Raw genomic sequence first — 57671 nt, forward strand, 5'->3', positions numbered from 1 at the left:
CTCGTCATGAAGCTCATCCTTGTACACGGATTAGGTCAAAGTGCAAAATCATGGGATGAAACAAAGGGATATTTAAAACAACCAATCGATGTACACTGCCCAGAGTTATATTTAACAGAATCTGATGATGATTTTTCGTACCAAAAATTATATGAGAGATTTGAAGAATACTGCGAGCAATTTAAAGAGCCAATAATTTTGTGCGGGCTATCGCTAGGAGGCGTATTATGTCTTAACTATGCGATAGAACACAGAAATAAAGTAGAAAAGTTAATTCTGATTAGCACACAATATAAAATGCCAAAACTTTTACTGTATGTGCAAAATCTTGTGTTTCGTTGTTTGCCTGCCAAAATATTCCATCATTCCAACCTTACCAAATCGAGAATCATTCAGTTATGTACAAGCATGATGCATTTAGATTTTAGTAATAGGTTGCAAGAGATAGCATGTGATACGTTACTACTCTGCGGGGAGAAAGACCTTGTCAATCTGGCTGCGTCTAATCGACTAAGTAGAAAGATAAAAAAATCCAATATGATAAAGATTGCCAATTCCGGACACGAGGTAAATAAGGATCAGGCCCAAAAGTTGGCGGAAATTTTGTTTTGCTTTTTGCAAAAGTAATTGGTTAAACATCAGTTAAAACTGTGACTGAAATGAACGTAAGAATATGCGTATCTTCTCTTGATTATAAATGTCTTTCCTGAGCGCAATCTTTATTCCGTATATATTTATACTAAAAGTTTAAATAAAGTTTAATATGTTGAAGAGGGAGGGGTTTTGTGAAAAAAATACATTATATATTTAGTTTTATGATTCTTTGCGCAATCTTCATTGTTATTGTTCTTCCCATGATTCCCTTTTTTAGGATGAGTCCTTTTGCTTTTTTGCTTATTGCTTTCAGATCTACAATCTTTTTGGTGTTAGCTTTCATATTCTTACTTATACAAATTATTTTTGCTATCTTCGCACATAAAACAAGAATCCATGCAGATAAGAAAGGTATTCTTTCAACAGTCATCATAATGTCGCTTTTATTGGGAGGAACTTGGTATTATTCTGCTGGGAATCAAGTTTATGATTTGCATCAGGTGCCTGCGAAAAAATCAGGACAAATACGGATATTATCATGGAATACAAATCATGCAATAGAAAAAGACGAGTTGTTAAGTGTGGTCAAAGAATTAAAACCAGACATCGTATTTTTCCCGGAAGAATGGCAAGGACAGAATACAAAGGTTTTTGACTGTGATTTAGATGTGCCAGAAGATCAAAAACCTACACATTGCTATTTAGATAGTTTGATAGATAGTTATGAGTATTTTAAAGAAGAGTCACCGTTGCAGACCCTGCTTGTACCTAAAAAGTATGGATTATATTCTGTAGAATCTGGAGAACCGTACTACGCTGGTTTTTTTGCTACACCTCCAGCAAATCATTCTGAAAGTCCGTATATATTACTTGCTCACATTCAAAGACCAGAATTTGGCATTGGTACTTCGTGGTGGCAAAAACATATGGAATGGGCAAAAGAGAAATCAATTTATGAGAACATGATTGCAGCTGGTGATTTTAATGCTACATTGGGAAATATAGGTGGTCATCAATTGGGTGAACTAGAAGACATGGCTTATGCATTAAACCAAAATCAAGCAGGCACATGGCCAACTTTTTTACCAGCATTTTTAGGTGCTCCGATTGATCATATATTTATTGGTAAAGCATATAAACCAATTTGGTTCGGGGTTTTGAATACAAGCAAAAAATCAGATCATAGAGCAATCTTTGGTATTGTTGAAAAAGTAAATCGTTAGAATTAATTTTGTGTTTTGTTCTGTAAAACTATGATGCATCTGGATTTCAGTAATTAGGTTGCAAGAGATAGAGTGTGATACGTTACTACTCTGCGGGGAGAAAGATTTTGCCAATTTGGCTGCGTCTAATCGACTAAGTAGAAAGATAAAAAAATCCAATATGATAAAGATTGCCAATTCTGGACACGAGGTAAATAAGGATCAGGCCCAAAAGTTGGCAGAGGCCATATTTAAGTTTTTACAAACGCAATTGAGCAATTAAAGCAAAGTATAATAATCACTCTTTGTTTTTGAATCTGTTTACTCTAAGTTTACTTTCATGAGATATACTGAAAATTAAGGAAAACGGGAAGTGGTGATAAATTGAATAACAGAAAAAACATTTTAATCGTTGACGATGAGGTGGGCATTGTTAAAATGCTTTGTACTATATTGAATAAAGAGGGATTTAATGATGTCGATTCGGCGTTTACTGGTACAGAAGCCATAGAAAAAGCAAAAAACAATAAATATGACCTAATTCTATTAGATGTTATGCTGCCTGACTTAGATGGATTTCAGGTATGCAGTTTTATAAGAGAGTATTCCTCTGCACCTATATTATTTTTGACAGCGAAAACAAGTGATATCGATAAACTTACTGGTTTAAGAATAGGTGGGGATGATTATATAACAAAACCATTTAATCCACTAGAAGTTGTGGCTAGAATACAAGTTCAGTTTCGTAGAATGGAGCAATTCGCAAAATCAAGATTTAATGAGACGCATGACTTTTTTCACTTTGGGGATGTTATGGTTGACAAAAAATCAGCACAACTATGGGTAAATGATAAAGAAGTTCCATGTCCGGCCAAGGAATTTGAATTGCTTGTTTATTTAATGGAGCATCCGAACCAAGTATTTACAGCAAGTCAATTATATGAAAAAATTTGGGGATTTGATAGCTATGGAGATGAAAAGACAGTATCTGTTCACATTGGGAGAATTAGAAGGAAGATTGAAAAGGATATAAAGAATCCTGAATATATTATTAATTTAAGGGGCATAGGGTATAAGTTTGTTGGCAAGTTGAGAGGTGACTGATATTGAAATTTTCATTATCTGAGGGGAAAATTGTTATTCGATTTACTCTGAATTTTATTATACATCAATTTTTAATGCTGTCTTTTTCTGGGGTTCCAGCTGCCATTTTTCTTACCATTTTTAATGGAAGTACCTCGGAACCAGCATATACAGGCGTTGTTGCAATGCTTAGCTTCCTTTTTTACATTGTTTACTGCGTGTTTTATGGTTACTATGTTGCTTTTCCCATGTTGGGCATTATTTTGCGTGTACGACAATTAGCTAAAGGTGATTATCTTATCTCGCAAAAAAGTAAAACCTTCAATCCGGCTAAACGACTTTATCGAGAGGTCTACGCAAATTTAGATATGCTAGCAAAAACTTTGAAAGAGAATCAAAATAAGAGGGAGGAATTTGAAAAACAACGCCAAGAATGGGCTGCTGGAGTTACACATGATTTAAAAACTCCACTCTCTTATATCGCAGGTTATACGGAAATGCTCTTATCAAAGGATCATAAATGGTCAGATGAAGAGAAGGAAGAATTTTTACAGATAATAAGAAATAAATCTAAGTACATGGAAGAATTAATTGGTGATTTAGGGGTTGTATTTAGAATGGATAACGATCAGTTCATGCTTCCATATATGGAAAGTATTGAACTGACAGAATTTCTTCGGCGTATTCTTGCAGAGATTGCAAGTTTACCTGATACAAAAGAGGATTCCTTTGAAATAATTGATGATAAAAAACCTATTATCATATATGGAGATAAAAAACTCCTTCATCGTGCATTTACTAATTTGTTAGTTAATGCGATTGCTCACAATCCAGCGAGAACAAAGATTACAGTTAAAATAAGGTCTTATCCGCAATTGATTATTGAAATTTCCGACAACGGAAAAGGACTGAGTGAGTTTGATAAGAAGAATTTGTTCAATCGCTATTTTCGTGGTTCTTCTACGGAAGAACATGAAGGTGGTACAGGCTTAGGAATGGCTATTGTAAAACAAATAATTACAGCACATAAAGGTACTATATCTGTGGAAAGCAAGTTGAAAAGTGGGACAACGTTTACTATATACCTACCTAGTAAAGCTGAAGGATAAACATGAAGTTGGACAAAATAGTCCAACTTTTTTACGTTTAACCAGAATTTGTGGTTTGTTTACTTTCTGTTTAATTTAAACATGTAATCTATAATTAGCTCGATTCAGATAGAGAAAGAAAGGAGTTTGTTATGGACCGACAAATAGTAGTGGAACTAAAGAATGTTACAAAGACAATCAACCATAAAAAAATAGTGGAGAATTTAAACTTTCAAATTCATTCAGGAGAAATATTCGGTTTTTTAGGACCTAATGGTGCTGGAAAAACTACTACAATACGAATGATGGTAGGATTAACTCGTATCAGTGAGGGAGATATTTTCATAAATGGCTTTAGTATTAAAAGCGATTTTAACAAAGCGATTTCAAATGTTGGTGCTATTGTAGAAAATCCAGATCTCTATAAATATATGACGGGTTATCAAAATTTAAAGCACTTTGCAAGAATGGTTCAAGGTGTTGGAAAAAAGGAAATAATTGAAACGGCAGAGCTTTTAGGAATTGGTAATTGGATCAAAAATCCAGTACGTACTTACTCTCTGGGTATGCGTCAAAGATTAGGTCTTGCACAAGCTTTATTGCATCATCCGTCATTAGTGATTTTGGATGAGCCTACGAATGGTTTAGATCCAGAAGGTATTCACGAATTGAGAAATACTCTAAAGTATCTGGCACATGAAAAAGGTGTAGCGATTCTTGTTTCTAGCCACTTGCTCTCAGAAATGCAGTTAATGTGCGATAAAGTAGGGGTAATTCAACATGGGAAACTGATTACAGTCCAAAACATTGAGGATTTTATGCGTGCTGGAAAATGTGTATCTAGTATTATGGTTGATCCATCTCAAATAGATATGGCATATCACATTATTCTGCAAATGGGTAAAAATATTATTTCCAAAGATATGAGTGGTAAATTACTTGCTGAGATCGAACAAAAGGATATTCCGGAGGTGAATCATAAGCTAATGGAATCAGGAATACGTGTATATGAGGTTCAAACACAACAAGAAACGTTAGAAGAAAGATTTTTAGAAGTTATGGAGGAAAATAAATGACAGGGCTAATTAAAAACGAAGTAATAAAAATATTTTGTCGCAGATTAACAATGTTTTTGCTGCTGTTTATTTGTGTTTTTTCAATAGGATCATCTTTTGTCTATAAAGCTTCGAATAAAAGCACAGAAGATTGGAAAACAAGGGCACAAGAGACTGTTCAATTAAATCGAAATCGGATTGATTTAGTAGAATTATCTCCACAGCTAAAATCTGATGCTGAAAACAAATTAGCAATTGCAACATATAGATTAGAAAATAATATTCCAGAGCCAGAGCCAAATGCATTATCGGCAATATTAAATACAAGTGGATTGATAGAAATTATTATCTTTATTGTTTTGATTGTTGCAGCTGAAATCGTCTCAAGAGAATACAATGATGGCACTATGAAATTGCTTTTAATTCGCCCACATAGTAGAACTAAAATACTTGTATCCAAGTATATATCTATTGTCTTTTTGGGAATAGTTGCATTATTTTTAATGCTTTTATGTGCAGGGATTACTAATATATTTCTCTACGGACTCCCAGATATTCATACAACGGATTTATTTATTAATCAACAAGGTAATATCGTGAATTTATCAGTCCTTTCTCAAATAATTAAGCTGTATGTAACAAGCATATTCCCTATTCTTAGCTATGCGACAATAGCATTTACAATCTCTACAATCTTGAAAAATAGTGCGTTTGCTGTTGGGGTATCATTAGTTTTGATGCTATGTGGGAATATGATGATTGAATCAACCTCTAAGATTGCATGGATGAAGTTTTTACCATTCGCAAATAGCGATATGTCACTTTATATTTATCACTTGCAACCAAGACCGGAAATGACAATAGTTTTCTCAATTAGTGTTTTAGTTGCTTACATGTTGTTCATGTTTTTGATCAGTGTGATCACATTTAAGAAAAGAGATGTATCTATATAATGGGTATTATTTTAGAGAAAGAGAGTTTAGTTTAACGATCTCTTTTGAATAAAACAATAGGGAATGGGACGGTGTTGCAGCCGTCCCTTTCTCTATATATGCTATTAATCTAGTATTACTGGGAAAATTGGACCGACTTTAGTCTCAGCTCATTTTTTGGGGAAAGTTGATAAATAAAAATGGTGACAATTAATGAAGTTAAAAATAGTTCACATTATCTATTGACGCACAGAAAATCAAGTGATATATTTCTAACATAAAAGTGAGAAATATGTAACATTTTGGAGGAATTATATGAATAAGAAAGTGTCGCTTAAGGAAATTGTAGGAACTAAGATTTTTTATGCTGTTATATTAGTATCCTATTATTGGATGTGGGCAAGATCAGACTGGAAAGAATGGTATTCAACATTGGAGTCTTTATTGGGTTTTTTCTTTTTTTGTTTTTATACCTTTCAAAGAATAAGAATTAGAAAATATAAAAGAGAAGGTGTAGACGAACTAGCAGAACAGAACTTGAAAAGATGTGATTCAATCTGTCTCAAGGTATTCATAGTCGCTATGGTCATTGCTGCATGGGCTGCTGCAGCCATTGGGCATGTCAATATATTCGGTGCACAGGTCATTGGTTGGTGGATTGTTTTGTCTATTTTGGCGATAACAATACTGAGAACAGTCCTGTTTTTAATCATGGATAATAAGGGGGTATGATATGGCTCTTGTTACAAAAATAAAAGCTTATCGTGAGCAAACTGGAATGAAACAAAGTGAATTGGCGGAACTTGTTGGTGCAAGACGTGAGACAATCGTTCATTTGGAAAATGGTAGATACAATCCCTCTCTTAAATTAGCTATGGATATTGCGAAAGTTTTCCATGTGACTGTTGAAGAGTTATTTGAATTTATAGAGGATGAGTAGCGAGGTGTTGATGGTGGAGCGAAAAAGAAAGGTTTTATTATGTTTTTTATCATTAATCTGTTTTGGGTTGATTACGGGATGTGGTAATACAAAACCAGCTACATCAGCAAATTTATCTTATACACAAACTAATATAAGAAATATTTCAGTATCCTCCAATGTACAGATTGTTGGATTGGGAGAAGCCAGTCATGGTGTAGCGCAGTATCAGCAAATGAAAGCTGATGTATTTAGAGCTTTGGTCAAGAATAATGGTTGTCACACTTTTATCATCGAGGGTGATTTTGGTGGTTCGCTCAAAGTTGACCAATATATTAACGGAGGAGCTGGAACGGCTGAAGAAGCGATTGCAGAAATAGGATTTGGTATTTACCATACAAAAGAAATGGCTAATTTGGTAAATTGGATGCGTTCTTACAATAAAACTGTTTCGGCGAAAGAAGCGTTACATTTTTATGGTATGGATGTACAACGATTTGATAATAATAAGGAGTATCTTTTTTCAGTCATAGGAGAAACTCATCCAAAATTAAGCTTAAAATATTCAAAGTTGCTTGCACGACTTACTGATAAAAATAGAAATTCATTAGATAAATCGACTTTGAAGCATGAGAAAAAAATTATTTCAGAATTAATAGAAAAATTAAATGATATTGAGCCGGCAATAGTAAATCGATCGGGTCAGTCTGCTTTTGATTTTGCAAAAGAATGTGCAAAAACGATCGAGTCATATTGTGAACTGCAGCTGAGCGATGACTATAATGCTAGTCGTGATAAGATGATGTATGAAAAGATAGAGTGGTTTTTACAGCATGGTGATCATACAGTTCTATTTATAAATGGGCATAATGGTCATATAGCTAAAGAATCCTTCGCTGGTTATACCGGCTTAGGAGAATTGCTTTCAAAACATCTTGATAAAGGGTATTATTCGATTGGTACTGATGCAGTAACGACGAAGTTTAATTCTCAAAAAGATAATGGAGCGTTTGAAGTTTTAAAAGTCAAAAATACAAATGATTTAAATAGCCAGTTTACTAATAAAATGGTCAAACCATATTTTATTGATTTTGAAAGTGCAGCTACAAATGAAAAGTGGCAACATATTTTGAATAGTAAGCAGTCGATAACCACACTAAATGTTGGTTTGTCTGGCATACAGAAGCTATTTAAATCAGGATATACAGTAAAAATTACTCCAAAAGAGGCATTTGACGCAATGATTATTTTTAAATCTGTTACACCATCAACAATACTTAGCAATTAAAGACAAAAATAGTGAGCAAACAAATTAGGATTGCTCACTATTTTTTTATGATGGAATATTTAAAAAAATAATAGTTATAAAAGTTATTTAATTATTTTTGATAAATCTATTGAAGGCATTTATTTAAACAAATCATTCCTAAATTGCGTTTGATTCTGTTACAATAGAATTGGATTGTATCAAATGAATGAGGTGTCTTTGTGAAAAAGAAAAAATTACTATTAGTAGATGGAAATAGTGTTGCATTCCGAGCGTTTTATGCGCTGTATAATGCAATGGATAATTTTAAAAATTCTGATGGCTTGTATACTAACGCAATTTATGCTTTTAAGAATATGTTTGAAAAAATCTTAGATCAAGAACAGCCAACGCATGCTTTGGTTGCTTTTGATGCTGGCAAGACCACCTTTAGAACGGAAATGTACCAAGAATATAAAGCAGGTAGAGCGAAAACACCTAGTGAATTTAGAGAACAATTACCTTATATTCGCTCATTAGTTCATGCTTTTGGGGTAAAGGAATATGAACTACCTAACTATGAAGCAGATGATATTATCGGGACCTTAGCAACCTTGGCTAGTCAAGAAGAGGACTATGAAATCGTGATTGTTTCAGGAGATAGAGATTTAACTCAGTTAGTTAGTGACCAAATTACGGTTTATATCACCATCAAAGGGGTTAGTGATCTTGAGGTTTGTACCCCTGAGTTTATCGCTGAAAAATATGATGGATTAACTCCTAGACAAATTATCGATTTGAAAGGGTTAGCTGGTGATAAGTCGGATAATTTACCAGGCGTGACTAAGGTTGGAGAAAAAACAGCGATTAAATTGTTAAAGGAATATCACAGTGTTGAAGGCATTTATGAACATATTGATGAACTAAAAGCCAGCAAGATGAAAGAGAATTTAATCAATGATCAAGAGCAAGCCTTTTTATCCAAACGGTTAGCAACGATTAACACGACCGCTCCGATAAAAATTGGCTTGGAAGAGATTAGTTATCAAGGACGTCATACAGATGAACTGATTGAATTATATCGAAAGCTAAACTTCCAATCGTTTTTAGATAAGATGGATACCTCGCAAGTCAAGGAAGATTTGGCAAGCATTAGTTATGAGTATATTACTGAGCTATCCGATGAAACGCTTAAAGGTGACGAGTGGACCTTATATGTTGAAATGCTAGGCGAAAATTATCATGTTGATGAAATTGTGGGTTGGGCTTTTGGTAATCAAGAAAAGATTTATGTATCAGATAATGTAGATTTACTATCCGATTCACGTTTCGTTGAGGCGCTATCCACCAAGCAATCGATTCAAACCTATGATTTAAAACGGCAGCTAGTAGCTTTAAATCGCTATGGTTGTAAGCAGGTAGTCTTTTCTTTTGATAGCCTGCTAGCAGCTTATTTACTGGATACAACGGATAATAGCAGTGATATTGCCAATGTTGCTTGGAATTATGGCTATAAAGAGATTCAATCGGATGAACAAGTTTATGGTAAGGGGGCTAAACGAGGCCTGCCTGAAGACAATCAAGTTTTTTATGCGCATCTTGCTCGCAAAATTAAGGCGATTCAGTGGTTAACTGAACCACTAACCAATGAGTTAAAGGAAAAAAATCAATGGCAATTATATGCAGAAATGGAGTTGCCATTAGCCTATGTTTTAGCAGACATGGAGATGACCGGAATTACGGTTGATCCAACTCGTTTGCAGCAGATGAAGCAGGATTTTGCTATTCGACTAAACGAAATCGAAAATAAAATCTATGCGCTTGCCGGGGAAGAATTCAACATCAATTCACCTAAACAATTAGGAGTCGTGTTATTTGAAAACTTGAGCTTACCAGTGATTAAAAAGACTAAAACTGGCTATTCTACTGCAGTCGATGTGTTAGAACAATTAAAAACGGCCCATCCAATTATTGAAGAGATCCTTAGCTATCGTCAATTAGCCAAACTGCAATCTACCTATATAGAAGGCTTGTTAAAGGTGATTCAACCAGATGGCAAGATTCATACGCGTTATGTTCAGACTTTGACACAGACAGGTCGCTTGAGCTCAGTTGATCCAAACCTACAAAATATTCCAATTCGTTTGGAAGAAGGGCGTAAGATTAGACAGGCCTTTGTGCCAAGTCAAGCAGATTGGGTGATTTATTCTTCCGATTATTCGCAAATTGAATTGCGTGTGCTAGCGCATATTTCAAATGATGCGCACTTAAAGGCGGCCTTTATCGAAGGGCAAGACATTCATACTTCAACGGCGATGCGAGTATTTGGTATTGCAAACCCTGAGGAGGTTACTGCTAATATGCGTCGTGATGCCAAGGCAGTTAACTTCGGTATTGTTTATGGCATTTCTGATTTTGGTTTATCTCAAAATCTAGGCATTACCAGAAAAGCCGCCAAACAATATATTGATACTTATTTCGAGCGTTATCCTGGGGTAAAAGATTATATGCAAAATATTGTGGTGAAAGCTAAAGAAGACGGTTTTGTTGAAACCTTATATCACCGCAGAAGATATTTACCGGATATTCATGCCAAAAACTTTAATGTCCGTTCTTTTGCTGAGCGAACAGCGATTAATTCGCCGATTCAAGGAACAGCGGCGGATATATTAAAGATGGCGATGATTGAGCTACACCGTCGATTAAAGGCTGAAAACTTTACCGCCAAAATGCTATTACAGGTTCATGATGAATTGGTCTTTGAAGTGCCAAAGGATGAACTATCTCGCTTGGATCAGCTAGTGAAAGAAGTGATGGAGCAAGTGGTTAGCTTACATGTGCCACTGATTACTGATAGTAACTGGGGCAATACATGGTATGACGCAAAGTAACAGAAAGGAAATTAGAAAGCTATGCCAGAATTACCAGAAGTCGAAACTGTGCGCAAGGGCTTAAATCAATTGATAAGTGCGAAAACGATTCGTCAGGTAGAGGTTTTTTGGCCGAGAATCATTGAAAGTCCAGCGGTTGAAGTGTTTTGTACTAAGCTACAAAATCAAGTGATCAAGCAGGTTTTAAGACGAGGCAAATTTTTAATTATTGAATTAAGTGAGGGCTGTCTTATTTCACACTTGCGAATGGAGGGGAAGTACCATTTCTATCAACAGGAAACGGCTCCTAATAAGCACGAGCATGTGGTGTTTCGTTTTACAGATGGTACGGAGCTACACTATCAAGATGTACGTAAGTTTGGTCGAATGACTTATCTCCCTAAATCACAAGTCTCTGTTTATTTTGAGACTAAAAAGCTTGGCCCTGAACCAACCGTAGCTGATTTTGACCTAGAGGTTTTTGCTACGAAAGTAAAAGCTTCGCATAAAAAAATTAAGCCCTTATTGTTAAATCAACAATTAGTGGTTGGTCTAGGCAACATCTATGTGGATGAGGCTTTGTGGCAAGCGAAGATTCATCCGGAGACTCTAGCGAAAGCTTTAACAGATTCAGAAATCAAAGTCTTACATCAGGCGATTATTGAAGTGCTACACCGCGCAGTTGAAGCTGGTGGAACGACGATTAGAAGCTATGTCAATGCATTAGGCGATGCGGGGAATTTTCAAGTGCAATTAAATGCTTATGGTCAAACTGGCCAACCTTGTGTGAGGTGTCAAACCCCAATTATTAAAATAAAAGTCGAACAAAGAGGAACACATCTTTGTCCGACTTGCCAGATTAAAAAAGGTGAGCAACAATGAGCTTTATATTAGGAATTACTGGTGGAATTGCCACTGGAAAAAGTAGTGTAGTGAATTATATCAAAGGGTTGGAAATCCCAATTGTTGATGCTGATTTAATCGCAAGAGAAATCGTATTGCCTAATCGACCGGCCTTAAAAGTCTTAGTGGATTGCTTTGGAAAGCAAATTATTGATGAAAAAGGTCACTTAGATCGCAAAAAATTAGGGGATATTGTGTTTAATGACGCTACTAAACGTCAGCAGCTAGATGAATTGTTAGCACCTTATCTACAAGCTGAGATTAAACGACAAATCGAGCAATATCAGGCCGAACACTCGCTTGTAGTTGTGGATATCCCATTAATGTATGAAAAGGGTTATGATGAGTGGATGGATCAGGTGGCAGTAGTTTATTGTACGCCAGATCAACAAGTCAATCGCTTGATGACCCGAAATCATTTAACAAGTGAACAAGCAATTAGGCGCATTCACTCACAATTACCCATTGATATCAAAAAACAAATGGCAGAAATAGTTTTTGATAATAGTCAGACGCTTGAACAAACGATCAAACAAGTGGAACAATGGTTAACAGACCGTAAATTTATTAGAAAATCTAGGTGAGGAGTGAAATTGATGCATACTATTGAGCAAATGAAGCACCATGTTTCAGTAAGAAACTATCAAAAAAAAGCAATTCCTGTTGAAATTAAACAAGAATTATTGCTGGCTGCCCAAAGTGGTTCAACCTCAAATTTTGTCCAAGCTTATTCAATTATTGAAATCGGGGATCAAGCGAAAAAAAGGCAATTAGCTGAGATTACAAAATTTTCGGGACATTTGAATCAAGCGCCGTTAGTTTATGTTTTTGTGGCTGATTTATATCGTCATGCTGCGCAGCTTGAAAAACACCATCGGGATTTGGCACCGTTGACGAATACCGAATCGTTTGTCGTTTCGATTGTTGATGCAACGATTGCGGCCCAAAATATGTGTGTAGCAGCTGAAAGTTTAGGTTTAGGGATTTGTTATATCGGTGGGATTCGTAATGATTTATTTAAAGTAAAAGAGTTGCTAAATCTGCCTAAGCTGACTGTTCCGTTATTTGCTTTATCCATTGGCTATCCAAATGAGAAAAATGATCCTAAGCCTAGACTCCCTTTAAATAATCTAGTTTCGATGGATAGTTATAAGATAGATGAGATAACCAATTTAGCTAATTATGATGAACAAACCAGTCAATATTATCAAAACCGTAATAGTCATCAAGCCAATATTACTTGGACTGAAAAAGATCTCGATTTCTTTAGTGAAGTTCGCCGCCCAGAATTTGCAAGGTTCTTAAAAGAACAAGGATTTGATTTATAAATATTTTTATACGAATGCTGTTTATTTGAACGATAAACGGTGTTCGTATTTTTTTGAAGTCAGTCGATTAGCTCTAAAAAATGAAGGGTGACTTGTTAGCTAAAAATGAAAACTGTTAAGATTTTTTTCAAACGCTGAGGTGAATTTTCCAACTAGCTAGTTAATTAGGGAAAAATCTGGTTTAATTTGTTGATAGATTCATATTTATTTGTGGAATTTAATTGCGAAAATCGTGTTTTACCTTTAATCTTTTTTAGTAACCGTGTTATAATATAGGAAAAAGAAGTTGGGGTGATAATATGCAATGTCCAAAGTGTCATCATCAAAATTCTCGTGTAATTGATAGTCGTCAGGCTGATGATGGTCGAGCAATTAGAAGAAGACGAGAGTGTGAAAGTTGTGGTCAACGTTTTACGACGTTTGAAAGAATCGAAGAAGCCCCTTTATTAGTGATTAAGAAAAATGGCGTTCGAGAAGAATTTAATCGTGAAAAAATATTACGTGGTTTGATTCGTTCGGCCGAAAAACGTCCAGTTGCGATGGAGCAAATGGAAAAGATTGTTGATAATGTGGAACGTCGTGTGCGTGAAAAAGGCTTAAATGAAATATCCACTGAAATTATTGGCGAATATGTGATGGAGGATTTAGCGAAGGTTGATGAAATCTCTTATATTCGTTTTGCTAGTGTTTATCGCCAATTCAAAGATATGTCAGTGTTTTTAGAAGAATTGCAGCAAATTGTAGATAAAGCGAAACAACCTAAGTAAAGTGAAGGAGGGTTTTTGTGGCTTTATTACCTAATCAAATTTATTCAGTGTTTAAGGCCAGTCCAATTTCTTCTTTTGGCTTAGCGAGCTTAACCTATTTATATCAACCGATTATTGGCAGTCAAGCGATTCATCTATATCAACTGTTGTTGGCTGAAAGTGAGGAGGCGATTCGCCAAGAGAAGTTACATGTGGATCTGTGTGAAATGCTAGATGAAGGCATCCAACAGGTTGAAGCGCATCGCCTGCAGCTTGAGGGAATCGGCTTATTAAATGTGTATCTTAAAGATGAGGAGTTAGAAGGACAAAAATATTTTTACCAATTACAAGAGCCTCTAGCACCAAGTGATTTTTTTAAAGATGAAATTCTAAGCTTTATGTTACTGAGTCGAGTAGGGGAGCGTATCTTTGCGCAGTTAAGCAAGCGTTTTGCCAATCGACAGGTTTCTTTAGCTGGCTATACTGAGGTGACCCATAGCTTTTTAGATGTTTTTCGGGTGGAAAATGAGCGGTTTATCCAAGCTCTGCCGAAATTAGAGAAAACAAAAGAACAACATCAAGCTAACGAACTATCCACATCGGGTAAGAGTGTACAGTTAGATATTGAAAAGGCTTTGGATTGGCCATTTTTATTCCAATTAGCTCAAAAGCAATATATTGATAAAAAAGTATTTACGCCTGATTTTTGTGAAAAGCTCGCTTTATATCATGTGATGTATGGTTTAGATGAGTTAACTTTAGTTGAATATATGCGTCAGGTTGTACAGCTTGTGGATGGAACAATTGATGAAAAAGCCTTGGAACAGTTGATTTTAAGTAATCAACGGCAACAGTCGGCTAAACCAAGTCAGTCGAACTTATCGGCTGAAGTGGATACCGATCGACAGCAGGCACTACGTAAAGAGCGTTTACTTAAGCAAGGTTTTAGTTTACAAGATTGGGAGATTATTGAGTCAAGCGAATTATATCCGCCGATGACTTTTTTAGAATCCATCAAACAGGCGAAAAATAGCTATGTGACCAAAGATGAAACGTGGATTATTCGCGATTTATTAGCGCAAAGTCCATTAGCACCTGCCGTGATTAATGTGTTGATCCATTATGCGTTGGTGATACAAAATCATTCGGTTTTACAGTCTAAGTTTGTTCATCGGATTGCTACAGATTGGTCTCAACAAAAGATTGCTACACCTGAACAGGCCATTCTCCATGTCCGCCAATTAGTCAAGGAGGCCAAGGATAAGCGCCAAAAGAGTGAACAAACGAAGAAAACGGCAAATTATTCAAAAAATATCCGGCAAGAGGTGATTCCTGACTGGATGAAAAATCCCAAGGTAGCAGCGGTAGATGCTGAAAAATCAGCAGCAACACAAAAGGCCTTGGAAGCATTACGTAAAAGAGAGGAGGATTAGTCATGCAAGATATTGGCAAGAATATGGCTCATTTGTTACATCAAAAAAACTATTACCAAGAATATGAACAAATGGTCAAAAAAATTAATGAAAATCCTGAAATTCAGGCCTTCCTTGAACAAAATGCCTCTCGTTTAACTGAAAATGATATTCAAAGAAGTTATGCGCAATTATATGAATATGTTCAACAAAAAGAAAAATTCTTACATAATGATCCGACGATGATTGCCCCTGGTTATGAGCCAAAGCTGCAATTGCATCATCATACTATAGAAGTGACTTATGTACCAACTGATGAACTATTAGCTAAGAAAAATCAAGAGAAAATTAATGAACGCATTCAAACAGTTTTTGTGCCAAAGATGATTAAAGAAGCAAGCTTTGCTGCTTTTGAAAATACACCTGGTCGTGCCGATGCTTTAATTGCTGTAGCTGATTTTGTGAAGCATTATCAGCCAAATGCTAAGGTATATCATCCAGGTTTGTATTTAGTTGGTGGTTTTGGTGTAGGGAAAACCTATTTACTAGGTGCAACCGCCAAACGATTGGCTGAAGATGGTTACCAAACGATGATTGTACATTTTCCAACCTTTGCTGTAGAAATGAAGCAAGCGATTGGTAAGGATACTTTAGCGCAACAGTTAAATCAGGTAAAAAATGCGCCAATTTTGATGATTGATGATATTGGTGCCGATGCGATGAGTAGTTGGATTCGAGACGATATTTTGGGGGTTATTTTGCAGCATCGTATGCAAGAAATGCTGCCAACTTTCTTTAGTTCTAATTTCTCGATGGCTGAGCTAGAGCGGCATCTAACGGTTTCGCAAAAAGGCGATCAAGAACCGATTAAAGCGATGCGAATTATGGAGAGGATACGTTATTTGAGCCGAGAAATTTTGATGTCAGGTGAAAATCGACGAAATCCTAAATAAATAATGATCGAAAAACCATCTATTTTGTATAAAGGTAGGGGTTTTTCTTATTGACTGGCCTTAAAAATGGTTTTGTTTCCTAATGCTTAGGCCGGTTGTGTTATAATATAAGATAAATTTATTCTTTAGAAGGGAAAGTGCGTATGAACGAACAAGCTTTGTCTTTACGTCTAGAACAAGTGGGCAATTTTGTCCCTGATCATGCTCGTTTAGCTGATATTGGCTCTGATCATGCCTATTTACCAGTAGCTTTGATGCTGCAGAAAAAAATTCAATATGCCGTAGCGGGTGAAGTGGTACAGGGACCTTATGAATCGGCCTGTAAGCAAGTGAAAAAAAATAAGCTTACAGATAAGATTACGGTTCGACTTGCCAATGGTTTAAAAGCAATTGAAGAGTCAGATCAAATTGATACGGTAACGATTTGTGGGATGGGTGGAACCTTAATTCGTCAAATTTTAGAAGAAGGCCAAAATCATCTGACCGGTCGTGAACGATTGATTTTACAACCAAATGTTGGGGAAGCAACCCTAAGAGATTGGTTAATCCAGCATGATTACACGATTATTGCTGAAGAAATTTTAGAAGAAAATCAGAAAATATATGAGATTATCGTAGCAGAAAAGCTTGCGCAAGTGGTGAAATTGACAGCAAAAGAGCTGATGTTTGGTCCTTATTTAATGCGTGAGATAAATCCAATTTTTCTGAAAAAATGGCATAGGGAATTAAACCAACGTCTAAAGGTCAAAGAGCAGCTAGCCCAATCGAAAAATGCGCATTCTGAAAAAATCGCTGAATTAAATCAGCAGATTGCTTGGATTAAAGAGGTGGTGGAATCATGAAGTTAAAAGAGCTTTTAGCTGTTTTTGAAAGCTATTGTCCACCTTCTATGTCGATGAAGGGTGATTTTTGTGGGCTACAAATCGGTCGAATGGATCGGGATATTCAAAAAGTGCTATTTACCCTAGATGTCCGGCCTGAGGTAGTCCAGGAAGCAATTGATTTAGGGGTAGATTTAATTTTTGCAAAACATCAACCAATTTTTAAACCAATTCAGGCGCTTACCGATCAAACAGCGCAAAGTGCGATGTATTTAGATCTAATCCAACATGATATTGCCGTTTATGTCGCACATACGAATATCGATATCGTGCCTGATGGTCTGAATGATTGGTTCTGTGAGCGATTAGCTTTACAGGTTACTGACTTTTTATCTTTGACGCATGCATTTAATGAGCAAAAATTAGTGGTCTATGTACCCCAATCGCATGCTGAGCAGCTGCGCATAGCTTTAGGAGCTGTCGGAGCAGGACTTCAAGGAAATTATCAAGCAACGAGCTTTACTTCAAGTGGAATTGGGCGTTTTACACCAAATGAATGGGCGAATCCGACAATTGGTGCAAATAATCAAGCTGAGGCTGTTGAAGAGGAACGCATTGAATTTTTAGTTAAAAATACTTTGATGCCGACTGTGTTAGCTACTCTAAAACAAGTCCATCCCTATGAAGAGCCCGCCTATGATATTTTTGATTTAGCCCCTTTTTCGGCTAGTAGTCAAAATTACGGCATTGGTCGGATAGGAAAACTAGCCCAACCAGAAACGCTTGCGGATTTTTGTCAACGAGTCAAAACAGTCTTTGGCTTAGAACATCTGCGCGTAATCTTGCCACCAAAGCAAGCCGATTGGCAACAAGCTGTTCAGACGGTCGCAATTTGTGGAGGAAGTGGCGAAAAATTTTATCGTGAAGCCTTACAAAAAGGTGCAGATGTTTTTATCACCGGTGATGTATACTATCATACTGCGCACGATTTACAGGCAAATCAATTGATAACCCTTGACCCTGGACATCATATTGAAGTATTATTTGTAGAAAAATTACTAGAAAAATTTATTGATTGGCAAAAACAATACCATTGGGAAGTAGATTTTTTGGCTTCTAAGGTGGATACCAATCCGTTTATGACTATCTAAAAAATAGGAGTGTTGATTATGTATCAAAATTTATTACCACGTTTTTTAAAATATGTTCAAACAGAAACACGTTCTGATCATACTAGTACTACCACCCCTTCAACGCAAACACAAGTCGCTTTTGCTCATGAATTGGCTAAGGAATTAAAAGAATTAGGGATGCAAGAGGTACATTATAACGAGGAAAACGGCTTTGTAACAGCAACCTTGCCAAGTAATACGGATAAAGCAGTCCGTTCCATTGGTTTTATTGCTCATATGGATACAGCTGATTTTAATGCTACCAATGTTAACCCGCAGATTGTCGAAAATTATGATGGTCAGTCAACAATTCAATTAGATAAAGATGGAAAATATACACTAAATGTGGCAGATTTTCCCAATCTAAAAAATTATGTCAACCAAACCCTTATTACTACTGACGGCACAACTTTACTTGGTGCGGATGATAAATCAGGGATTGCTGAAATTATGACAGCAATGGAAATTTTAATTCAACATCCGGAAATCAAACACGGAAAAATTCGAGTTGCCTTTGGTCCAGATGAAGAAATCGGTGTGGGTGCAGATAAATTTGATGCAAAAGGCTTTGATGTTGATTTTGCTTATACCATGGATGGGGGCCCTGTTGGTGAATTACAGTTTGAAACCTTCAATGCTGCGCAAGCTGATGTAACCTTCCATGGAAAAAATGTGCATCCTGGTACAGCTAAAAATACGATGATTAATGCCATTCAAATGGCGATTGATTTTCAAAATGAATTTCCCAAAACAGAGGTGCCTGAGCATACAGAAGGCTATGAAGGCTTTTATCACTTACATGGTTTTGCTGGTACACCGGAAGAAGCGCAAGTGTCTTATATCATTCGTGATCATGATCGTGCAAAATTTGAAGCACGCAAGCAATTTATTGTTGATTTAGTGGCTAAATTCAATGCTAAATATGATCAAGAACGTGTATCTCTTCATTTGTTTGATCAATATTATAATATGCGAGAAGTCATTGAAAAGGATATGAGTATTGTTGAATTAGCGAAAAAAGCAATGGAAGAGCTTGGAATTGAGCCAATTATCGAACCGGTTCGTGGGGGAACGGATGGCTCAAAAATTTCTTATTTAGGTATTCCAACACCAAATATTTTTGCTGGTGGGGAAAATATGCATGGACGTTTTGAGTTTGTTTCCTTACAAGCGATGCAAAAAGCAACCGATGTAATTGTTAAAATTGCTGAATTAAACGCTAAATAAAAGATTGATAGCGAGTGTAGCGAAACGTCAGATTGAAGCACACTCGCTATTTTTATGATACTTTATTTATTTGATAAGGGGAAAAGCATGAAAAAAATATTGATGATTACAACCGGTGGAACGATTGCTTCTAAAAAGATGCAGCACGGATTAGCGCCAGGTATTAGTGCAGAGGAGTTATTAAGCTTTATTCCGCAAGTAAAAACCATTTGTAAGGTAGAGACTCTGGCATTATTTAATATAGATAGTACCAATATGCAGCCAGCTAATTGGGAGAAATTGGCTCAAACAATAAAAACACACTATGACTTTTATGATGGCTTTGTCATTTGTCATGGTACAGATACCTTAGCTTATACAGCAGCTGCGCTTTCTTATTTAATCCAACATTCAAGCAAGCCGATTGTCCTAACTGGTTCACAAAAGCCGATTGATATGGATAGTACAGATGCTAAGGTGAACCTGCTGGATAGTTTTGTTTATGCAAGCGATGATCGATCGAATGATGTAGTCATTGTTTTTGATGGTAAGGTGATTGCTGGTACACGTGCAAAAAAAGTGCGCGCAAAAAGCTATAATGCCTTTACTAGTATTAATTTTCCATATTTAGCCGTTATTTTAGACCAACAAATTATCCGTTATATTCCAAATCAATCATTTCCACAAGCAGTCACTTTTTATAATGGACTAAAGCAAGATTTACTTACCTTAAAGCTAACGCCAGGTCTAGATGAAAAGATATTAACCTTTGCCTTTGAACATTTTCGTTGCATTATTTTGGAAAGTTTTGGCGTAGGTGGTATTCCTGAAAATTTATTGTCAACCTTTTATCAGTTGATGCATAAATATCAAAATGAACGTTTAGTCGTGGTGGTCTCTCAGGTAGCCAATGAGGGTAGTGATATGACAATCTATGAAGTAGGTAAAAAGGTCAAACAAGATTTTCAATTGCTAGAAGCTTATGATATGACCTTTGAAAGTGTGGTCACTAAGTTAATGTGGTTGATGGCACGGTTTGAGACCATTGAACAAATGCGCCAAAGCTTTTATGATGTGGTAAATTATGATATTTTGATGACTCCCAATCGTTAGTTAGGTTATCTTTTGTGATAAAAGTACACAAGTGATATAATTGTTTATGTAATAGTTAAGAAAAATTAAAGTTAGCACTCTAAAGAATAGAGTGCTAACTTTTTGTTTGACCAATGCTGACCATAGGTATATACTATGCATGTATTCAATAAAAAGCAAGGAGGAATTGCTATGAATATTGAAAAAATGACCACAACTTTGCAAGAGGCAATTGCCCAAGCGCAGCAAATTGCAATGACAAGAAAGCATCAGGAAATCGATGTTGCCCACTTATGGAAGAGTTTATTACAACCCAATCATTTTGGAAGAAATTTCTATACTGATTTAGGTGTTAATGTAGATGCCTTTGAAAGTGAAATTGATCATCAACTAGATACTTTACCGGTTGTATCTGGTGGCAATGTTCGCTATGGACAAAATTTTAGCCAAGTTTTATATCAATTATTAGTTGAAGCTGATCAATTAAGAGAATCATTTAAAGATGAGTTTTTATCAACGGAAATAGTCTTACTGGCTTTGATGAAATTAAAACATCAAGCTTTATGCCAATATTTAAATAAACAAGGAATTACTGAAAAAGAGGTCCGTTCTGCCATTGAACAAATGCGAGGAGGTGATCGTGTGACCTCACAAAATCAAGAAGAACAATACAAAGCCTTAGAAAAATATGGGGTTGACTTAGTGCAAAAAGTAAAAGCTGGTACGATGGATCCGGTTATCGGGCGTGATGAAGAAATTCGTGATGTCATCCGTATCTTATCTAGGAAAACAAAGAACAACCCAGTTTTAATTGGTGAGCCTGGGGTAGGGAAGACCGCGATTGTAGAAGGATTAGCACAACGAATTGTCAAAAAAGATGTACCAGATAATTTAAAAGATAAGACCGTCTATTCGCTAGATATGGGCTTATTAATCGCAGGTGCTAAGTATCGAGGAGAATTTGAAGAGCGATTAAAAGCTGTGTTAGATGAAGTAAAAAAATCAGATGGACGAATTATTTTGTTTATCGATGAAATTCATAATATTGTTGGCGCGGGTAAAACAGAAGGCAGTATGGATGCAGGAAACTTATTAAAGCCGATGCTTGCACGTGGAGAATTACACACAATTGGTGCGACGACACTAGATGAGTACCGTCAATATATGGAAAAAGACAAGGCGTTAGAAAGACGTTTCCAAAAAGTTTTGGTTAAAGAGCCAACTGTAGAGGATACAATTTCTATTTTGCGTGGCTTAAAGGAACGCTTTGAGATTCACCATGGAGTAAATATTCATGATAATGCATTGGTCGCAGCCGCAACCTTATCTGATCGCTATATTACCGATCGCTTTTTACCAGATAAGGCAATTGATTTGGTCGATGAAGCCTGTGCCAATATTCGAGTAGAAATGAATTCGATGCCGACTGAGCTTGACCAAGTAATGCGTCGCTTGATGCAATTAGAAATCGAAGAAGCAGCTTTGAGAAAAGAATCAGATGATGCTTCGAAAAAACGTCTGACTAATCTACAAGAAGAATTGGCTAATTTACGTGAAGAAGCCAATGCGATGAAATTACAATGGGAAACTGAAAAAGAAGAAGTAAATGCTGTTTCTAATAAACGTGCGGAGCTTGAAAAAGCACGTCATGAATTAGAGGATGCTGAAAACAATTATGAATTGGAACGAGCTGCTGTGTTAAGACATGGAACCATTCCGCAATTAGAAAAAGAATTAGCTGACTTAGAAGCTAAAAATCAACCGGATACTTTACGGATGGTGCAAGAATCAGTGACTGAAAACGAAATTGCGATTGTTGTGGGGCGTTTGACCGGGATTCCAGTTACAAAATTGGTTGAAGGCGAACGTGAAAAACTCTTAAAACTAAATGAAACCCTTCACCTACGAGTTATCGGGCAAAATGAAGCGGTTGATGCAGTTAGTGATGCGGTCTTACGTTCAAGAGCTGGCTTGCAAGATCCAAATCGTCCTTTAGGTTCCTTCCTATTTTTAGGACCAACCGGGGTAGGTAAAACAGAATTAGCCAAAGCCTTAGCCGAAAACTTATTTGATTCTGAAGATCATATGGTTCGGATTGATATGAGTGAATATATGGAAAAACATGCCGTCTCCCGTTTAGTTGGTGCCCCTCCAGGCTATGTTGGTCATGAAGAAGGCGGACAATTAACAGAAGCGGTTCGTCGGAATCCATATACCATCATTTTGCTTGATGAAATTGAAAAGGCGCATCCAGATGTGTTTAATATTTTGTTACAAGTATTAGACGATGGTCGCTTAACGGATTCAAAAGGTCGGGTCGTTGATTTCAAGAATACGGTCTTGATTATGACTTCTAATATTGGTTCGCAATTGCTATTGGAAGGTGTTAGTGAAGAAGGCAATATTAGCGAAGAAGTTAGTGATCAAGTAATGCAATTGCTTAAGGCACATTTTAAACCAGAGTTCCTTAATCGAATTGATGATACAATTTTATTTACTCCTTTAAGCTTAGCAAACATTAAAGGCATTGTAGATAAGATTATCCAACAATTATCACAACGTTTGGAAAAACAAGGGATTGTCTTAAAAATCAGTGATGAAGCAAAAACGTATATTGCCGAACAAGCCTATGAGCCAGCCTATGGTGCAAGACCTTTGAGAAGGTATATTACAAGAGAGATTGAAACGCCTTTAGCTAAAGAGATTATTGCGGGTAAAATCTTACCACAAACCATCGTCACGGTCGAAGTGCAAAATCAACAATTAAGCTTTCTTACTGAACCAATTAGCTAATAATTGAATATTTAATCATAAAACAAGTGATATCTGTAGGGTGTCGCTTGTTTTTTTATGTTTAAAAAGCATTTTTATTTAAAATATTAGGTATTTTTAGATAAAAGTGAAAAAATATTCATTAAACCTCTTGAAAACAATGTATAAAAGTTGTATATTTATACACATAATAACGAAGGGGTGTTCATTATGACCTTTTTATTTCCGAATTATCAAAGAAAACCAATCGAGTTAGTTTCCGGAAAAGGCTGCATGGTTACAGATCAATCTGGTAAACAATATTTAGATTTAACTAGTGGCATTGGTGTATCAAGCTTGGGACATCAACATCCACTATTAACGAAAGCTTTAAAGCAGCAAGTAGATAAAATCTGGCATACTTCTAATTTATATACAAACAGCTTGCAAGAGGCTGTTGCTGAAAAATTAGCGAATCATAAAGATTATGTTGCTTTTTTCTGTAATAGCGGGACAGAAGCCAATGAAGCTGCTTTAAAATTAGCCAAAAAAGCGACAGGTCGTAATAAAATTCTTAGCTTTCACCAATCCTTTCACGGTAGAACTTATGGAGCAATGAGCTTAACTGGTCAAAGTAGTATTCAACAAGGGTTTGGTGAAATGCTAGGTGAGGTTGCTTATTTTCCATTTAACGATATTGAAGAGATTGCTGACAACTTAAATCAAGAAGTAGCAGCTGTTATCGTGGAACTAATTCAAGGTGAAAGCGGGATTCATGTTGCTTACAAAGGGTGGATTAAGGAACTTTATAAATTGTGTAAAAAACAAGGCATTTTATTTATCGTTGATGAAGTACAAACAGGCATTGGTCGAACGGGTAGCTTGTTTGCCTATGAGCAGTATGATATTGAACCAGATATTATTACCAGTGCAAAAGCCTTAGCTAATGGCTTACCACTTGGCGCGATGCTAGGTAAACAATCTTTAGCACAAACCTTTTCTCCAGGAAGTCATGGAAGTACCTTTGGCGGCAATCCATTGGCGTTAAGTGTGGCTTGTCAAGTATTGGATTTAGTACAGACACCTGAGATTCAAGAAAATATTCAACAACGTAGTCTTCAATTTTTTAACGGCTTGCAGCAAATTTCATCAAAGAAAATCATCGACATTCGTGGGAAAGGCCTGATGATTGGCATTGAATTAACTGATAGCCTTGTATTAACGCAAGTAATGAATCAATTAGAAAAGCATGGTGTACTAACATTAAGAGCAGGTAAAAATGTTTTAAGATTATTACCACCATTAACCATTAGCCAAGCTGAGGTAGCAAAAGCCTTAGAAATTATCGAAGAAGTTTTGGCAGGATAGAAAGTAGTGAGGAATAAATGAAAGCAGCAATTGTCGGAGTCACGGGGTATACCGGTATTGAGCTGATTCGCTTAATACAACAACATCCCTATCTAACCTTGGGGAGTATTCATCGTAGCGAAAATGAAACAGTCGAGTTAAGTGATATTTATCCACATTTATCTGGATTAAATGCGCTAATTGAAACTTTTGATGCAAAAAAAATTATGGAAAAGAATGATTTAGTCTTTTTTGCCACTCCAGCCGGCATTACCAAAGACTTGGTTGCTCCGTTTGTAGAAAAAAATTTCCTAGTTATTGATTTGTCTGGCGATTTACGTTTACGAAAACAAGAACTTTATGAAACTTGGTATCAACGACCAGCTGCCGAAGAGCAAATTTTAGATCAAGCAATTTATGCATTACCGGAATTTGTTGATAAAAAAGGGAATTTACTATCAAATCCAGGTTGTTATGCGACTGCAACGAATCTTTTATTGGCTCCGCTAGTCAAAAATCAAGTGATTGATTTAGAATCAATTATTATTGATGCCAAATCGGGATTATCTGGTGCTGGTAAAAAGCTCACACAAAGCAGTCATTACGTAAATGTTGCTGAAAATATGTCAATGTATAAGTTAAATAAGCATCAACATATTCCAGAAATCGTCCAATTTTTGCAGCAATGGGCACCAAATTTACAGCATCTACATTTTACGACCTCATTAATTCCAGTGAAACGAGGCATTTTTATCTCAGCCTATTTACGTTTAGCTGCTAACCAAAGCATGGAGGAAGTCAAGCAGGCTTATCAGCAAGCCTATCAAGACCAACCATTTGTACGGATGCAACCAGTAAACCAGTTGCCACAGCTACAACAGGTCATTGGTTCCAATTATTGTGATATCGGTTTTGCTTATAATGAAACAACGAAAATTCTGACCGTCGTGGCAGTGATTGATAATTTAATCAAAGGTGCCAGTGGTCAAGCTATTCAAAATTTTAATTTATGGGCAGGATTGCCCCAAACAACGGGGCTAATGCAGCTGCCAATTTTTCCATAAGTCGTGAAGTTAAGTTAGGTAAAAGGGGTTTTGTTCGATGAAAAAAATAGATGGTACAATTGCAAGTCCTAAAGGTTTTGTAGCAGATGGCCTGCATTGTGGTTTAAAAAGAAAGAAAAAAGATATTGGCTGGTTGTATTCTGAAAAACAAGCAAGCGTGGCCGGTGTTTTTACAACGAATCAGGTAAAGGCCGCACCGGTGATTGTGACCAAAGAAAAAATACAGCAGCAAAAGCTACAAGCAATTATTATTAATTCAGGTAATGCCAATGCTTGTACAGGGCAACAAGGCTTTGCGGATGCTAAAGAGATGTGTCAATTAGCTGCCAAGGCCTTAGCTATTTCCGCTGATGATGTTGCGGTAGCTTCAACTGGGATTATCGGGCAGGCCTTACCCATGGTTCAAGTAAAAGCCGGCATTGAGTTACTACAAGCTAAGCAAGACAAAGAACCTCAAGCCTTTCAAGAAGCCATTCTAACAACGGATACTTGTCAAAAAGTAAGTGTCTATCGAGAAACGTTTAATCAGTTTGAGGTTATCATGGCAGGTTGTGCGAAGGGCTCAGGAATGATTCATCCGAATATGGCCACTATGTTAGGCTTTGTTACCACTGATGCCAATATTTCTAGTTCATTATTGCAGGAATTACTCAGTGAGTTAACCGAAATTACGTTTAATCAAATTACTATTGATGGGGATACTTCAACGAATGATATGGTTTTAGTGCTGGCTAATGGATTATCGGGAATGCCAGAAATTCAAAAAGACACGCTCGAATATGTTAAATTTAAACAGCTACTTGCGCAGGTTTTAACAGACCTAGCTAAATCAATCGCTAAAGATGGGGAAGGAGCAACCAAATTAATTGAAACAATAGTTACTGGTGCCAAAAATTCTCAGGATGCTCGTATGCTAGCTAAATCAGTTGTCGGCTCGAGTTTAGTAAAAAGTGCCATTTTTGGGCAAGATCCCAATTGGGGCAGAATATTATGTGCGTTAGGCTATAGTGGTGTAGCATTTGATCCAGAAAAGGTACAAATTTATCTAGCTGAGACCTTAGTCTTTAAAAATGGCCAACCTACGTTATTTGATGCAGCTAAATTAAGTGAGGCTTTAGCAACAGATGAAGTGAAAATTCAAGTGATTTTAGCGCAAGGTGAGGCAGTAGGGCAGGCTTGGGGTTGCGATCTTACTTATGATTATGTAAAAATTAATGCTTTATATCATACATAAAAGGTTATTTGTGAATAGGAGTCGGTTATATGAAAAAAATCGTGATTAAAATGGGAGGGATCGCTTCTAAAAATTTAGATGCGGCCTTTTTCCAAACAATTCGAAAATGGCAGCAAGAAGGGACACAAGTGTATATCGTACACGGGGGAGGACATTATATTACCGAAATGATGGAGCATTTTGGCCTTGTAAAGCAAATGAAAGAGGGACTACGTGTCACTGATTTAAAAACCTTAGAGATTACACGGATGGTTTTACTCGGGCAAGTTCAACCATTGTTAGCTAGCCTTTTTCAAAAAGAAGGTTTTCATCCGATTAGCTTGCATGCGGGTTTTGATTGTTTAATCGAAGGTGAAATGATTGATGCACAAAAATTTGGTTATGTAGGCCAGGTCACACATATTAATCATCATTTATTGACTAAAACGGTTGAAAAAGAGCAAATTCCAATTATTGCACCTTTAGGCGTGACGAAAGGTGGGCAGTGGTTAAATATCAATGCTGATGAAGCCGCTTGTCAAATTGCTGCTAGCCTTAAAGCTGATCAATTGTTTTTATTAACCGATGTTCCTGGAATTAAAAAGAATGAAAACTGGCTTAAAGAAGTGTCAATTCACCAGATAGATCAATTAAAGCAAGAGCAGGTGATTTCTGGTGGCATGATTCCTAAATTAAATAGTGCCAAAAAAGCGATTTTATCTGGCGTTCAGCAGGTAAATATAAATAATCAAATTCAATCACAGGGGACAAAAATCACCGCCTAAAAAGCGATAAATGAGCGATCCTTTCCTTGATGCTAAGCTTTGTAAGCTCAGTTCTGGTATGAAAGAAGCCCATTTATCGTTTATTTTTTTTGTTGTAAAATTTCTTCTTGAAGTTTTTTCCCGGTTGGACTAACAGCTAGCCCACCTTCTGCTGTTTCTTTAAAGATTGATGGCATTTGTCTACCTACCCGGTACATTGTGGTAACTACTTCATCAGGTGGAATCACACTTTGGATACCAGCTAAGGCCATATCAGCAGAAATCATCGCTTGTGAAGCGCCCAATGCATTGCGTTTCACGCAAGGAACTTCCACTAATCCAGCAACTGGATCACAAATTAACCCAAGCATATTTTTTAAAGTAATCGCAACTGCATGGGCAGCTTGTAAGGCGGATCCTCCTTTAGCACAGACCAAAGCTGCACTAGCCATTGCGCTAGCTGAGCCTACTTCAGCTTGACAACCACCTTCTGCACCGGCAATAGAAGCGTTATTTGCAATAACTAATCCAAAAGCACCAGCCGTAAATAAAAAGTCAAGTTGCGCACGCTCATCTAACTGCAAACGATCGATGACTGCCATCAATACCCCGGGGACAATCCCCGCACTACCTGCAGTGGGCGTTGCGCAAATCAAGCCCATTTTTGCATTGACCTCATTGACTGCAATTGCATTACGCACAGCCTGTAAAATCGTTTTACCTGAGTAGAAATCGCCTTTTTCGATATAGTCATTTAATTTTGTTGCATCATAGCCGGTTAAACCAGTTACGGATTGCACGCCATCTACCCCTTGTTCAATGGATTGTTTCATTACGGTTAGATTTTTTTGCATCAAGGCAAGAATCTGCTCTTTATCGCGCCCGGTTAATTCAATCTCTGTCTGAATCATTAATTCAGCTACAGAGGAATAATTGGCACTTTGTTCAATAATATCTTGAATGGTATAAAACATAAAATATTTCTCCTAGTCAAAGTATGTTACAGAATCAATATGGGCGAGCTGTTTTAGCTGTTGACAAATTTCTGGCTGTCGTTCGTCAATTTCAATAATCATGATGGCTTTTTCACCTTTAGATTCTCTAGTTACTGTCATGGTACCGATATTGACATTAAGGTTGGAAAGCGTGGTACTAACCTGCGCAATAATGCCTGGTACATCTTGGTGAACCGTAATAATAGTTGGGGTACCCATCGTTAGTGAAATTTTAAAGCCGTTTAATTCAGAAATTTGAATGTTGCCCCCACCGATAGAAATACCGGTGACGCTCATTGTACGATTCCCTTTTTTTAGAATCATTTTGACCAAGTTGGGATGTTCAGCCTTTTCCTTCTTTGGTACAAAGAGGACCTCCATGTTGCTTTCATAAGCGATTTTTAATGAATCAGCCAAGTGTTCATCATCTGGCTCCATCCCTAATAAACCACCTACTAGAGCAATATCTGTTCCGTGTCCTCGATAGGTTTTAGCGAAGGATTCAAAAAGCAAGATATCTACACTATCTGGCTGTTCGCCAAAGATGGTGCGAACAATTTTACCAATTCTAGCAGCTCCAGCTGTATGGGAACTACTTGGTCCAACCATTACTGGACCGATGATGTCAAAGACACTACGATATTTTAAATGTTCCATATTTTGCGCCCCTTGTTACTTTATTCAAGAAATGATTATAACACTAATTGTTCCATTGCTAAATAGTTGAAGGATGGACTGAAAAATAAATTAATCTTTATTTAATCGAAATCTTAAAATGAAAGAAAAATTTTGGGTTATTTTTGCTCTTGAAAAAAGCATAAAGCAAGGTAAGCATTGCACCTAATGTGTTAGCAAATAAGTCACCCATGGTATCTATGAGTGCTTGTCGCCCAATCAATGGTATGCCTTTACTTAGCGCAAAACGTTGCAAATTCATTCCTAACAGCTGATCACAACCAAATTCCCAAAACTCCCAAAAAACACCGCACATTTCAGCAAAGGCCATCCCAAAAATTAAGAATAACCAGGGTGAAAGGGGCTGCTTATTTTTTGGAAGAAATGAAGCGAGGAGCCCATAGCCAATCAAGGTGAATAATATCGGACTTGTTACATGTAGTAATTTATCGTAATGGGGAATTTTTGAGATAAAATGTAAACATGTACCTAAAAATACCGATATGAAAATAAAAAGGAAATAAATAGATTTGAGCGTTGAGGGAAAAGAGATTTTTAAAAGCTTCATTAGTAGATTGGGAAGAAATAGACATAAAATGCCTAATAAACCTTCGAAGATTATAGTGGTACCGTTTTTAATCGATAGCTTTTGATTGAAAATACAAATGAGATTATAAATAATTGTTATCAGACCGAATATTACTAGATAGCGTTGTATTTTCAGCACATTTATCACGCTCCTTTGAAAGGATTATATCAAGATAAAATGGATTAAGCGAAGAATAACCTGGTTCTATAAAAAATTATTATATGTTATATAAAATAATTATATATTTACTATATTCATTTCTTGTTTATCTTAATAATTCTAGGTATAATCATCTAAGTGAGAATATTTTTAGTTTGATTGTGATTAATGTAGTATTTAAAAATAAATTTATTAACGGGGGGAGAAATAATGGTTACAATTAATCAGATTGCCAAAGAAGCCAAAGTTTCTAAAAGTACGGTTTCAAGATATCTAAATCAAGGGTATGTGAGTCAAGAAACGGCCAAAAAAATTGAAGCAATCATTCAGAAATATAATTATACCCCCAATGAGTTTGCGCGCAATTTGAAATCACAAAAAAGTAGTTTTACAGGCGTAATTATTCCACGTTTGGACTCTCCTTCAGTAGTGCGGATGCTTTCTGGCTTAGAAAAAAGCGAACGTGAATATGGCCGGCAAATCATGATGGTGAATTCTGAGCTAACGGTTGAACGCGAGATTGAAAGCTTATACAATTTACAACAAAATAAAATTGCGGCAATCGTGCTGATGGCAGTGGCGATTACTGAAGAACATCTTAAAGCGATTAATCAGCTTAAGACACCCGTTTTAGTGTTGGGTCAAAAGGATCGACGTTTGATGACCTTAACACAAGATAATTATTTTGCCGGCAGACAAATGGCTCTAGGTTTACAACGTTATGGCCATAAAAAAATTGCTTATGTGGGTGTTACTGAGAATGATATTGAAGTAGGGGTTCATCGTAAACGTGGCGTAATTGATGGATTTAATGAAATTGGTATCAATGAGATAAAAGTGTACGAATCAACGTTTATGGTTGAAGATGCCTATCAGTTAGGTTTAAGTATTTTGCCTGCTACTTGCGAGACACTCTACATTGGAGCAACCGATAATATCGCTATCGGTCTAATGAAGGCCGCTCATCATTTAGGACTAAAAATCGGTCAAGACGTTTCATTTGCTGGTTTTGGGGGACATCCAACTGGGGAATATGTTTATCCAACGCTAACAACTATTGACCTTCACCATGAAAAATTGGGGATAATGGCTTCTAAATATGTTGAATTAATGCTGAAGAAACAACCCATCCCAGAAACGACCACGATTGCTACTGAAATGATTCATCGTGAGAGCGTAGGCTATATTAAATAAAAAGCAGACCTAATGAGGCTGCTTTTTTATTTAAGCTAAAGATAAACGATAGGGCTAACAACTTCAAAAAATTTAAAAAATTTTTTGAAAAAAATATTGACAACGATTTCAATAAAATGCTATACTCAAATCGTAATAAGGGAACGGTTCCACACAAACGAAGAAAGCTCTTATTTTTATTTTTTTGATCGATGTGGGAACGGTACCGGATAGAAAGGAAGAATTATATGGAAAATCGTGAAATTGCAAAAGCAGTTATCGAAGCTGTGGGAGGAAAGGAGAATATCAATAGTGTCGCCCATTGTGCAACGCGTCTACGTTTGATGGTTAATGATCAAGCTAAAATTGATACTAAAACAGTTGAGAGTATTGAAAAAGTAAAAGGGGCATTCTTTAACTCTGGTCAATATCAAATCATCTTTGGTACTGGTACAGTCAACAAGATTTACGAAGAAGTTGTTGCTTTAGGTGTGAGTGAATCTTCTAAAAGCGAAATGAAAGCGCAAGCAGCTAAATCTGGAAATGTCTTCCAACGAATGATTCGTACCTTTGGGGATGTCTTTGTCCCAATTATTCCTGTATTAGTAGCAACTGGGTTATTTATGGGCTTGCGTGGGTTATTAACGCAACCACAAATTTTAAGTGTTTTTGGTATGACACCTAAGTCAATTGATCCAAATTTCTTATTATATACGCAAGTGTTAACGGATACAGCTTTTGCTTTTCTACCAGCTTTAGTTGCGTGGTCAACCTTTAGAGTATTTGGTGGTAGTCCAGTTATCGGTATTGTATTAGGTTTGATGTTAGTTAACCCTTCATTACCAAATGCTTATGCTGTAGCAGCAGGAACCGCTAAACCAATTATGTTAATGGGCTTTATTCCGATTGTTGGTTATCAAGGAACTGTTTTACCAGCTTTCTTCGCTTCATTACTAGGAGCAAAATTAGAGCAACGTTTACGTAAAGTAATTCCGGATACTTTTGATTTATTATTAACACCATTCTTAACTTTATTAGTAATGAGTTTACTTGGGTTATTAGCGATTGGACCAGTATTCCACTCACTTGAAACCGTTGTTTTGAATGCTACTGAATTTGTGTTAGATTTACCATTTGGTTTAGCCGGAATTATTATCGGTTTCTTAAACCAATTAATCGTGGTAACTGGTGTGCATCACATCTTTAATTTCTTAGAAGTACAATTATTAGCCAATACGGGTAAAAATGCCTTTAACGCAATTATCACATGTGCGATTGCTGCGCAAGGTGCGGCTTGTTTAGCTGTTGGGGTAAAAACTAAATCTGCTAAATTAAAAGCACTATGCTTCCCATCAGCTTTATCAGCATTCTTAGGAATTACTGAACCAGCTATTTTTGGGGTAAACTTACGTTATGTTAAACCATTTGTAATGGGCTTAATCGGTGGTGCCGCTGGTGGTTTTGTTGCTAATATTTTAGGATTAGCAGGTACAGGTATGTCAATCACAGTTATTCCTGGTACGTTATTATATCTAAATGGTCAATTATTCCAATATTTATTAGCTAATTTGGTAGCAATTGGGGTAGCTTTTGCATTGACTTATACAATTGGCTATAGCGATAAAATGCAAGAAAACGCGTAAAAAACAAAATTAGAAAGGGAATATCAGATGTTAGATGGAAAAGTAAAGGATTCAAAATATCCCGTTGGTTTTCATATTACACCTTTGGCAGGCTTGCTAAATGATCCAAATGGTTTAGTAAAATATGAAGGAATCTATCATGTATTTTATCAATTAAATCCAGCTGATACGATTCATAAAAATAAACACTGGGGGCACATCTACTCTGAAGACCTTATAACTTGGCATCGGGCGCCAATTGCTTTGGCTCCTGATGCTTGGTATGATAAAGATGGGGTTTATTCAGGCAGTGCAATCATTATAGAGAATCAACTACATCTCTATTATACCGGTAATGTAATTGATGAAGCCGGAGAAAAACATAGCTATCAATGCTTGGCTGTTTCAAATGATGGCTTTACCTTTGAAAAGAAAGGGCCAATTTTTGAGCATCCAAAAGGCTTTACTCGCCATGTTCGTGATCCCAAAGTATGGTATGACGAAAAAGAGGCTTGCTATTATCTGGTTCTAGGCGCTCAGCGTGAAAATTTGACGGGAACGACCTTGCTTTATCGTTCTAAAGATGCAATTGTATGGGAAAGTATGGGCGATTTAATCACAGATACAAGCAAGCTTTCGCAAATTGGCTATATGTGGGAATGTCCAGATTTGATTGTTCAAAAGGATCAAGCATTGTTTATTTATTCGCCACAGGGTATAGAAGCCACTGGTGATAATTACCAAAATATTTATCAGACTGTTTATTTAACTGGTGATTTTCAAGAAAATCATTTCACGCCCAATATGGATATGCGTGAGGTGGATTGGGGCTTTGAATATTATGCGCCTCAAAGCTTTTATGATGAAAATCGAGTTATATCTTATGGTTGGATGGGGATTACTCAACCTGAGTTTGAATCATCAATGCCAACAGTTACTGAAGGTTGGCTGCATTGTTTAACCATTCCGCGCACCCTTCATCTAAAAGACAATCAGTTGTTTCAAAAGCCGGTAGAGGAATTGACTGCTTTACGTAAGCAAAAACAGGTGTTTACTGTTGATCAAGCTTTAAATACAGTCATTCATTCTTCTCAGCTGGAAATCCTCATTAGTCAGCCAACAGGATTAGCTAGTTTTGATTTGACTATTGACGAAAATCTTACTTTATCTTATGATGCTACCGATTTTTCTTTAAAATTGACTCGACTTAATTGGTATACGAATCAGCTAGAAGAACGTAAAACGCAACTAACTTCGGCATTAAAGAATCTCCAATGGTTTATTGATGGCTCAGTTAGTGAATTGTTCTTAAATGATGGTCAATCAGTAGCTTCAGCTAGATTTTTTAGCTCATTTGTAGAACAAAAACAGCTAGAAGTGACTTTTGCTGCTCAATCCACTCAAGAAATGGTTGTTTATGAGTTAAAGCCATTGACTATTGAGGCTTAATATAGTAAATAGAAGTGAAGGAACTATTTGTAATCAGTTCTTTTGCTTCTTTTTTATTTAAGCATATCTCGAAAGGATGATTGATTTGCAATTACGCTTGGCACGAATGAATGATTTACAGGAAATTATGGCAATTTTTAATGCGGCGATTGCCTATATCGGAAAACAAGGCTCACCTCAGTGGCAAAATGGCTATGGACCGCAAGTAGAGCAAATCAAGCAAGACATCAACAAGCAACAGCTCTACGTATTTGTCGATGAGCTTGAAAAAATTTTGGCTGTGGCAGCGCTAGTTGAAGGAATTGATCCAGTTTATACAGCAATCGATGGTACTTGGCAAGGAAATGAAGCGTATATTTCGATTCACCGGGTTGCTGTTAGTGCGGAAACTATGGGAAAAGGCATCGCCAAGCTGTTCTTGAAGCACCTAGTTGAACAATGTCAACAGCTCGATTACCAAGATATTCGTATTGATACTCACGAATTGAATATCGGTATGCAAAAAGTTATTTTAGCTAATGGTTTTCAATACCGTGGACAAGTAGTTTTTCCCATTCCATTTGGGGAACGCTTGGCTTATCAATTATATCTTGGATAAGCTAAAAAACAATTGAGATATTGAGATAGAATTGTTAATATAGTGTTGAAGGACGGTGTCACATGAAGAAAAGAATGAAAAAGAAAAAAGCCTATAAAAAATATATTCAAGATATTTTTAAAGGCTATGAACAAATGCTAGAAAATCCAGAAATTGATCAATTAACTTTTAGTTATCTAAAAGAAGAAACCTTGCTACATCGTGATCAAGAGCGACGCATTCGTTTTACAACAAAAGAAAAATAAAAATATTATGTAAACTAAAATGCAGAATGAAGAGTTAGGAATTAAACCTAACTCTTTTTATTTGCGCTCATGCAATCAAATAATTTTACAGGTATGAATATCTATGGAAAAATGATAAAATAAAAGAATACTAGAAGAGGGGGAGCTGCTATGTTCAATGAAAATGAGTATAAGCAAGATGAACTGAGTTTTGTTGAAGCGAAGGAAACTGCTTCAAAAAATATCGGTCAGTTACTTGAAGATTTGAAGGCTTTTGAGGTAGCCATTCAAACTGAAAATGTGGCTGAAATCTATCGAATTTATCAAGGAAAACTGCACAAAGAACTAAAAGAGACATCCAATCAAAACCATGAAATTGATGATTTACTAGCTAAAAAATTGCATCACGGTTTTCTTGCTCGTTTTCCATACATGCAATTGATACAGAAAGTTTCACCAACTATTTATTATTATAAGATTGATCAGTACTATCATCAGCGGCCAACCATTGTAATGGATGTTAGTGTACCAAAAATTTATATTCAATCAACTGTTTTGAATGAATGGAGAAATTTTGATGCCAATGATCAATCGGAATTACTTAAAATAGAGAACAAAATGAATCAAATTGATGTTCAAAACCTGACTTGGCAATCTGAGGTAGCTGAATTGGAGACAACCTTACAGCAATTAGAAAAGCAAATTGAGCAGACCGCACAACAAAAAACGATTTTTAATCGAGTGAAAAATGAAGAAGAGTATCAACAATTGTTGAATTCTAAAGAAAAATTACTTGAACGTATCAAGCAAATCAAAAATAAAATCACTGATAAAACGCAACAAGCTGAAATGAAAGAACAGATGCAAGCAGAATATTTTGCCTTGCAGTTACACCGTGCTTTGATAAAAAAAGAATTGCGACTATTACAAAAGCATGCCCAATCAATTGATCATTTAGAAGCGGAATTAATGCAGTTTATTGCTGACTATTTACAGCCAAAAGAGGAGGGAAACGAATATGCCTGAGCAAACGCCAAATGTCGAGGTAACTACCAAGGAAGTGGTGCATTTTAGTGCTGAGCATAAGGCTGAGGCTTTTGACAAGCCAGCTATTCCTTCACTAGAAGTTTCCTTTGAGACGCATTATGATGAAACGAAGGTACGTGATCATCAAAAAATCTTGACGCTTATTGAAGCAGCTGAATTAGAATTACGTGATTTAAAATTACGTAAAGAAATAATGGAAGCTGATTTTTCAACATTGACTCAGCTATTTCATGCTTATCTAGTTGAAGAGCAAGCGATTTCTACATTGGCTAAACAAACTTTAGTGGAATATTTAAGCTATGAATTCCTTCGCCCATTAGCGCATCAAGGTTTAAATAAAGGAAATAACTTTAATTTGTGGAGTGCTAAGCATTTTCAAGTGTTACATCATCTTGATGAAAAAAATCGGATTATCTTTGAAATTCAGATGAATGGGTTAGATCAGCGAGTTGTTCCAGAATTTATTCCGTTAATTGCCTTTGATCTTGAACATACAACAGTAGAAATTTTTGATCATCAAATAGCTGTTTTTATCCGTTTATGGTATGAAGAAGGCGTTTATTCGCGTAATCAACTGGCTTTGTTTAACCATGACTTAAACCAACTGCTCAATTATGCACGACAATTAGGGTTTGAAGTAGAACGTAGCTTATTAGATAATACCTATCAATTAGATACCCATTTCACCAGTCAAAATCCTGTGAATACTAAAATTATTGATCAGCTATTCATTGATACGATGGAAGAGGATAGTTATGATTTTAATCTTTTAGCTGACCGACAGTATCAAGTGTTACTTGATCATCAGCAGGAAGTACAAATTCAGCTTGATGAGCATGATATTGCACAATTAGCAATCAAAACAGCAACGCAAAGACGCTCTATTTTAGATTTCTTGACTAGTTATCCATTTTTAGTGCCTTTATTAATCGGGGCCAAATAAGTAGTGAATAACCTGATAGCTAAATATGGCTATCAGGTTATTTAGCAACTTTTTTATGATAAATAGCACTTGGTTTAAAAACAAAAATAAATCAAAATCATAGAAGTGAAATCGCTTAGCTATCACGAATCAAATAATAATTGATTGAGAATACATAGGAATAAATGATAATTATAAGTCCTGTTGAAAGTAAATTTCGATTTTTTAACGAAAATATCCCTAATTTTATTTATAATAATTATAAAATAGTTGACCGATGGCGTAATTTTGGTTATAGTGGTAACGAGATAACGAAATCTCAAGTAAGATAAATAATTATTTGGAGGAATAGCAATATGTCATTAATCGGAAAAGAAATTATCGAATTTAAAGCAAATGCCTTTCATAATGGTGAATTTATTGAAGTTTCATCAGAAGATTTTAAAGGTCAATGGAGTATCGTATGCTTCTATCCAGCTGACTTCACCTTTGTATGTCCAACTGAGTTAGAAGATTTACAAGAACAATATGCTACCTTAAAACAATTAGGAGTAGAAGTATATTCTGTGTCTACAGATACTCATTTCACGCATAAAGCATGGCATGATCATTCAGAGGCTATTTCAAAATTAGAATATATTATGATTGGAGATCCATCACATGTCATTTCAGCTGGTTTTGAAGTGTTAGGTGAAGATGGATTAGCGCAACGTGGAACATTTATTATTGATCCAGATGGTATTGTTCAAGCAGTTGAAATTAACGCAGATGGTATTGGTCGTGATGCAAGTACGTTGATTGATAAAATTAAAGCAGCCCAATATGTTCGTACTCATCCAGGAGAAGTCTGCCCAGCAAAATGGAAAGAAGGCGCAGAAACCTTAAAACCAAGCTTGGATTTAGTTGGTAAAATCTAATTAGGTAGGAGTTTTGATAAATGGCTTTAGATGTTGAAATAAAATCACAATTAGCTCAGTATCTTGAGCTATTAGAATCAGATGTAGAATTTGTGGCCAGCCTTGGTAACGATGAAGATAGTCAAAAGGTGAAGGAATTTTTGCTTGAAATTGCTGAAATGTCACCCAAGCTTTCACTCGTTGAAAAAGCCTTAGATCGTACCCCTTCTTTTCAAGTAAATCGTAAAAATCAAGAGCCTAGTGGGGTGGCTTTTGCTGGCTTACCTTTGGGACATGAGTTTACTTCTTTCATTTTGGCTCTTTTACAGGTTGCTGGACGCAAGCCCAAAATTGAAGATGAATTGATTACACGCATTCAATCGATTCAAAGTAATTTACATTTTGAAACTTATGTTAGTCTAACTTGTCATAATTGTCCTGATGTTGTTCAGGCCTTGAATATTCTTTCAGTTTTAAATCCACGAATTTCACATACCATGATTGAAGGCGGCATGTTTAAAGCAGAGATTGACGAACGGAAGGTTATGGCTGTGCCGACAGTCTTTTTAAATGGCGCTGAGTTTAGCAGTGGTCGGATGAGTATTGAGCAGCTAGTAGAAAAAATTAGTGGGCCACAAGATGCTAGTACCTTCAATAACAAAGATATTTTCGATGTTTTAGTGGTTGGTGGTGGCCCAGCCGGTGCAAGTGCAGCTATTTATGCAGCACGTAAGGGAATTAAAACTGGAATGTTAGTTGAAACTTTTGGTGGTCAGGTGATGGAAACTGTCGGAATTGAGAATATGATCGGCACACCATATACTGAAGGACCACAATTGATGGCACAAGTTGAACAGCATGTAAAAGCCTATCCAGTTGATATCATGAAAGGCCAACGCGCCAAAGATATTCGTAAAAATGATCTTCTCGAGGTTGAATTAGAAAATGGGGCTGTTTTACAAGCCAAATCTATCGTTTTAGCTTTAGGAGCAAAATGGCGTAATATCAATGTGCCAGGTGAAGATGCCTTTAGAAACAAAGGGGTAACCTATTGCCCTCACTGTGATGGTCCATTGTTTACAAATAAAAAAGTGGCTGTAATCGGTGGTGGAAATTCAGGGATTGAAGCAGCGATTGATTTAGCTGGCTTAGCCGAACATGTGTATGTTTTAGAATTTTTACCTGAATTAAAGGCTGATCAAGTTTTACAAGATCGTTTAGCACAATTAAAAAATGTCACAGTACTTAAAAATGTGGCAACAAAAGAAATTGTTGGTAATGATGAAGTAGAAGGAATTATTTATACTGATCGTGCAGACAATAGCGAACATCGGATTGATTTAGCTGGCGTATTTGTTCAAATTGGTTTAGTTCCAAATACCAATTGGTTACCTGAAACGATTCAAACAACAGACCGTGGAGAAATTATTGTTGATAAGCATGGACAAACAAGTTTAGCAGGGGTATTTGCTGCGGGTGATTGTACAGACAGTGCTTATAAGCAAATTATTATTTCAATGGGCTCTGGTGCAACAGCCGCTTTAGGTGCTTTTGATTATTTGATTCGTAATTAATCAAAGGCGTTAACTCATAAATATTAAAAGATAAGCGAAGATTCATCCCGCAAGTAGGGAGTGAATCTTCGCTTTTTTGTAGACTATGTATAGTTTGAATGTAGTAAATGTGTATTTACAGTGTTTATTATAAATTAGACGATCTAATATCGGCATTAATGTTTATAAAGTAAATGATCTTCCTCGCTAGGATACAAGGAGTAATAATGTGTTTGGCGTAAAGCTGCTCGTTGGCGGCGTATTTTTCTTTTTAGACGTTTATTTCGACGATCATCCCAAGCCATAATCCATAAAATTAATAATGGTGTATAGAAAAGGAAGTTATTATAGTCACTTGAAGTCCCTAAAAACAAACCAACAAAGAAAATAATCATTAATAAAGCTAATCTTCTCATATATTTCATCGTAATCCCTCTTTATGCGAATATTTGTTCGTATTTATATTATACGAATATTTGTTCGCATTGTAAATAGCAAAATAAAAAAATCTCCTCAAATTGAGAAGATTAATAGTTACGATATAAACCGACCACCAGACCGAGAATGGTTACCTTTTTTAATCGAATAGGCTCCATGTAATCATTTTCTGGCTGTAGTCTGAAATGATCCGCTTCTTTGTAGAAGGTTTTGCAGGTGGCTTCGTCTTCATCGGTCATTGCGATGACAATATCCCCATTTTTAGCAGTATTTTGTTTACGAACGATGACTTGATCACCATCTAAAATCCCTGCATTAATCATACTTTCCCCGCGAATAGTGAGCATGAACAATGGCTCGCTTTCGTTTTTTAATTCAGGTGGAATAGGGAAATAATCGGTTGTTTCTTCAACGGCCAAAATTGGATTACCCGCAGTGACTGTTCCAACCATCGGAATTTGTGTGATGGTCGCGCCGATTTTAGTTAAGCCAATTTTCGTTAATTCAATGGCTCTAGGTTTACTTGGATCACGATGGATATATCCCTTTTTTTCAAGTCGAGATAAATGACCGTGAACAGTTGACGAAGAGGCCAGGTTAACGGCTTGAGCGATTTCGCGTACAGTTGGGGGATAGTTTTTTTCTGTTAAAAATGAATGGATATATTTTAAGATATTAATCTGTCTATCTTCATTATGTCTGGGCATGTCAAACACCGTCCTTTACAGCCATTTTATCATATCTATCTTAATATATCAAACGAATGTTCGCTTAAAATATCTATGGGCTTCGAACAAGTGATTAAGTATTATTTGGTTTTTTTGGTAATTTGTATTAATATGGATAAAGAAAGAAGCTATGAAGAAAGGACGTTATACAATGCTTTCTAAAGAAAAAATCGCCCGTATTAATGAATTGGCGAAAAAGAAAAAAACACAAGGATTAACTCCCGAGGAAACGGCTGAACAACATGAACTACGTCAGGAATATTTGGCAGCCTTTCGTGGGGGGATGCGTCATCATATCGAAGGAATGAAGGTAGTAGATTTAAAGGGAAATGATGTAACACCAGAAAAATTGAAAAAAATCCAAAAAGAAAAAGGATTACATAATCGCTAGTAGTTTAAAATTGAGTTTGAAAATAAGGCTATTACGTTGACTTGAGACTGATTCTCTTTAAGTGGGTATTGCTATTTTAGTCATAGTTCGCTATAATGAAAGCGTAATTAAAGTAAAAATAACTATAATTGTTTAGGAGGCATATCGATGTTTGACACAATTGATCAATTGGGCGTAAATACCTTACGTACCTTAAGTATGGATGCAATTCAAAAGGCTAATTCAGGTCACCCTGGTTTACCAATGGGGGCTGCACCGATGGCTTATGCTTTATGGACCAAGCATTTAAAAATTAACCCAACAACTTCACGTAACTGGGTTGACCGCGACCGCTTTATCCTATCGGCAGGTCATGGTTCTGCATTATTATATAGTTTATTACACTGTGCCGGATATCAAGTAACGATTGATGATTTAAAAAATTTCCGTCAATGGGAAAGTAAAACTCCTGGACATCCTGAAGTTCATCATACCGATGGGGTTGAAGCTACTACTGGACCATTAGGACAAGGTGTTGCCATGGCTGTAGGGATGGCGATGGCTGAAGCCCATTTAGCCGCTAAATATAATCGTGAAGGCTTCGATATCATGAATCACTATACCTATGCTTTATGTGGTGATGGTGATTTAATGGAAGGTGTATCTCAAGAAGCTTGTTCAATGGCTGGACACATGAAATTAGGTAAATTAATCGTACTATATGATTCAAATGATATTTCATTAGATGGCCCAACTAGCAAAGCCTTTACTGAAAATGTTGGTCAACGCTTTGAAGCGTATGGCTGGCAACATATTTTAGTCGAAGATGGCAATGATTTAGCCGCTATTTCACAAGCTATTGAAGACGCAAAAGCTAATTTAGCGCAACCAACTCTGATTGAAGTGAAAACGATTATTGGTTTCGGCGCACCAAAACAAGGCACTTCTGCAGTTCATGGTGCACCATTAGGCCAAGAAGGCATTCAAGCAGCCAAACAAGCTTATGGCTGGGAATATCCTGAATTTACCGTACCTAGTGAAGTACAAGCTCGTTTCCATGAAGCGATTGTGGAAAAAGGTCAACAAGCAGAAGGTAAATGGAATGAATTATTTGCCCAATACGAAGCAGCCTATCCAGAATTAGCCAAAGAATTCAAGCAAGCCTTTGCCGGTGAGTTGCCTGAAGATTGGGATCAAGCACTACCACACTATGAAGTGGGCAGTGCGCAAGCTAGTCGTGTATCAAGTAAAGAAATGATCCAAGCTTTATCTAAAGCAATCCCAAGCTTATGGGGAGGCTCGGCAGATTTATCTGCTTCTAACAACACCATGGTAGCAGCAGAAAAAGATTTTGAACCAGGTCAATACGAAGGACGCAATATCTGGTTTGGTGTACGTGAATTTGCGATGGCCGCTGCGATGAATGGGATTCAATTACATGGAGGAACGAAGATTTATGGAGGCACCTTCTTTGTATTCGTGGATTACTTACGCCCAGCCATTCGTTTAGCCGCCATCCAAAAAGCACCGGTTATCTATGTATTAACACATGATTCAGTGGCAGTAGGGGAAGACGGCCCAACCCATGAACCAATTGAACAATTATCTAGCCTACGTAGCATGCCAAACCTACAAGTGATTCGTCCGGCTGATGGGAATGAAACCCGTGCAGCTTGGAAACTAGCTGTAACCTCTAAAGAAACGCCAACTGTTTTAGTGTTAAGTCGTCAAAACTTACCAGTTATTGAAGGAACAAAAGAATTTGCGGACGAAAATGTAGACAAAGGTGCGTATGTTATTTCTGCTCAAAAAGGGGAAAAACCTGAAGGCATCTTAATCGCAACTGGTTCAGAGGTTTACCTAGCTGTGCAAGCCCAAAAAGCTTTAGCTGAAGAAGGCATCGATGTTTCGGTTGTTTCTATGCCAAGTATGGAACGATTTGAACAACAAAGCGCAGAATATAAAGATAGCGTCTTACCACGTGGCGTGAAAAAACGTGTCGCCATCGAAGCCGGTTCATCCTTTGGTTGGCAAAAATATGTAAAATGTAAAGGAAAAACGATTACGATTGATAGCTTTGGTGCGTCTGCTCCTGGCGATAAGGTCTTAGCTTCATTTGGCTTTACAGTTGAAAACGTGGTAAATGTGTATAAATCAATCTAATTAAAAGTTGATACATTTCTTTTATAGCAAAACCTATTAAAGGAAATACTAAGAGTGGTCAGTCTTTAAAATATCAAGGCTGGTCACTCTTTTTTATTTTTATTACTTAAAAATCGTGATAAACATTAGTTATCGCAATAGCTTGGATACAAAAATATCATTTGTCTTTTTTAAAGTAATTATTGTAAAATATAAACAAATCAGACAAAGGGGTAATGAAAGATGGCAAAAATTTATCAATCAGTTACTGAATTAGTAGGTCATACACCAATTGTAAAATTAAGTAAATTTTCACCAGCTGAAGGGGCAACAATCTATGCAAAAGTGGAATCGTTTAATCCTGGTAGCAGTGTAAAAGACCGTATCGCTTTAAGCATGATTGAGGCTGCAGAAAAAGCAGGTACTTTAAAACCCGGCGATACAATTATCGAACCGACTTCAGGAAATACAGGGATTGGTTTGTCAATGATTGGAGCAGCCAAAGGTTATCAAGTGATTATTGTAATGCCTGATACGATGAGTGTGGAACGTCGCAAATTAATGCAAGCTTATGGCGCAAAATTGATTTTGACACCTGGTAGTGAAGGAATCAAGGGTTCTATTAATAAAGCGACTGAATTAGCCAAAGAAAATGGTTACTTCATGCCATTACAATTTGAAAATCCTGAAAATCCAAAAATTCATGAATTAACTACAGGAAAAGAAATTGTTGAAGCATTTGGCCCAGAAGGCATCGATGCATTTGTTGCTGGAGTTGGAACAGGTGGAACCATCAGTGGTGTAGGTAAAGCTTTAAAAGCAGCTTACAGCCAAGTTAAGGTCTATGCGGTTGAACCAAAAGAATCAGCTGTATTAAGTGGTGAAAATCCTGGAGCGCATAAGATTCAAGGGATTGGTACTGGCTTTGTACCAAAAACATTAGATACTGAAATTTATGATCAAGTAATCCCTGTTGCTAGTGACGATGCAATTTTGACTGCTCGTAACTTTGGTAAACAAGAAGGAATTTTAGTAGGTATCTCTTCTGGAGCAGCCTTAAAAGCGGCTTATGATGTAGCTAAAGGCTTATCTAAGGATAAAAAAGTATTAGTTTTATTACCAGATAACGGAGAACGTTACTTATCCACTGCATTATATCAATTTGAAGATTAATCCAAGCTTTGAATATAATAACGTAAAACCACACGTTTTTTCTGTAAAAATGTGTGGTTTTTGTTTTTGTAAGGACTGGGATTTGTGAAATTAGTTAGTTTTTTCTTGTATTCTAGTTATATTTGTTATTTAAATGAAATGGAATATTAAATTTGAAAAAGGGATTGGTTAAATGTTTCATCCACTAAGCATAATATGCTAGCTTTATTGTTAAATTAATAGTAGAATAAAGTCATCAAGAAAATTGGGGGTATTCAATTGAGTGTAACGCTAAATGAAGCTATCTCAAAATTGGAAGCAGAAAATATTCGCCTAACTTCACAGCGAATAGCTATTTTAGAATATTTATCTGCGCATCATATCCATCCTACAGCTGAAGAAATTTATCACGGAATCAAGGAAAATTTTCCAGGAATTAGCGTGGCAACAGTATACAATAATCTTCGCTTATTTACTGATTTAGGATTTTTAAAAGAAATGAAGTACGGTGATGCATCTAGTCGTTTTGATTTTAGTACGAAACCGCATTATCATGTTATTTGTGAACGTTGTGGGAAAATCACGGACTTTTATTATCCTGGATTAGAAGATGTTGAGATGGCTGCAGGAAAGATAACGAATCATGAAATACACAGTCATCGCTTAGAAGTATATGGTATTTGTGAACAATGTCAAAAAGAGCAAAAAGAGGGGGTACAATAATCGTGATTATTCATACAGAAAATGCACCGCAAGCGATTGGTCCTTATGTTCAAGCGAGAGTTGCAAATGGTTTTTTATTTGCATCTGGTCAAATTGCCTTAGATCCTAAAACGGGTGAAATTGTTGGGACAACGATTCAAGAACAAACAGAGCAGGTATTGAAGAATATCCGAGCAATTTTAACTGAAGCAGGTTTAACTGCAGATGCAATTGTTAAGACGACCTGTTTTTTGAAAAATATGGATGATTTTACTGCATTTAATGAAGTTTATGGCACGCTGTTTAATGAGCAATTGCCTGCTCGTTCAGCAGTTGAAGTCGCACGTTTACCTAAAGATGTGCTAGTTGAAATCGAAATTATTGCAGTAATGGCAAAATAAATCAAGAAAGATGGCAAATGTTTAGTTGACTAGACATTCCATCTTTTTTTATCGAAAGAGTGAAGTAGATGTTAAAAGAATACTTTTCTATGGGACATACCACCGTTAGTAATTTAGTGATTGATTATTATCATGAACTAGGGATGACCAATGAAGAATTTTTACTTTGGTTACAATTGTCACGTTTTGAACAAAAAGGGGAGCGATTCCCAAATTTAGAATTATTGGCACAAAGGTTGAACTGGACGAGTAGTCAATTATACCATCAATTGAATCAATTGATTGAAAAACAGCTCGTTCAAATTGTCCAACATACCGATGAGCAAGGCAAGAAAACCGACATGTATGATTTTTCGCCGATGTATGCCAAAATTGAACAATGGTTACTACAAAAAGAACAAAAGCAAGTAAGTCAAAATAATCAACAAAAAACCCAGGCTTTGTTTCGCCATTTTGAAGAAGAGTTTGGCAGGCCTTTATCATCCATTGAATTTCAACGGATTAATCAATGGATTGATGAAGACCACTATGGTACAGAGTTGATTTATTTAGCCTTGCAAGAAGCGGTCATTAATCAGGTTTATAGTCTAAATTATATTGATCGTATTTTGTTAAGCTGGGAGAGAAAGAATATTAAAACCGCTCAGCAAGTTGCTAATGAGCAGAAGGCTAGAAAGCAAAGGTATGTTGAAAATCAGTCTACACAAGCTGTTCCTAAAACATTACCGAAGATTTCTTTACATAATTGGCTTGAAGATAATGATTAAGCTAAGTGATGAATAGCTAGTTAGTAGATATAATCTAAAAGAGAAATAGGAGGTGAAGGACTATCGAAGTGGTCGATAGTCAAAAGGAATGCTCAGTAAGCAAAAAACACAGGAAGTTTTGGCAATTATGTATGATATGTTTCCAAATGCCAAATGTGAACTAAACTATCAAACCCCTTTTCAATTGTTGATTGCTGTAATCTTGAGCGCACAAACGACTGATGTTGCAGTGAATAAGGTAACACCTGAACTCTTTAAACATTATCCAACTGCGCAAGCATTAGCTAAAGCTGAGTTGGATGATATAATTTTGCATATAAAATCGATTGGGTAGAAGCCCTTTATATCAAGTAATTGGTATAAACGCTACGTTAATTGCTTTGAAGCCCTAAAGCCTAGCCACCGAAACAGTAGTTGGAAACGACAAGCTGCCTGGTGCGAAAGCAGAAAAAATCGCTAGGATGATATATGGTCAATAACCTAAGTATTTTAGATAATGGGTCTTTAGCAGGGAATGCCCTAAGTACAAAGATTGTATAAGGGAAACCTTCAACGACTATTCTCTCGAGGAGAAGTAAAGCCACAAGCCAAGGGTGGAAGAAAAATGTAGCGCCAATTTACCTAAAATGGGAGAATTGGCTGAAGAAATAGTCTCAACTAATATGAAAATATTAGAGGTCTGCTAGAGTCATTTATTGATTCAGTAAGACTGCAGCAAAGTTGCGATTTGCTGTGAAGATCATGTTATATCGAAATAAAGCAAAAAATATCAAAGCTTGTGCGCAGATGTTATTAGCTAAGTATCAAGGTGAAGTACCTAGAGACAAAGCATTATTAGTTGAATTACCCGGAGTAGGTCGTAAGACAGCGAATGTGGTTGCGGGAGAAGCTTTTGGCATACCAGCTATCGCCGTTGATACCCATGTTGAACGGGTTACTAAACGGTTAAATATTGTCCCAGCAGATGCTTCAGTGACTAAGGTTGAAGAAATCTTGATGAAAAAAATCGAGGCTAGTAAATGGGTCCAATCGCATCATACCTTGATTTTCTTTGGACGCTATCACTGTACTGCGCGTAGTCCAAAGTGTGACCAATGTCCGGTGTTGACTTATTGTAAAGAGGGCAAAGCACGCCTTAATCTACATTAATAAAAAAAGATACCCTGCATTCAAGATGGATGCAAGGGTATCTTTTTTATTTAGTTTTGAGGAGGGGTCCCCCCGTTATTATTTGTTTGATTGTTGGTATTCCCGTTACCATTTCCATTATTACCGGTATTTTGTTGATTGCCGCCGTTTTGATTGTTCGGCGGAGTGACAACTGGCGTTTCTTCACTTGATTCAGTAGTCTGTTCCTCAGTAACGGTTGCCTCTGAGGAGCTGCTACTACTGCTGCTTTCGGCAACACTACTGCTAGATGATGACTCGCTTGTAACTGAATAGCTATTTTTTTTGGCATTAGAATAACTTTTTGAATTGCTTAGATATAATTCTCTACCATAGCGAACTAGGCCACTAGGCATTTTCCAATCAGTATTTTCATCATTTTGTGTTAAGTAAGTCATCAATTCACGATAAACATCAGTAGCAACATGGGTTGAATCATCTGTTATTGGTGTTTTACGATCATTATAACCAGTCCAAACAGCTAACGAATAAGTTGGGGTATAACCTACAAAAGAGATATCTGGATAAGCCCCATTCGAATCATCGATATTTGCTAATTCTTCAGTAGTATAGTTAGAGGTTCCCGTTTTGCCAGCTTGGTATAGGCCTTCTATTGCTGCATTTGTCCCTGTTCCATAAGTAATTACATCTTTGAGGATATCTGTAATCATATAGGCAGTGGTTGCTTCCATTGCTTTGGTTCCTTCTGCGTCAAAGGTTTGTTCTGAACCATCTTGATAAGCAATTTTGTTGACATACTGTGGTTCATAATAAGTTCCGCCATTAGCAAAGGCAGCATAGGCTGCGGCCATTTTCAAGCTTGATACGCCATATTTCGTGCCATCCTGTGTGCCACTATTACTTGAAATAGCGTTGAACTGTTGTAATTCCGGGTATTCGATATTTAAACCACTCAGGAATTTCTTCACATTTTTAACGCCAACATCTGCAAATAATTTCGCAGCTGGGACGTTTCGTGATAGATATAAGGCTTTGCGCAAGGTCATATAACCATAATACTGATTATCCCAGTTCTTTAATTGGATATTTGTACCCGCGTAAGTATAAGGAGCATCATCAATCATTTTACCGGTTGAATATTTAAGATACTCAAATGCTGGCGCATAATCGGTAATTGGTTTTACCGTTGAACCAAAGTCACGAGCGGTACTCACGGCCAAATTGTAACCTAAAATCGTACCTGCTGGAATATTACGTCCACCAATTTGGGCTAGGACTTTCCCGGTATTGACATCCATCAAGGTAGCTGCTACCTGCATATTGCTATCTGGATAGTTGACATATTGGTCCGAATTCACAATATCATATAATTTTTTCTGTGCATCCATATTCAGATTGGTATAGACTTTCAAGCCATCGGTATAAATATTTTTGCCAGTTTTTTCTTTAACTTCTTCAATTACTTGTTTAATGTAGTTGTCATAATATTTCCAATCTTGATTTTGATTAGCAGGAGTAGCCAGTAGACCGTCATTGATTGGTGTATTAACGGCTTGATCATATTCAGCTTTGGAAATCTTTTTATTTTGCATCATTGTTAACAAGACAATATCTCGGCGTTTTTTGGCTTGATCAGGATGTGCATATGGATCATAAAGTGTCGGTGCATTAGGCAGACCAGCAAGTAGCGCCGTTTGTGGTAAATTTAATTCATTTAATGGCTTACCATAAAATGCTTTGGCTGCCGTTTGCATGCCATAAACCCCATTTGACATGTAGACTTTGTTGATATAATAGGTCAAAATTTCTTGCTTAGATTTCTCGCGCTCTAATTTGACAGCTAACCAGGCTTCTTGTGCTTTTCGTTTAAGCGTTTGGTCAGAAGCTTTTGTTGAAAAATAGGATAATTTAATCAATTGTTGCGTTAGGGTACTACCACCCTGCAAGCCACCCGAACGGACATTTGCCACTACTGAACCAACAATTCGGATTGGATCAATACCAATGTGACGATAGAATCGTTTGTCTTCAACGGAAACAATTGCATCTTCTAATAATTTAGGAATTTCTGTGGAGGATATTTTTTCACGGTTTTCAGAACCGATGTCAGTAATAACCTCACCGTTTGCAGCATAAATTTTAGAAGAAACGGTTGCATCTAGTGAAAGCTCATTTAATTCAGGCGCATCCTTAGCATAGAAAATAAATAAACCTAAGCCACATAAAAAGGCAAGAATCCCCACACCAAAAACGATTCCGAAAAGCTTACCAAAAAAATGTCCACTTTTTTTCTTTTTAGGAATAGTTTTTTTACGATGCGTAGACTGTTGATGCCGTCCTTTTCTCGAAGGTTGATTATTAGCCATGAGTTGTATCTCCTTTATTTGTAATAAATTGATCCACCGCAATAAGATAAGGGACTCTTGGGGCAATGCCTAACTGAATCTCAATTGCTAATTGTTCAAGTTCATCAAGACGAATCGATTTTTTCTCTGGATTTTCCCAAAAATCAATCAAAGAAGCACTGTCTAAATAAAAACAACGCTTTAATGAACTAAAATAAAGCAAAACAAAACAAAGTCCATTTTGTTTTAAACAATTTTTCATGTGGTCAATCTGATGTTGATGGAAATTTTTTAATGGAAAAGAAGTTTTATTTTGGGTAACTTTTGCTTCAAAATCCAAATAATATCCACGATAAACCCCGTTATAGTCTGTAGTTGAAGCTTCTTTGAAATAGGCTTCTTTAATCACGGCTGCGCTCCGTCTTGGGTAGTCCACTTGTACAATTTGAACGGGTGTAGGTTTTTTGTGGATTACCGCAATATCGTGATTGAGATAGTAACGGTTGCTCTCGTTGATTGCTTCTTCAAACTTCATTCCACGATTCGCAAAGGTATTCGCCTTTTGAAGTTGGGTAGATGCATTTACTTGAGATTTATGATAGACTTTTCCATTAGGATAATGAAAAATCATTTTGATCACACTCCTAGTTACCATTATATCAAAAAATAAAATAGAAAGAAAAGTCTAGATGGAAAATCAAAAAATAATTACTATCACTGGATATCGTAGTTTTGAATTAGGAATTTTTCAAGCAAAAGATCCAAAATTATCACTGCTTTATAAATTTATTAAACAATCTTTAATAGAATTGCTAGAAAATGGTTTGGAATGGGTGGTTATTGGCGGCAATTTAGGAATTGAGTTATGGGCTGCCGAGATGGTTTTAGAACTGAAGCAATCAGGTTATACGATAAATTTAGCTGTCATTTTACCCTTTAAAGAATTTGGTAGCCAGTGGAATGAAAGCAATCAAAGTTTGCTGACTAGTGTTTTATCTAAGGCCGATTATGTGAATTATGTTAGTCAAAAGCCATATGAGCATCCGAGTCAATTCGCTAATCACACTCAATTTTTGGCTCAGTATACAGACTTGTTATGGGCAATCTATGATGAAGACTATCCGGGTAAAGCACAATTTATAATTAAAGAATTTACTAAAATCAGAGGAAGAAAACAGGTATATTTAGTGGGAATGGAAGAATTACAGGAGTTTAGCTATCAAAATTTGATGGATTGAAGTAACTTTTTAGTTACAAGTTTTTGGTTTTCGTTAAAATTTTATGAAAAAGGATGGAAAATTCCATGATTCTATTTGCTTTTCTTATTTTTTTTATATAAAATGAAAAGTGAAGTGTGGATATTTTTATTGAGGTGAAAATCATGGCAACATATAATTATAAAGCAATTGATATTTTTAACAAAGAATTTAAAGTGAAAATGCGTGGATTCGATCCGGATGAAGTGGATGAATTTTTAGATAATATCATGAAGGATTACGAAACTTTTAATAAAGAAATCCTTGCCTTACAAGAAGAAAATGATCGTTTAAACGCAAAGATTAATCAACTGAATAAGAGTCAGGCAGTGATGTCACGTATTCAACCAGAAACACAAAAGAGTCAAACGGTCACAAACTTTGATATTTTAAAACGTCTTTCTAATTTAGAAAAAGAGGTTTTCGGTAAAAAATTAGATCAAGAGGTTTCAGTTGATAGTGTAGCGAATTTAAATCGTTTAAGTCAAAATTATACCCAAGCAAATAAAGAAGACGATTTAGACAAAACACGTTTATTCTAACCGAAATGAAAATGAATTTGTGGTTTTCGGATAATCGCGGAATACATTAGGTGTTCTGAGGAAAGTCCATGCTCGCACAAGCTGCGATGCTTGTAGTGTTCGTGCTTAGCGAAACAATAAGCTAAGGTATAGTTTAGGCTATAACGGCAGAAAAAATAGCTAAGGAGCAATCTATGCTAGAGTATTCTTGAAAGTGCCACAGTGACGAAGCAGTTGAAGAAATTTAATTGGTGGAACGCGGTAAACCCCTCGAGCGAGCAACCCAAACAATGGTAGGGGCGCCTTTTGAACGGAAATGAACGGGTCAAAGGGGCAATATAATTGCAGATAGATGATTATCCAAATCCTTTTATTACCCTGGAAAGGATTGGACAAAACATGGCTTATAGAAAATCACAATAATCAGGGAAGGTGGCTGATCAACAATTCGTTCAGCCTTTTTTTCGTTTAGCAATAAATAGCTGATTGATTGGAATGAAAAATAGCTAAGTCAGCTACGAATAAAAAAATGGATAAATAAAGGATTATTTAATTGTTTAGTACTCAGTTAAAGTGAATCATATTATATGGATAAGGAAGTGAAAAGTGTGAATCAAAATCAAACGTTTAATTTACTTGCTACCGCTGCTAGTGGCTTAGAAGCGTTGGTAGGTAAGGAATTACGTGAAATGGGGATTGAATGTCAGGTCGAAAATGGTCGTGCGCGTTTTAAAGGGACGCTGGAAACAATCGCTAAGACAAATTTATGGCTAAGAACAGCTGATCGGGTGAAGATTGTCGTGGGCGAATTCAAGGCGACAACCTTTGAAGAATTATTCCAACAGGTAAAAGCTTTACCTTGGGAAGATTATTTGCCGCTAGATGCTGCCTTTCCAGTTGCAGGTAAATCCATCAAATCTAAGTTGTTTAGTGTCTCTGATTGTCAAGCAATTACTAAAAAAGCCATTGTCAATCGCTTGCGTGAATATTATCATCGTCCCAGTCATGTCCCATTGGCTGAAACAGGGGCTTTATTTCAGTTAGAAGTAGCCTTGTTAAAAGATCAGGTAATGATTACTTTAGATACGACGGGGCCGAGCTTATTTAAAAGAGGTTACCGTGTTGATAAAGGGGGAGCACCTTTAAAGGAAAATATGGCTGCGGCTTTAGTTATGTTAACGAATTGGCGTAAAGATCGGCCGTTTATTGATCCTGTTTGTGGTTCAGGTACACTATGTATCGAAGCTGCGTTAATCGGTCATAATATTGCACCTGGTTTTAATCGTTCTTTTGCTTGCGAAAATTGGGATTGGTTCAGCTCAGAAATTTTTGAAAAAGTTAGAGCTGAAGCTGAAGCGGCTGCTGATTATGATATTGAACTAGACATTCAAGGGATGGATATCAACGGCAAAATGATTGAGATTGCTAAGGCGAATGCCGAAGAAGTCGGACTTTCTCATTCAATTACCTTTAAGCAACAAGCCGTGAAAGATTTTAAAACGGATAAAGAATATGGCGTGATTGTAGCGAATCCACCATATGGTGAGCGTTTGGGCGAACAGGATTCAGTTCGTCAATTATATCATGAAATGGGTCAGGTTTTTCACCCATTGGATACATGGAGTAAGTATATTTTAACCAGTGATTTGGCCTTTGAAGAATTTTATGGCCAAAAAGCAACGAAAAAAAGAAAATTATATAATGGGGCTTTGCGTACGGATTTATTCCAATATTGGGGGAAACGACCACCACGCAATCAAGAAGCAACAAAAGAGGTGAGAAAATGACATTTGAACAATTTCAATTGGCACCGTATTTACTTGCAGCAATCGCTGATAAAAACTTTAAAGAACCAACCTTAGTGCAAGAACGCTTAATTCCGGTTATCCAAAATGGGCGCAGTGTTGTTGGTCAATCGCAAACAGGTACGGGTAAAACCCATACTTTTTTACTACCTATTTTTAATCGTTTAGATTTGGCTAAAGAAGAAGTACAAGCAGTCATTACAGCGCCAAGTCGAGAGCTAGCTACTCAGATTTATCAAGCGGCGAAACAATTAGCTGAATTTGCTGAAGATGAGATTTCTATTATGAACTTTGTTGGAGGTACGGATAAACAACGTCAAATTGAACGATTAAAGACAAAGCAACCTCACATTGTCATTGGTACACCAGGTAGAATTCTTGATTTAATTCAGTCGCAGGATTTATTAGTGTATACTGCTGATACGATGGTAGTGGATGAGGCGGATATGACTTTAGATTTAGGCTTTTTAGCCGATGTCGATCGAATTGCCTCACGTCTACCGGAAAAACTACAAATGCTCGTTTTCTCGGCAACCATACCGGAGAAATTACGACCATTTTTAAGAAAATATATGGATAATCCACTGATTGAAGAGATTCAACCCAAAACGGTTATTTCTGAAACCATCGATAATTGGTTAATTTCAACAAAAGGCAAAAATGTCAATCAATTAGTTTACCAGTTATTGACAATCGGTCATCCATACTTAGCGATTGTTTTTGCTAATACTAAGCAAAAAGTTGACGAGATTACCCAGTTTTTACGTGATAAGGATTTGCATGTTGCTAAAATTCATGGGGATGTCATGCCAAGAGAACGTAAACGAATCATGAAGCAAATCCAAAACTTGGAATATCAATATGTAGTTGCTACAGATTTAGCAGCACGTGGGATTGATATTGAAGGGGTTTCGCACGTGATTAACGTAGAGATTCCTGATGATTTGGAATTCTTTATTCATCGAGTAGGGCGTACAGGTCGAAATAAATTAGCCGGCACTGCAATTACCCTTTATGAGCCAAGTGATGAACAAAAAATCGCTGCTATTGAACAATTGGGTATTCAGTTTGTACCAAAAGAAATCAAAAATGACGAAATTATCGATTCTTATGACCGCAATCGTCGTCAAAAACGTGAAAAGAAGGCAGATGAATTAGATACAACACTTATCGGTTTAGTCAAAAAGAAAAAGAAAAAAATTAAGCCTGGTTATAAGAAAAAAATTCAATGGGAAATCGAAAAAACCAATAAACAAAAACGGAAAATGGAGCGTCGTCAAAAGACTCGTTCGGCTAGAAAACACAAGAAAAACTCAAGCATTTAATGTCAGAATGACTTATCAATGGGCCCAATTTCCGATTGATAAGTCATTTTTTATCAGGTTGTGTAGCGATTTGTATAGAATCGCAAAAATTTGAGTGTTTTTCGCTGTGTGAACATGGAAGGAAAGTATTTTTCAAACATCAAGTCAAATTTTCCAAGTAGGCTACTTACCAAACAGTTAAGTATAGCGACTTTTTGTTTGTGAAAAATTTCTTTTTTTAGAAAAATATTTTCAGAATTTTCCTAAAACATGCTATACTATAAAAGAAAAATATTGTTGGTAGGAGGGATAGGTTTGAATACTTTAGAAGCACTAGAATGGTCCAATTGGAAAAATTACTCTTCAAAAACAAAACGTGATTTATTTAGTCAGGTTTTATTATACTTTGTTAGTCCTTTAAGACGGGTAAGTAACATTACTTTAAGTCAATTTGAATTAGCTGGTGTAAAGTGTGAAACTTTTGAGGTAAATTTAGATGATGAGCCATTTGTTTTTTTACCCGGGAAAAAAGGCGCTATATTAGGTTGGGATTCTGGCACACAGCCTCTACCTGCATTTTATTGGGATAAGAAGAATTTGCTAATGAACCAAAGAGTCGAGGATTATATCAAGAATTATGGACTTGAGACTACTGAAGAGTGGGATACCTTTGTGAATGAATCTACTTCCAGTTTGCGTCAGGTAGATATACCACCAATGCTTGTTCAAAAGTATCCTATACCAACTGGTTGTAAATATATCGGTCGGCTGCATGCAGTGACTGGTGAGTTTGTTGGCTCAGTTGAGGCTTATGCAATTATCGAAAAGGATATTTTAAGCTATCTGCAGGCGCCACAAACCTTTGAGGCCTCTTTGAATTTTGAATTTCCTGGTGAGATTTTTCAAGAAAATCAATTCTATGCCGTATTAAATCCTGAAGAAGAAACTTACACAGTCTATACACATCAGGTTTGTACGCAAGAGGAACTGAAAAAAGAATTACAAAGTCAAGTTTATGAATTGCTTGATGAGGACCAATGGGAATATGCGGTTGGTGCAACCACTAGACGTCTTTTTAGATGGGGAAATGAATTAGTTGAAGATCATAGTTTTTGGCAAAATCAGACACATCGCTTGGTTAGTAAACCGAATATGTTCGGCTTATCTTTTGCTGGAAATAATCTGCGCTATGAGATTACGAGCGGCAATCAATTAAAGCAAGATAAATGGACGAACTGTCATGTACCGTTATTGGATTATTTACCATTGTCGAGTTATTATCGAGCAAGAAAGATATTGGCGAAACAAGAAGTGCTATCACCAAAAGATTATTTATATAGAAAAGCGATTATTATTGATCAATTAACATAAAATTTTACTGCACTAGAATTGACAAGCGCAGTTGAATTTTCTATACTATTTAGGTAAAGGATTATAGTTTATCTCCGCTTCATCACAGAAATTTCTACATTGCTGAGAGTAGAAAATGAATGGGATAATCTGCTCCCTTTAGATAATTGATAGAAATATCAACGTCTTCCTAGCGTTAATAGGATGAAAGAGGTAATGATCAGACATCATTGCAAGCAAGGTGGTACCGCGGTTTCGTCCTTGCATGCAGTGGTGTCTTTTTATGTAAATTTTAGAAAGTAGGTTGAATAATGAAACAATTAACTAGTGCACAAGTGCGACAAATGTTTTTAGACTTTTTCAAATCTAAAGGTCATTCGGTTGAGCCAAGTGCTTCATTAGTTCCAGTTAACGATCCAACATTATTATGGATTAACTCAGGGGTAGCTACCTTGAAAAAATATTTTGATGGCTCTATCGTACCTGAAAATCCACGCATTACCAATGCTCAAAAGTCAATTCGTACCAATGATATTGAAAACGTAGGGAAGACTGCTCGTCACCATACAATGTTTGAGATGTTAGGTAATTTTTCAATTGGTGATTACTTCAAACCTGAAGCGATTCATTGGGCTTGGGAATTTTTAACTTCACCAGAATGGATGGCGTTTGATCCAGAAAAATTATATGTTACGGTCTATCCAAAAGATACGGAAGCTAAACGTATTTGGCATGAGGAAGTAGGTTTACCATTAGATCATATTGTAGAAATTGAAGATAACTTCTGGGATATTGGTGCCGGTCCAAGTGGTCCAGATACTGAAATTTTCTATGATCGTGGGCAAGAATTTAATAATGTGGCCGAAGATGATCCAGAAAATTACCCTGGTGGCGAAAATGAACGCTATTTAGAAATTTGGAATCTAGTTTTCTCTGAGTTTAATCATAAACCAGATGATACTTATGAACCATTACCACATAAAAACATTGATACAGGGATGGGCTTAGAACGGATGGTTTCAATTGTGCAAAATGCACCAACCAATTTTGAAACGGATCTTTTCATGCCAATCATTGAAGAAGTAGCAAACATTAGTGGGCAAGTAAACTACCGTGAAAGTGCCTTAACCGATATTTCCTTTAAAGTGATTGCCGATCATATTCGTGCGTTATCCTTTGCGATTGGGGATGGTGCTTTACCATCTAATGAAGGCCGTGGTTACGTTTTACGTCGTCTATTACGTCGAGCAGTGATGCATGGCCAAAAATTAGGCATCAAACAAGCCTTTTTATATCGTTTAGTACCGGTTGTTGGTCATATTATGGAAAGCTATTATCCAGAAGTTTTAGCTAAACAAGCCTTCATTGAAAAAGTTATTCGTACGGAAGAAGAGCGATTCCATGAAACCATTAACGAAGGTTTAGCTATTTTAAATCAAGTAATGGGCGAATTAAAAGCAGAGGGTCAAGATACTTTACCAGGTACGGATATTTTCCGCCTATATGATACTTATGGCTTCCCAGTAGAATTAACCGAAGAAATCGCAATGGATGAAGGCTTTAAGATTGATCATCAAGGCTTTGAAACACAAATGCAAG

At 36.5% G+C, this 57671-nt stretch carries 54 protein-coding genes, 1 other RNA gene and 2 pseudogenes (2 of these 57 only partly in view); 50 read left to right on the forward strand and 7 right to left on the reverse strand.

Annotated features, from left to right (window positions below; genetic code table 11):
- The 26 genes from RK02_RS02185 to argB all read left to right on the forward strand — a co-directional run.
- Nucleotides 1-10: the 3' portion of a DUF1700 domain-containing protein gene (locus tag RK02_RS02185; protein ID WP_016182604.1), read on the forward strand. The gene continues 572 nt to the left of window position 1, outside the view; only the last 10 of its 582 coding nucleotides appear in the window; its start codon lies beyond the left edge, outside the window; the stop codon is at nt 8-10.
- Complete coding sequence (locus RK02_RS02190; protein WP_016182605.1) at nt 7-627, forward strand: alpha/beta fold hydrolase; 621 nt, start codon at nt 7-9, stop codon at nt 625-627. The genes RK02_RS02185 and RK02_RS02190 overlap by 4 nt, the downstream gene beginning before the upstream one ends.
- A gap of 158 nt (nt 628-785) precedes the next feature.
- Nucleotides 786-1817: an endonuclease/exonuclease/phosphatase family protein gene (locus RK02_RS02195; RefSeq protein ID WP_016182606.1), complete on the forward strand. Its 1032-nt coding sequence runs from the start codon at nt 786-788 to the stop codon at nt 1815-1817.
- A 363-nt stretch (nt 1818-2180) separates the two neighbouring features.
- Nucleotides 2181-2900 (forward strand): response regulator transcription factor, encoded by a 720-nt coding sequence (locus RK02_RS02205; protein WP_018451656.1) that lies wholly within the window; start codon nt 2181-2183, stop codon nt 2898-2900.
- Between the two features lie 2 nt (nt 2901-2902).
- Nucleotides 2903-3988 (forward strand): sensor histidine kinase, encoded by a 1086-nt coding sequence (locus tag RK02_RS02210; protein ID WP_016182608.1) that lies wholly within the window; start codon nt 2903-2905, stop codon nt 3986-3988.
- A 131-nt stretch (nt 3989-4119) separates the two neighbouring features.
- Nucleotides 4120-5043, forward strand: coding sequence for an ABC transporter ATP-binding protein (locus RK02_RS02215; protein ID WP_016182609.1), 924 nt, complete (start codon nt 4120-4122; stop codon nt 5041-5043).
- Nucleotides 5040-5975, forward strand: coding sequence for an ABC transporter permease (locus RK02_RS02220; protein ID WP_016182610.1), 936 nt, complete (start codon nt 5040-5042; stop codon nt 5973-5975). The genes RK02_RS02215 and RK02_RS02220 overlap by 4 nt, the downstream gene beginning before the upstream one ends.
- Nucleotides 5976-6269: 294 nt before the next feature.
- Complete coding sequence (locus RK02_RS02225; RefSeq protein ID WP_016182611.1) at nt 6270-6686, forward strand: hypothetical protein; 417 nt, start codon at nt 6270-6272, stop codon at nt 6684-6686.
- A gap of 1 nt (nt 6687) precedes the next feature.
- Nucleotides 6688-6894, forward strand: a complete 207-nt coding sequence (locus RK02_RS02230; protein ID WP_016182612.1) for a helix-turn-helix transcriptional regulator — start codon at nt 6688-6690, stop codon at nt 6892-6894.
- Between the two features lie 10 nt (nt 6895-6904).
- A complete protein-coding gene (locus RK02_RS02235; RefSeq protein ID WP_016182613.1) occupies nt 6905-8161 on the forward strand; it encodes an erythromycin esterase family protein in 1257 nt (418 codons plus the stop codon).
- Nucleotides 8162-8361: 200 nt separating this feature from the next.
- Nucleotides 8362-11010: a DNA polymerase I gene (gene polA, locus RK02_RS02240; protein ID WP_016182614.1), complete on the forward strand. Its 2649-nt coding sequence runs from the start codon at nt 8362-8364 to the stop codon at nt 11008-11010.
- A gap of 21 nt (nt 11011-11031) precedes the next feature.
- Nucleotides 11032-11871, forward strand: a complete 840-nt coding sequence (gene mutM, locus RK02_RS02245; protein ID WP_016182615.1) for a DNA-formamidopyrimidine glycosylase — start codon at nt 11032-11034, stop codon at nt 11869-11871.
- Nucleotides 11868-12476 carry a dephospho-CoA kinase gene (gene coaE / locus RK02_RS02250; RefSeq protein ID WP_016182616.1) on the forward strand — a complete coding sequence of 203 codons (609 nt, stop codon included), beginning with the start codon at nt 11868-11870 and terminating at the stop codon, nt 12474-12476. Before mutM ends, coaE begins: the two co-directional genes overlap by 4 nt.
- A gap of 12 nt (nt 12477-12488) precedes the next feature.
- A complete protein-coding gene (locus RK02_RS02255; protein WP_016182617.1) occupies nt 12489-13220 on the forward strand; it encodes an NADPH-dependent oxidoreductase in 732 nt (243 codons plus the stop codon).
- Between the two features lie 299 nt (nt 13221-13519).
- Complete coding sequence (nrdR, locus tag RK02_RS02260; protein ID WP_016182618.1) at nt 13520-13987, forward strand: transcriptional regulator NrdR; 468 nt, start codon at nt 13520-13522, stop codon at nt 13985-13987.
- 17 nt (nt 13988-14004) lie between these two features.
- Nucleotides 14005-15399 (forward strand): replication initiation and membrane attachment family protein, encoded by a 1395-nt coding sequence (locus tag RK02_RS02265; protein ID WP_016182619.1) that lies wholly within the window; start codon nt 14005-14007, stop codon nt 15397-15399.
- Nucleotides 15400-15401: 2 nt separating this feature from the next.
- Entirely contained in the window at nt 15402-16331 is a 930-nt protein-coding gene (dnaI, locus tag RK02_RS02270) for a primosomal protein DnaI (RefSeq protein ID WP_016182620.1), read from the forward strand.
- A gap of 143 nt (nt 16332-16474) precedes the next feature.
- On the forward strand, nt 16475-17173 hold the full coding sequence (locus RK02_RS02275) for a tRNA (adenine(22)-N(1))-methyltransferase (protein ID WP_016182621.1): 699 nt from the start codon (nt 16475-16477) through the stop codon (nt 17171-17173).
- Entirely contained in the window at nt 17170-18303 is a 1134-nt protein-coding gene (locus RK02_RS02280) for a Nif3-like dinuclear metal center hexameric protein (RefSeq protein ID WP_016182622.1), read from the forward strand. The genes RK02_RS02275 and RK02_RS02280 overlap by 4 nt, the downstream gene beginning before the upstream one ends.
- An 18-nt stretch (nt 18304-18321) precedes the next feature.
- A complete protein-coding gene (gene pepT / locus RK02_RS02285) occupies nt 18322-19551 on the forward strand; it encodes a peptidase T (protein ID WP_016182623.1) in 1230 nt (409 codons plus the stop codon).
- Nucleotides 19552-19638: 87 nt separating this feature from the next.
- Entirely contained in the window at nt 19639-20643 is a 1005-nt protein-coding gene (locus tag RK02_RS02290) for an asparaginase (protein ID WP_016182624.1), read from the forward strand.
- 171 nt (nt 20644-20814) lie between these two features.
- Complete coding sequence (gene clpB / locus RK02_RS02295) at nt 20815-23415, forward strand: ATP-dependent chaperone ClpB (RefSeq protein ID WP_016182625.1); 2601 nt, start codon at nt 20815-20817, stop codon at nt 23413-23415.
- Nucleotides 23416-23604: 189 nt separating this feature from the next.
- Nucleotides 23605-24741 carry an acetylornithine transaminase gene (argD, locus tag RK02_RS02300; RefSeq protein ID WP_016182626.1) on the forward strand — a complete coding sequence of 379 codons (1137 nt, stop codon included), beginning with the start codon at nt 23605-23607 and terminating at the stop codon, nt 24739-24741.
- A 17-nt stretch (nt 24742-24758) separates the two neighbouring features.
- Nucleotides 24759-25784: an N-acetyl-gamma-glutamyl-phosphate reductase gene (gene argC, locus RK02_RS02305; protein ID WP_016182627.1), complete on the forward strand. Its 1026-nt coding sequence runs from the start codon at nt 24759-24761 to the stop codon at nt 25782-25784.
- A 37-nt stretch (nt 25785-25821) separates the two neighbouring features.
- Nucleotides 25822-27018, forward strand: a complete 1197-nt coding sequence (gene argJ / locus RK02_RS02310; protein ID WP_016182628.1) for a bifunctional glutamate N-acetyltransferase/amino-acid acetyltransferase ArgJ — start codon at nt 25822-25824, stop codon at nt 27016-27018.
- Between the two features lie 29 nt (nt 27019-27047).
- On the forward strand, nt 27048-27782 hold the full coding sequence (gene argB, locus RK02_RS02315; protein WP_016182629.1) for an acetylglutamate kinase: 735 nt from the start codon (nt 27048-27050) through the stop codon (nt 27780-27782).
- 80 nt (nt 27783-27862) lie between these two features.
- Here argB and sdaAA read toward each other — a convergent pair whose 3' ends face one another.
- The 3 genes from sdaAA to RK02_RS02330 form a co-directional block, all read right to left on the reverse strand.
- The gene (sdaAA, locus tag RK02_RS02320; protein ID WP_016182630.1) at nt 27863-28735 is read right to left on the reverse strand and encodes an L-serine ammonia-lyase, iron-sulfur-dependent, subunit alpha; all 873 of its coding nucleotides are present in this window, start codon (nt 28733-28735) and stop codon (nt 27863-27865) included.
- A 12-nt stretch (nt 28736-28747) separates the two neighbouring features.
- Nucleotides 28748-29413 carry an L-serine ammonia-lyase, iron-sulfur-dependent subunit beta gene (sdaAB, locus tag RK02_RS02325; RefSeq protein WP_016182631.1) on the reverse strand — a complete coding sequence of 222 codons (666 nt, stop codon included), beginning with the start codon at nt 29411-29413 and terminating at the stop codon, nt 28748-28750.
- A gap of 97 nt (nt 29414-29510) precedes the next feature.
- The gene (locus RK02_RS02330; protein WP_016182632.1) at nt 29511-30158 is read right to left on the reverse strand and encodes a DUF2238 domain-containing protein; all 648 of its coding nucleotides are present in this window, start codon (nt 30156-30158) and stop codon (nt 29511-29513) included.
- Nucleotides 30159-30389: 231 nt separating this feature from the next.
- Here RK02_RS02330 and RK02_RS02335 point away from each other — a divergent pair, with 231 nt between their 5' ends.
- The 9 genes from RK02_RS02335 (at nt 30390) to ahpF (ending at nt 39684) form a co-directional block, all read left to right on the forward strand.
- Nucleotides 30390-31373, forward strand: coding sequence for a LacI family DNA-binding transcriptional regulator (locus tag RK02_RS02335; protein ID WP_016182633.1), 984 nt, complete (start codon nt 30390-30392; stop codon nt 31371-31373).
- 227 nt (nt 31374-31600) lie between these two features.
- Complete coding sequence (locus tag RK02_RS02340; protein WP_016182634.1) at nt 31601-32995, forward strand: sucrose-specific PTS transporter subunit IIBC; 1395 nt, start codon at nt 31601-31603, stop codon at nt 32993-32995.
- A gap of 27 nt (nt 32996-33022) precedes the next feature.
- Complete coding sequence (locus RK02_RS02345) at nt 33023-34423, forward strand: glycoside hydrolase family 32 protein (RefSeq protein ID WP_016182635.1); 1401 nt, start codon at nt 33023-33025, stop codon at nt 34421-34423.
- Between the two features lie 85 nt (nt 34424-34508).
- Nucleotides 34509-35021, forward strand: a complete 513-nt coding sequence (locus RK02_RS02350) for a GNAT family N-acetyltransferase (protein WP_016182636.1) — start codon at nt 34509-34511, stop codon at nt 35019-35021.
- A 62-nt stretch (nt 35022-35083) separates the two neighbouring features.
- Nucleotides 35084-35266 (forward strand): hypothetical protein, encoded by a 183-nt coding sequence (locus RK02_RS02355; protein ID WP_016182637.1) that lies wholly within the window; start codon nt 35084-35086, stop codon nt 35264-35266.
- Nucleotides 35267-35416: 150 nt separating this feature from the next.
- Nucleotides 35417-36271, forward strand: coding sequence for a hypothetical protein (locus tag RK02_RS02360; protein WP_016182638.1), 855 nt, complete (start codon nt 35417-35419; stop codon nt 36269-36271).
- Complete coding sequence (locus RK02_RS02365) at nt 36264-37235, forward strand: hypothetical protein (protein WP_016182639.1); 972 nt, start codon at nt 36264-36266, stop codon at nt 37233-37235. Before RK02_RS02360 ends, RK02_RS02365 begins: the two co-directional genes overlap by 8 nt.
- 335 nt (nt 37236-37570) lie before the next feature.
- Nucleotides 37571-38131 (forward strand): alkyl hydroperoxide reductase subunit C, encoded by a 561-nt coding sequence (ahpC, locus tag RK02_RS02370; RefSeq protein WP_016182640.1) that lies wholly within the window; start codon nt 37571-37573, stop codon nt 38129-38131.
- A gap of 20 nt (nt 38132-38151) precedes the next feature.
- Entirely contained in the window at nt 38152-39684 is a 1533-nt protein-coding gene (gene ahpF / locus RK02_RS02375; protein ID WP_016182641.1) for an alkyl hydroperoxide reductase subunit F, read from the forward strand.
- A 155-nt stretch (nt 39685-39839) separates the two neighbouring features.
- Here ahpF and RK02_RS02380 read toward each other — a convergent pair whose 3' ends face one another.
- Complete coding sequence (locus RK02_RS02380; RefSeq protein ID WP_016182642.1) at nt 39840-40088, reverse strand: hypothetical protein; 249 nt, start codon at nt 40086-40088, stop codon at nt 39840-39842.
- Between the two features lie 102 nt (nt 40089-40190).
- Nucleotides 40191-40808, reverse strand: coding sequence for a transcriptional repressor LexA (lexA, locus tag RK02_RS02385; protein WP_016182643.1), 618 nt, complete (start codon nt 40806-40808; stop codon nt 40191-40193).
- 172 nt (nt 40809-40980) lie between these two features.
- Here lexA and RK02_RS02390 point away from each other — a divergent pair, with 172 nt between their 5' ends.
- From RK02_RS02390 to RK02_RS02425, 8 genes and pseudogenes are all read left to right on the forward strand, one after another.
- A complete protein-coding gene (locus tag RK02_RS02390) occupies nt 40981-41220 on the forward strand; it encodes a DUF896 family protein (protein ID WP_016182644.1) in 240 nt (79 codons plus the stop codon).
- 147 nt (nt 41221-41367) lie between these two features.
- The gene (gene tkt / locus RK02_RS02395) at nt 41368-43362 is read left to right on the forward strand and encodes a transketolase (RefSeq protein ID WP_016182645.1); all 1995 of its coding nucleotides are present in this window, start codon (nt 41368-41370) and stop codon (nt 43360-43362) included.
- A 222-nt stretch (nt 43363-43584) separates the two neighbouring features.
- The gene (gene cysK, locus RK02_RS02400; RefSeq protein WP_016182646.1) at nt 43585-44514 is read left to right on the forward strand and encodes a cysteine synthase A; all 930 of its coding nucleotides are present in this window, start codon (nt 43585-43587) and stop codon (nt 44512-44514) included.
- Nucleotides 44515-44772: 258 nt separating this feature from the next.
- Nucleotides 44773-45216, forward strand: a complete 444-nt coding sequence (locus RK02_RS02405) for a Fur family transcriptional regulator (protein ID WP_016182647.1) — start codon at nt 44773-44775, stop codon at nt 45214-45216.
- A complete protein-coding gene (locus RK02_RS02410) occupies nt 45216-45596 on the forward strand; it encodes a RidA family protein (protein WP_026231350.1) in 381 nt (126 codons plus the stop codon). The genes RK02_RS02405 and RK02_RS02410 overlap by 1 nt, the downstream gene beginning before the upstream one ends.
- 68 nt (nt 45597-45664) lie before the next feature.
- Complete coding sequence (locus RK02_RS02415) at nt 45665-46363, forward strand: DnaD domain-containing protein (RefSeq protein WP_016182649.1); 699 nt, start codon at nt 45665-45667, stop codon at nt 46361-46363.
- Nucleotides 46364-46451: 88 nt separating this feature from the next.
- A pseudogene (locus RK02_RS02420) lies at nt 46452-46694 on the forward strand (endonuclease III domain-containing protein); the annotation flags it as partial.
- 407 nt (nt 46695-47101) lie between these two features.
- Nucleotides 47102-47512, forward strand: a pseudogene (locus tag RK02_RS02425) (endonuclease III domain-containing protein); the annotation flags it as partial.
- A gap of 50 nt (nt 47513-47562) precedes the next feature.
- Here the strand turns inward: RK02_RS02425 and RK02_RS02430 are convergent.
- Both RK02_RS02430 and recU read right to left on the reverse strand, forming a co-directional pair.
- On the reverse strand, nt 47563-49857 hold the full coding sequence (locus RK02_RS02430) for a PBP1A family penicillin-binding protein (RefSeq protein WP_016182652.1): 2295 nt from the start codon (nt 49855-49857) through the stop codon (nt 47563-47565).
- Nucleotides 49850-50467, reverse strand: a complete 618-nt coding sequence (gene recU, locus RK02_RS02435) for a Holliday junction resolvase RecU (RefSeq protein WP_016182653.1) — start codon at nt 50465-50467, stop codon at nt 49850-49852. The genes RK02_RS02430 and recU overlap by 8 nt, the downstream gene beginning before the upstream one ends.
- 58 nt (nt 50468-50525) lie before the next feature.
- Between recU and RK02_RS02440 the strand changes: the two genes are divergently transcribed.
- The 7 genes from RK02_RS02440 to alaS all read left to right on the forward strand — a co-directional run.
- A complete protein-coding gene (locus RK02_RS02440; RefSeq protein ID WP_016182654.1) occupies nt 50526-51074 on the forward strand; it encodes an SLOG family protein in 549 nt (182 codons plus the stop codon).
- 143 nt (nt 51075-51217) lie between these two features.
- Nucleotides 51218-51634 carry a cell division regulator GpsB gene (gene gpsB / locus RK02_RS02445; RefSeq protein ID WP_016182655.1) on the forward strand — a complete coding sequence of 139 codons (417 nt, stop codon included), beginning with the start codon at nt 51218-51220 and terminating at the stop codon, nt 51632-51634.
- Nucleotides 51635-51656: 22 nt separating this feature from the next.
- Nucleotides 51657-52025, forward strand: an RNA gene (gene rnpB / locus RK02_RS12030) — RNase P RNA component class B.
- Nucleotides 52026-52200: 175 nt separating this feature from the next.
- A complete protein-coding gene (locus tag RK02_RS02450) occupies nt 52201-53400 on the forward strand; it encodes a THUMP domain-containing class I SAM-dependent RNA methyltransferase (protein ID WP_425387158.1) in 1200 nt (399 codons plus the stop codon).
- Nucleotides 53397-54743, forward strand: coding sequence for a DEAD/DEAH box helicase (locus RK02_RS02455; protein ID WP_016182657.1), 1347 nt, complete (start codon nt 53397-53399; stop codon nt 54741-54743). The genes RK02_RS02450 and RK02_RS02455 overlap by 4 nt, the downstream gene beginning before the upstream one ends.
- 294 nt (nt 54744-55037) lie before the next feature.
- Nucleotides 55038-56093, forward strand: coding sequence for a DUF7278 family profilin-like fold-containing protein (locus RK02_RS02460; RefSeq protein WP_016182658.1), 1056 nt, complete (start codon nt 55038-55040; stop codon nt 56091-56093).
- 290 nt (nt 56094-56383) lie between these two features.
- A protein-coding gene (alaS, locus tag RK02_RS02465) for an alanine--tRNA ligase (protein WP_016182659.1) crosses the window boundary here: on the forward strand, nt 56384-57671 show its start. The gene runs 1355 nt beyond the window's last position; only the first 1288 of its 2643 coding nucleotides appear in the window; the start codon lies at nt 56384-56386; the stop codon falls past the right edge of the window.

Source organism: Enterococcus columbae DSM 7374 = ATCC 51263, from assembly GCF_000406925.1.
Classification (GTDB): Bacteria; Bacillota; Bacilli; order Lactobacillales; family Enterococcaceae; genus Enterococcus_E; species Enterococcus_E columbae.

What these genes read in the sequence shown, in the direction of transcription:
- RK02_RS02190 (WP_016182605.1), top strand. Translation starts at nt 7, where the DNA reads ATGAAGCTCATCCTTGTACACGGATTAGGTCAAAGTGCAAAATCATGG.
- RK02_RS02390 (WP_016182644.1), top strand. Translation starts at nt 40,981, where the DNA reads ATGCTTTCTAAAGAAAAAATCGCCCGTATTAATGAATTGGCGAAAAAG.
- RK02_RS02225 (WP_016182611.1), top strand. Translation starts at nt 6,270, where the DNA reads ATGAATAAGAAAGTGTCGCTTAAGGAAATTGTAGGAACTAAGATTTTT.
- lexA (WP_016182643.1), bottom strand. Translation starts at nt 40,808, where the DNA reads ATGCCCAGACATAATGAAGATAGACAGATTAATATCTTAAAATATATC.
- RK02_RS02380 (WP_016182642.1), bottom strand. Translation starts at nt 40,088, where the DNA reads ATGAAATATATGAGAAGATTAGCTTTATTAATGATTATTTTCTTTGTT.
- RK02_RS02440 (WP_016182654.1), top strand. Translation starts at nt 50,526, where the DNA reads ATGGAAAATCAAAAAATAATTACTATCACTGGATATCGTAGTTTTGAA.
- ahpF (WP_016182641.1), top strand. Translation starts at nt 38,152, where the DNA reads ATGGCTTTAGATGTTGAAATAAAATCACAATTAGCTCAGTATCTTGAG.
- cysK (WP_016182646.1), top strand. Translation starts at nt 43,585, where the DNA reads ATGGCAAAAATTTATCAATCAGTTACTGAATTAGTAGGTCATACACCA.
- argJ (WP_016182628.1), top strand. Translation starts at nt 25,822, where the DNA reads ATGAAAAAAATAGATGGTACAATTGCAAGTCCTAAAGGTTTTGTAGCA.
- ahpC (WP_016182640.1), top strand. Translation starts at nt 37,571, where the DNA reads ATGTCATTAATCGGAAAAGAAATTATCGAATTTAAAGCAAATGCCTTT.
- RK02_RS02430 (WP_016182652.1), bottom strand. Translation starts at nt 49,857, where the DNA reads ATGGCTAATAATCAACCTTCGAGAAAAGGACGGCATCAACAGTCTACG.
- RK02_RS02275 (WP_016182621.1), top strand. Translation starts at nt 16,475, where the DNA reads ATGAACGAACAAGCTTTGTCTTTACGTCTAGAACAAGTGGGCAATTTT.
- RK02_RS02450 (WP_425387158.1), top strand. Translation starts at nt 52,201, where the DNA reads ATGGATAAGGAAGTGAAAAGTGTGAATCAAAATCAAACGTTTAATTTA.
- argC (WP_016182627.1), top strand. Translation starts at nt 24,759, where the DNA reads ATGAAAGCAGCAATTGTCGGAGTCACGGGGTATACCGGTATTGAGCTG.
- pepT (WP_016182623.1), top strand. Translation starts at nt 18,322, where the DNA reads ATGTATCAAAATTTATTACCACGTTTTTTAAAATATGTTCAAACAGAA.
- RK02_RS02215 (WP_016182609.1), top strand. Translation starts at nt 4,120, where the DNA reads ATGGACCGACAAATAGTAGTGGAACTAAAGAATGTTACAAAGACAATC.
- RK02_RS02360 (WP_016182638.1), top strand. Translation starts at nt 35,417, where the DNA reads ATGTTCAATGAAAATGAGTATAAGCAAGATGAACTGAGTTTTGTTGAA.
- RK02_RS02290 (WP_016182624.1), top strand. Translation starts at nt 19,639, where the DNA reads ATGAAAAAAATATTGATGATTACAACCGGTGGAACGATTGCTTCTAAA.
- dnaI (WP_016182620.1), top strand. Translation starts at nt 15,402, where the DNA reads ATGCAAGATATTGGCAAGAATATGGCTCATTTGTTACATCAAAAAAAC.
- coaE (WP_016182616.1), top strand. Translation starts at nt 11,868, where the DNA reads ATGAGCTTTATATTAGGAATTACTGGTGGAATTGCCACTGGAAAAAGT.
- RK02_RS02230 (WP_016182612.1), top strand. Translation starts at nt 6,688, where the DNA reads ATGGCTCTTGTTACAAAAATAAAAGCTTATCGTGAGCAAACTGGAATG.
- RK02_RS02345 (WP_016182635.1), top strand. Translation starts at nt 33,023, where the DNA reads ATGTTAGATGGAAAAGTAAAGGATTCAAAATATCCCGTTGGTTTTCAT.
- RK02_RS02255 (WP_016182617.1), top strand. Translation starts at nt 12,489, where the DNA reads ATGCATACTATTGAGCAAATGAAGCACCATGTTTCAGTAAGAAACTAT.
- RK02_RS02335 (WP_016182633.1), top strand. Translation starts at nt 30,390, where the DNA reads ATGGTTACAATTAATCAGATTGCCAAAGAAGCCAAAGTTTCTAAAAGT.
- RK02_RS02340 (WP_016182634.1), top strand. Translation starts at nt 31,601, where the DNA reads ATGGAAAATCGTGAAATTGCAAAAGCAGTTATCGAAGCTGTGGGAGGA.
- argD (WP_016182626.1), top strand. Translation starts at nt 23,605, where the DNA reads ATGACCTTTTTATTTCCGAATTATCAAAGAAAACCAATCGAGTTAGTT.
- argB (WP_016182629.1), top strand. Translation starts at nt 27,048, where the DNA reads ATGAAAAAAATCGTGATTAAAATGGGAGGGATCGCTTCTAAAAATTTA.
- RK02_RS02415 (WP_016182649.1), top strand. Translation starts at nt 45,665, where the DNA reads ATGTTAAAAGAATACTTTTCTATGGGACATACCACCGTTAGTAATTTA.
- RK02_RS02280 (WP_016182622.1), top strand. Translation starts at nt 17,170, where the DNA reads ATGAAGTTAAAAGAGCTTTTAGCTGTTTTTGAAAGCTATTGTCCACCT.
- mutM (WP_016182615.1), top strand. Translation starts at nt 11,032, where the DNA reads ATGCCAGAATTACCAGAAGTCGAAACTGTGCGCAAGGGCTTAAATCAA.
- sdaAA (WP_016182630.1), bottom strand. Translation starts at nt 28,735, where the DNA reads ATGTTTTATACCATTCAAGATATTATTGAACAAAGTGCCAATTATTCC.
- RK02_RS02220 (WP_016182610.1), top strand. Translation starts at nt 5,040, where the DNA reads ATGACAGGGCTAATTAAAAACGAAGTAATAAAAATATTTTGTCGCAGA.
- tkt (WP_016182645.1), top strand. Translation starts at nt 41,368, where the DNA reads ATGTTTGACACAATTGATCAATTGGGCGTAAATACCTTACGTACCTTA.
- RK02_RS02235 (WP_016182613.1), top strand. Translation starts at nt 6,905, where the DNA reads ATGGTGGAGCGAAAAAGAAAGGTTTTATTATGTTTTTTATCATTAATC.
- recU (WP_016182653.1), bottom strand. Translation starts at nt 50,467, where the DNA reads ATGATTTTTCATTATCCTAATGGAAAAGTCTATCATAAATCTCAAGTA.
- RK02_RS02365 (WP_016182639.1), top strand. Translation starts at nt 36,264, where the DNA reads ATGCCTGAGCAAACGCCAAATGTCGAGGTAACTACCAAGGAAGTGGTG.
- clpB (WP_016182625.1), top strand. Translation starts at nt 20,815, where the DNA reads ATGAATATTGAAAAAATGACCACAACTTTGCAAGAGGCAATTGCCCAA.
- sdaAB (WP_016182631.1), bottom strand. Translation starts at nt 29,413, where the DNA reads ATGGAACATTTAAAATATCGTAGTGTCTTTGACATCATCGGTCCAGTA.
- nrdR (WP_016182618.1), top strand. Translation starts at nt 13,520, where the DNA reads ATGCAATGTCCAAAGTGTCATCATCAAAATTCTCGTGTAATTGATAGT.
- RK02_RS02455 (WP_016182657.1), top strand. Translation starts at nt 53,397, where the DNA reads ATGACATTTGAACAATTTCAATTGGCACCGTATTTACTTGCAGCAATC.
- RK02_RS02355 (WP_016182637.1), top strand. Translation starts at nt 35,084, where the DNA reads ATGAAGAAAAGAATGAAAAAGAAAAAAGCCTATAAAAAATATATTCAA.
- gpsB (WP_016182655.1), top strand. Translation starts at nt 51,218, where the DNA reads ATGGCAACATATAATTATAAAGCAATTGATATTTTTAACAAAGAATTT.